55 protein-coding genes (2 of these 55 running past the window's edge) are annotated in these 55,011 nt (G+C 69.5%); 34 read left to right on the forward strand and 21 right to left on the reverse strand.

The window, feature by feature from the left end; genetic code table 11:
- On the reverse strand, positions 1-3 hold the beginning of the coding sequence (locus AC07PU_RS21575) for an ATP-binding protein (RefSeq protein WP_495320352.1). It extends 2,229 nt beyond the left edge of the window; only the first 3 of its 2,232 coding nucleotides appear in the window; the start codon lies at positions 1-3; the stop codon falls past the left edge of the window.
- 173 nt (positions 4-176) lie between these two features.
- Here AC07PU_RS21575 and AC07PU_RS21580 point away from each other — a divergent pair, with 173 nt between their 5' ends.
- The gene (locus AC07PU_RS21580) at positions 177-782 is read left to right on the forward strand and encodes a class I SAM-dependent methyltransferase (protein ID WP_495320355.1); all 606 of its coding nucleotides are present in this window, start codon (positions 177-179) and stop codon (positions 780-782) included.
- Positions 783-798: 16 nt separating this feature from the next.
- Here AC07PU_RS21580 and AC07PU_RS21585 read toward each other — a convergent pair whose 3' ends face one another.
- The gene (locus AC07PU_RS21585; protein ID WP_495320357.1) at positions 799-1,593 is read right to left on the reverse strand and encodes an AraC family transcriptional regulator; all 795 of its coding nucleotides are present in this window, start codon (positions 1,591-1,593) and stop codon (positions 799-801) included.
- A gap of 144 nt (positions 1,594-1,737) precedes the next feature.
- On the opposite strand from AC07PU_RS21585, the gene AC07PU_RS21590 reads away from it, so the two are divergent.
- The 5 genes from AC07PU_RS21590 to AC07PU_RS21610 all read left to right on the forward strand — a co-directional run bounded on the left by AC07PU_RS21590 (position 1,738) and on the right by AC07PU_RS21610 (position 7,898).
- Positions 1,738-2,976 carry an MFS transporter gene (locus tag AC07PU_RS21590; protein WP_495320359.1) on the forward strand — a complete coding sequence of 413 codons (1,239 nt, stop codon included), beginning with the start codon at positions 1,738-1,740 and terminating at the stop codon, positions 2,974-2,976.
- Positions 2,977-2,994: 18 nt separating this feature from the next.
- Positions 2,995-4,623, forward strand: a complete 1,629-nt coding sequence (locus AC07PU_RS21595) for a thiamine pyrophosphate-binding protein (RefSeq protein WP_495320360.1) — start codon at positions 2,995-2,997, stop codon at positions 4,621-4,623.
- 169 nt (positions 4,624-4,792) lie between these two features.
- Complete coding sequence (locus tag AC07PU_RS21600; RefSeq protein WP_495320362.1) at positions 4,793-6,256, forward strand: tannase/feruloyl esterase family alpha/beta hydrolase; 1,464 nt, start codon at positions 4,793-4,795, stop codon at positions 6,254-6,256.
- 714 nt (positions 6,257-6,970) lie between these two features.
- Positions 6,971-7,276: a SecDF P1 head subdomain-containing protein gene (locus tag AC07PU_RS21605; protein ID WP_495320364.1), complete on the forward strand. Its 306-nt coding sequence runs from the start codon at positions 6,971-6,973 to the stop codon at positions 7,274-7,276.
- 55 nt (positions 7,277-7,331) lie between these two features.
- The gene (locus tag AC07PU_RS21610) at positions 7,332-7,898 is read left to right on the forward strand and encodes a hypothetical protein (RefSeq protein ID WP_495320366.1); all 567 of its coding nucleotides are present in this window, start codon (positions 7,332-7,334) and stop codon (positions 7,896-7,898) included.
- Between the two features lie 408 nt (positions 7,899-8,306).
- Here the strand turns inward: AC07PU_RS21610 and AC07PU_RS21615 are convergent, their stop codons facing one another.
- The 13 genes from AC07PU_RS21615 to AC07PU_RS21675 all read right to left on the reverse strand — a co-directional run bounded on the left by AC07PU_RS21615 (position 8,307) and on the right by AC07PU_RS21675 (position 20,971).
- Positions 8,307-8,642 carry a hypothetical protein gene (locus AC07PU_RS21615; RefSeq protein WP_495320368.1) on the reverse strand — a complete coding sequence of 112 codons (336 nt, stop codon included), beginning with the start codon at positions 8,640-8,642 and terminating at the stop codon, positions 8,307-8,309.
- A gap of 215 nt (positions 8,643-8,857) precedes the next feature.
- A complete protein-coding gene (locus tag AC07PU_RS21620; RefSeq protein ID WP_495320370.1) occupies positions 8,858-9,190 on the reverse strand; it encodes a peptidyl-tRNA hydrolase in 333 nt (110 codons plus the stop codon).
- A 608-nt stretch (positions 9,191-9,798) separates the two neighbouring features.
- Positions 9,799-10,509 (reverse strand): 4-carboxy-4-hydroxy-2-oxoadipate aldolase/oxaloacetate decarboxylase, encoded by a 711-nt coding sequence (locus AC07PU_RS21625; RefSeq protein WP_495320372.1) that lies wholly within the window; start codon positions 10,507-10,509, stop codon positions 9,799-9,801.
- Between the two features lie 13 nt (positions 10,510-10,522).
- Positions 10,523-11,416: a TauD/TfdA dioxygenase family protein gene (locus tag AC07PU_RS21630; protein ID WP_495320374.1), complete on the reverse strand. Its 894-nt coding sequence runs from the start codon at positions 11,414-11,416 to the stop codon at positions 10,523-10,525.
- 52 nt (positions 11,417-11,468) lie between these two features.
- Complete coding sequence (locus AC07PU_RS21635) at positions 11,469-12,437, reverse strand: Bug family tripartite tricarboxylate transporter substrate binding protein (RefSeq protein WP_495320376.1); 969 nt, start codon at positions 12,435-12,437, stop codon at positions 11,469-11,471.
- Between the two features lie 11 nt (positions 12,438-12,448).
- Positions 12,449-13,699 (reverse strand): alpha-hydroxy acid oxidase, encoded by a 1,251-nt coding sequence (locus AC07PU_RS21640; RefSeq protein WP_495320378.1) that lies wholly within the window; start codon positions 13,697-13,699, stop codon positions 12,449-12,451.
- A gap of 115 nt (positions 13,700-13,814) precedes the next feature.
- The gene (locus AC07PU_RS21645; RefSeq protein ID WP_495320380.1) at positions 13,815-14,654 is read right to left on the reverse strand and encodes an IclR family transcriptional regulator; all 840 of its coding nucleotides are present in this window, start codon (positions 14,652-14,654) and stop codon (positions 13,815-13,817) included.
- An 88-nt stretch (positions 14,655-14,742) separates the two neighbouring features.
- On the reverse strand, positions 14,743-15,741 hold the full coding sequence (locus AC07PU_RS21650; protein WP_495320382.1) for an HpcH/HpaI aldolase/citrate lyase family protein: 999 nt from the start codon (positions 15,739-15,741) through the stop codon (positions 14,743-14,745).
- Between the two features lie 31 nt (positions 15,742-15,772).
- The gene (locus AC07PU_RS21655; protein WP_495320384.1) at positions 15,773-16,981 is read right to left on the reverse strand and encodes a CaiB/BaiF CoA transferase family protein; all 1,209 of its coding nucleotides are present in this window, start codon (positions 16,979-16,981) and stop codon (positions 15,773-15,775) included.
- A 1-nt stretch (position 16,982) separates the two neighbouring features.
- On the reverse strand, positions 16,983-17,981 hold the full coding sequence (locus AC07PU_RS21660; RefSeq protein WP_495320386.1) for an HpcH/HpaI aldolase/citrate lyase family protein: 999 nt from the start codon (positions 17,979-17,981) through the stop codon (positions 16,983-16,985).
- 44 nt (positions 17,982-18,025) lie between these two features.
- Positions 18,026-19,012 (reverse strand): Bug family tripartite tricarboxylate transporter substrate binding protein, encoded by a 987-nt coding sequence (locus tag AC07PU_RS21665; RefSeq protein WP_495320388.1) that lies wholly within the window; start codon positions 19,010-19,012, stop codon positions 18,026-18,028.
- A gap of 72 nt (positions 19,013-19,084) precedes the next feature.
- Positions 19,085-19,591, reverse strand: coding sequence for a flavin reductase family protein (locus tag AC07PU_RS21670; protein WP_093352964.1), 507 nt, complete (start codon positions 19,589-19,591; stop codon positions 19,085-19,087).
- Positions 19,592-19,606: 15 nt separating this feature from the next.
- The gene (locus AC07PU_RS21675; protein ID WP_495320391.1) at positions 19,607-20,971 is read right to left on the reverse strand and encodes an LLM class flavin-dependent oxidoreductase; all 1,365 of its coding nucleotides are present in this window, start codon (positions 20,969-20,971) and stop codon (positions 19,607-19,609) included.
- Positions 20,972-21,101: 130 nt separating this feature from the next.
- Here AC07PU_RS21675 and AC07PU_RS21680 point away from each other — a divergent pair, with 130 nt between their 5' ends.
- The 6 genes from AC07PU_RS21680 (at position 21,102) to AC07PU_RS21705 (ending at position 27,623) form a co-directional block, all read left to right on the forward strand.
- The gene (locus AC07PU_RS21680) at positions 21,102-21,989 is read left to right on the forward strand and encodes a LysR family transcriptional regulator (RefSeq protein ID WP_495320393.1); all 888 of its coding nucleotides are present in this window, start codon (positions 21,102-21,104) and stop codon (positions 21,987-21,989) included.
- A gap of 112 nt (positions 21,990-22,101) precedes the next feature.
- Positions 22,102-23,301, forward strand: coding sequence for a PQQ-dependent sugar dehydrogenase (locus AC07PU_RS21685; protein ID WP_495320395.1), 1,200 nt, complete (start codon positions 22,102-22,104; stop codon positions 23,299-23,301).
- Positions 23,302-23,355: 54 nt separating this feature from the next.
- Positions 23,356-24,075 carry a response regulator transcription factor gene (locus AC07PU_RS21690; RefSeq protein ID WP_208514190.1) on the forward strand — a complete coding sequence of 240 codons (720 nt, stop codon included), beginning with the start codon at positions 23,356-23,358 and terminating at the stop codon, positions 24,073-24,075.
- Positions 24,072-25,442: a sensor histidine kinase gene (locus AC07PU_RS21695; protein WP_495320397.1), complete on the forward strand. Its 1,371-nt coding sequence runs from the start codon at positions 24,072-24,074 to the stop codon at positions 25,440-25,442. Before AC07PU_RS21690 ends, AC07PU_RS21695 begins: the two co-directional genes overlap by 4 nt.
- A 140-nt stretch (positions 25,443-25,582) precedes the next feature.
- On the forward strand, positions 25,583-26,071 hold the full coding sequence (locus AC07PU_RS21700) for a tripartite tricarboxylate transporter TctB family protein (protein WP_093352976.1): 489 nt from the start codon (positions 25,583-25,585) through the stop codon (positions 26,069-26,071).
- A gap of 40 nt (positions 26,072-26,111) precedes the next feature.
- Positions 26,112-27,623 carry a tripartite tricarboxylate transporter permease gene (locus tag AC07PU_RS21705; protein ID WP_093352978.1) on the forward strand — a complete coding sequence of 504 codons (1,512 nt, stop codon included), beginning with the start codon at positions 26,112-26,114 and terminating at the stop codon, positions 27,621-27,623.
- A gap of 41 nt (positions 27,624-27,664) precedes the next feature.
- On the opposite strand, the gene AC07PU_RS21710 is transcribed toward AC07PU_RS21705, so the two are convergent.
- On the reverse strand, positions 27,665-28,117 hold the full coding sequence (locus tag AC07PU_RS21710) for a RidA family protein (protein ID WP_495320400.1): 453 nt from the start codon (positions 28,115-28,117) through the stop codon (positions 27,665-27,667).
- Complete coding sequence (locus AC07PU_RS21715) at positions 28,114-29,463, reverse strand: aminotransferase class V-fold PLP-dependent enzyme (protein ID WP_495320402.1); 1,350 nt, start codon at positions 29,461-29,463, stop codon at positions 28,114-28,116. Before AC07PU_RS21715 ends, AC07PU_RS21710 begins: the two co-directional genes overlap by 4 nt.
- Before the next feature lie 212 nt (positions 29,464-29,675).
- On the opposite strand from AC07PU_RS21715, the gene AC07PU_RS21720 reads away from it, so the two are divergent.
- Positions 29,676-30,494, forward strand: coding sequence for a helix-turn-helix transcriptional regulator (locus AC07PU_RS21720; RefSeq protein ID WP_495320404.1), 819 nt, complete (start codon positions 29,676-29,678; stop codon positions 30,492-30,494).
- 25 nt (positions 30,495-30,519) lie between these two features.
- Here AC07PU_RS21720 and AC07PU_RS21725 read toward each other — a convergent pair whose 3' ends face one another.
- Complete coding sequence (locus tag AC07PU_RS21725) at positions 30,520-31,641, reverse strand: branched-chain amino acid ABC transporter substrate-binding protein (protein WP_495320406.1); 1,122 nt, start codon at positions 31,639-31,641, stop codon at positions 30,520-30,522.
- A 200-nt stretch (positions 31,642-31,841) separates the two neighbouring features.
- Here AC07PU_RS21725 and AC07PU_RS21730 point away from each other — a divergent pair, with 200 nt between their 5' ends.
- Entirely contained in the window at positions 31,842-32,429 is a 588-nt protein-coding gene (locus tag AC07PU_RS21730) for a TetR/AcrR family transcriptional regulator (RefSeq protein ID WP_093352991.1), read from the forward strand.
- A gap of 19 nt (positions 32,430-32,448) precedes the next feature.
- On the opposite strand, the gene AC07PU_RS21735 is transcribed toward AC07PU_RS21730, so the two are convergent.
- Positions 32,449-33,342, reverse strand: coding sequence for a LysR substrate-binding domain-containing protein (locus AC07PU_RS21735; RefSeq protein WP_495320409.1), 894 nt, complete (start codon positions 33,340-33,342; stop codon positions 32,449-32,451).
- Positions 33,343-33,448: 106 nt separating this feature from the next.
- Between AC07PU_RS21735 and AC07PU_RS21740 the strand changes: the two genes are divergently transcribed.
- From AC07PU_RS21740 to AC07PU_RS21750, 3 genes are all read left to right on the forward strand, one after another.
- Positions 33,449-34,345 (forward strand): DMT family transporter, encoded by an 897-nt coding sequence (locus AC07PU_RS21740; RefSeq protein ID WP_398491920.1) that lies wholly within the window; start codon positions 33,449-33,451, stop codon positions 34,343-34,345.
- A 98-nt stretch (positions 34,346-34,443) separates the two neighbouring features.
- On the forward strand, positions 34,444-35,430 hold the full coding sequence (locus AC07PU_RS21745) for an AraC family transcriptional regulator (RefSeq protein WP_495320411.1): 987 nt from the start codon (positions 34,444-34,446) through the stop codon (positions 35,428-35,430).
- Between the two features lie 19 nt (positions 35,431-35,449).
- The gene (locus tag AC07PU_RS21750; protein WP_495320413.1) at positions 35,450-36,484 is read left to right on the forward strand and encodes an SDR family oxidoreductase; all 1,035 of its coding nucleotides are present in this window, start codon (positions 35,450-35,452) and stop codon (positions 36,482-36,484) included.
- A 13-nt stretch (positions 36,485-36,497) separates the two neighbouring features.
- On the opposite strand, the gene AC07PU_RS21755 is transcribed toward AC07PU_RS21750, so the two are convergent.
- The gene (locus AC07PU_RS21755) at positions 36,498-36,896 is read right to left on the reverse strand and encodes a helix-turn-helix domain-containing protein (protein WP_495320415.1); all 399 of its coding nucleotides are present in this window, start codon (positions 36,894-36,896) and stop codon (positions 36,498-36,500) included.
- 84 nt (positions 36,897-36,980) lie between these two features.
- Between AC07PU_RS21755 and AC07PU_RS21760 the strand changes: the two genes are divergently transcribed.
- The 17 genes from AC07PU_RS21760 (at position 36,981) to AC07PU_RS21840 (ending at position 54,597) form a co-directional block, all read left to right on the forward strand.
- Positions 36,981-37,727, forward strand: coding sequence for an alpha/beta fold hydrolase (locus tag AC07PU_RS21760; RefSeq protein ID WP_495320417.1), 747 nt, complete (start codon positions 36,981-36,983; stop codon positions 37,725-37,727).
- Between the two features lie 111 nt (positions 37,728-37,838).
- Complete coding sequence (locus tag AC07PU_RS21765; protein ID WP_057589761.1) at positions 37,839-38,315, forward strand: MaoC/PaaZ C-terminal domain-containing protein; 477 nt, start codon at positions 37,839-37,841, stop codon at positions 38,313-38,315.
- On the forward strand, positions 38,312-39,094 hold the full coding sequence (locus AC07PU_RS21770) for an enoyl-CoA hydratase/isomerase family protein (protein WP_495320419.1): 783 nt from the start codon (positions 38,312-38,314) through the stop codon (positions 39,092-39,094). The genes AC07PU_RS21765 and AC07PU_RS21770 overlap by 4 nt, the downstream gene beginning before the upstream one ends.
- Positions 39,095-39,103: 9 nt before the next feature.
- The gene (locus AC07PU_RS21775; protein ID WP_495320421.1) at positions 39,104-39,481 is read left to right on the forward strand and encodes a Zn-ribbon domain-containing OB-fold protein; all 378 of its coding nucleotides are present in this window, start codon (positions 39,104-39,106) and stop codon (positions 39,479-39,481) included.
- Positions 39,478-40,635: an acetyl-CoA acetyltransferase gene (locus AC07PU_RS21780; RefSeq protein ID WP_495320423.1), complete on the forward strand. Its 1,158-nt coding sequence runs from the start codon at positions 39,478-39,480 to the stop codon at positions 40,633-40,635. The genes AC07PU_RS21775 and AC07PU_RS21780 overlap by 4 nt, the downstream gene beginning before the upstream one ends.
- A gap of 7 nt (positions 40,636-40,642) precedes the next feature.
- The gene (paaN, locus tag AC07PU_RS21785; RefSeq protein ID WP_495320425.1) at positions 40,643-42,295 is read left to right on the forward strand and encodes a phenylacetic acid degradation protein PaaN; all 1,653 of its coding nucleotides are present in this window, start codon (positions 40,643-40,645) and stop codon (positions 42,293-42,295) included.
- A gap of 34 nt (positions 42,296-42,329) precedes the next feature.
- Positions 42,330-43,691, forward strand: coding sequence for a phenylacetate--CoA ligase family protein (locus tag AC07PU_RS21790; RefSeq protein ID WP_495320427.1), 1,362 nt, complete (start codon positions 42,330-42,332; stop codon positions 43,689-43,691).
- On the forward strand, positions 43,688-44,908 hold the full coding sequence (locus AC07PU_RS21795; RefSeq protein WP_495320429.1) for a CaiB/BaiF CoA transferase family protein: 1,221 nt from the start codon (positions 43,688-43,690) through the stop codon (positions 44,906-44,908). Before AC07PU_RS21790 ends, AC07PU_RS21795 begins: the two co-directional genes overlap by 4 nt.
- Before the next feature lie 72 nt (positions 44,909-44,980).
- Entirely contained in the window at positions 44,981-46,090 is a 1,110-nt protein-coding gene (locus AC07PU_RS21800; protein ID WP_490880411.1) for a hypothetical protein, read from the forward strand.
- Between the two features lie 19 nt (positions 46,091-46,109).
- Positions 46,110-47,123 (forward strand): 2Fe-2S iron-sulfur cluster-binding protein, encoded by a 1,014-nt coding sequence (locus AC07PU_RS21805; protein ID WP_495320431.1) that lies wholly within the window; start codon positions 46,110-46,112, stop codon positions 47,121-47,123.
- Positions 47,124-47,174: 51 nt separating this feature from the next.
- Positions 47,175-48,341 (forward strand): ABC transporter substrate-binding protein, encoded by a 1,167-nt coding sequence (locus AC07PU_RS21810; protein ID WP_495320433.1) that lies wholly within the window; start codon positions 47,175-47,177, stop codon positions 48,339-48,341.
- 22 nt (positions 48,342-48,363) lie between these two features.
- Complete coding sequence (locus tag AC07PU_RS21815; RefSeq protein ID WP_495320435.1) at positions 48,364-49,401, forward strand: branched-chain amino acid ABC transporter permease; 1,038 nt, start codon at positions 48,364-48,366, stop codon at positions 49,399-49,401.
- Complete coding sequence (locus AC07PU_RS21820) at positions 49,398-51,185, forward strand: branched-chain amino acid ABC transporter ATP-binding protein/permease (RefSeq protein ID WP_495320437.1); 1,788 nt, start codon at positions 49,398-49,400, stop codon at positions 51,183-51,185. Before AC07PU_RS21815 ends, AC07PU_RS21820 begins: the two co-directional genes overlap by 4 nt.
- Complete coding sequence (locus AC07PU_RS21825) at positions 51,182-51,946, forward strand: ABC transporter ATP-binding protein (RefSeq protein ID WP_495320439.1); 765 nt, start codon at positions 51,182-51,184, stop codon at positions 51,944-51,946. The genes AC07PU_RS21820 and AC07PU_RS21825 overlap by 4 nt, the downstream gene beginning before the upstream one ends.
- Before the next feature lie 15 nt (positions 51,947-51,961).
- Positions 51,962-53,371 (forward strand): FAD-binding oxidoreductase, encoded by a 1,410-nt coding sequence (locus AC07PU_RS21830; RefSeq protein WP_495320441.1) that lies wholly within the window; start codon positions 51,962-51,964, stop codon positions 53,369-53,371.
- Positions 53,372-53,491: 120 nt separating this feature from the next.
- Complete coding sequence (locus AC07PU_RS21835; protein ID WP_495320443.1) at positions 53,492-53,857, forward strand: hypothetical protein; 366 nt, start codon at positions 53,492-53,494, stop codon at positions 53,855-53,857.
- Positions 53,854-54,597, forward strand: coding sequence for a zeta toxin family protein (locus AC07PU_RS21840; RefSeq protein WP_495320445.1), 744 nt, complete (start codon positions 53,854-53,856; stop codon positions 54,595-54,597). The genes AC07PU_RS21835 and AC07PU_RS21840 overlap by 4 nt, the downstream gene beginning before the upstream one ends.
- 18 nt (positions 54,598-54,615) lie before the next feature.
- Here the strand turns inward: AC07PU_RS21840 and AC07PU_RS21845 are convergent, their stop codons facing one another.
- Positions 54,616-55,011, reverse strand: partial view of an Lrp/AsnC family transcriptional regulator gene (locus AC07PU_RS21845; RefSeq protein WP_057589770.1) — the 3' portion only. It continues 99 nt past the right edge of the window; 396 of the gene's 495 nt are visible here — the last part of the coding sequence; its start codon lies beyond the right edge, outside the window — the gene reads right to left on this strand; it ends in the stop codon at positions 54,616-54,618.

The following is a 55,011-nucleotide window of genomic DNA, read 5'->3' on the forward strand; positions in this document are numbered from 1 at the left end:
CAAGTGGCGGGAGGCGCTTTGCGCGTTGAGGGAGACGAGGGCCACGCTCGGTGCGTGGGCGGATGGAGGGCCGACATGGCATTTTGCCTGACGGCGCGGCGGCGCCACCGGGCCTTCCCGGGCGAAAATGGCTCCGGGCCTCCCCCGATGCCCGCACTCCCTGAAAGACAACCTGCATGCAATCTGCCGACGCGGCGACCTTCGACGAGGCCTACTACCGGCGCTACTACTTCGACAAGAAAACGAAGGTGGTCGACCCGCAGCACGCCGAGCGCCTCGCGGCCTTCGTCTGTTCGTACCTCAAGTACCTGCGCGTGCCCGTGCGGCGCGTGCTCGACATGGGCTGCGGCATCGGCCACTGGCGCGATGCCATCGCGTTGCACTTTCCGAAGGCCAGCTACCACGGCGTGGAGTTCAGCGAGTACCTGTGCGAGCGCTACGGCTGGGAGCGGGGCTCGGTGGTCGACTACCGCGCCAGGGAGCGCTTCGACCTCGTGATCTGCCAGGGCGTGCTGGCCTACCTCGAACCCTCCGACCTCAAGACCGCGCTGCGCAACCTGGGGTCGCTCAGCGCGGGCGCGCTCTACCTCGAGGCCGTCACGCAGGAGGACTTCGAGCAGGACGTGGTCGACGAGGACCTCAGCGACCCGCGGCTCTTCCGCCATCGCGCGCAGGTCTATAGGCGCGGACTGACGCGCAGCTTCAAGGAAATGGGTGGCGGCGTGTGGCTGAGCCGGCAGGCGGAGGTGCCGACCTTCGCGCTGGAGTGCGCCGACGCCTGAGCCGTAGCGCGCCGGCTCAGGGCTCGGCGAAGAACTGGCTCGGCGTCTGCCCGAAGTGCTTGCGGAACATGGTCGCGAAGGCGCCGGGGCTGTCGTAGCCCAGGCGCAGCGCGATGTCGATGATCTTCTCGCCGTCGGCCAGCAGCTCCAGCGCGCGCAGCAGCCGGGCCTGCTGGCGCCACTGGCCGAAGGTCATGCCGGTCTCCTTCATGAACAGGCGCTGGATGGTCTTCACGTCGAGCGACAGCCGCCCGGCCCAGTCGGCCAGGGTGGAGGCATCGTCCAGGCGCTGCTGCAGCCGTTCGCAGATGCGCAGCAGCCGCGGGTCGGCGGGCATCTGCAGGTGCAGCGGCAACACGGGCAGGCTGCGCAGCTCGTCGAGGATGAAGCGCATCAGGCGGCCGTCACGGGTGCCGGGCGCATAGGGTTGCTTCACCTCCATCGCCGCGCGGATCAGCTCGCGCAGCAGCGGCGGAATGCCCACGGCCTGCGTCGTCGTCAGGGTCCGGGGCGCCACCTCGGGCTTCACCAGCAGGCTGCGCATGTGGACCTCGCCGACGCAGCGGATCTCGTGCGCCATGCCCGCGGCCATCCAGATGGCGCGCGTGGGCGGCACCACCCAGCGGCCGGCCTCGGCCTGCACCACCATCACGCCGCGCAAGGCATAGATCAGCTGGTGCTTGGTGTGCTGGTGCGACCGGATGTGCCAGCCGGCGGGGTAGTCGGTGGCGCGGCCCGCGATCGGCGAGGACTCGCCCTCGATCTCGCGCAGCACCTCGGGCAATGACTTGGGACGGCGCGGGAGGTTCATGTCCTTTTTGCGAAAGGTGTTGGTCGGTTGGCGCAAGACAGGCGAGGCGCATCCTCCCATAATTCCGGGGCGCCGGCGGCCCGTTCCTCCCGAACTCGCGCCCCTCGTGCCGGCCGGTCCCGTCTCCCCAGTGTGAAAGTCCCCATGCCGCCTTCCGCGACCGCCCCCCTCGAATCCCAGGCCACGCCAGCGAGCGTCGCCGCCGCCAGCACCGCGAAGGCCAAGCCCGCCTTCGGCATCCTGGGCGCCATCAGCAGCGCGCACATGGTCAACGACATGATGCAGTCGCTGATCCTCGCGATGTACCCGATCCTCAAGGGCGCGTTCTCGCTGAGCTTCGCGCAGATCGGCCTGATCACGCTGACCTACCAGCTGACGGCCTCGCTGCTGCAGCCGCTGATCGGCCTGTTCACCGACCGGCGCCCGCAGCCCTACTCGCTGCCCATCGGCATGACGGCCACCCTGATCGGCCTGCTGCTGCTGGCCTTCGCGCCCAGTTTCGGCATCGTGCTGCTGGCCGCGGCCTTCGTGGGGCTCGGCTCGTCGATCTTCCATCCGGAGTCCTCGCGCATCGCGCGGCTCGCCTCGGGCGGCCAGCACGGGCTCGCGCAGTCGGTGTTCCAGGTCGGCGGCAACCTCGGCACGGCCATCGGGCCGCTGCTCGCGGCCGCGGTCATCGTGCCCTTCGGCCAGCACAGCGTGGCCTGGTTCGGCCTGGCCGCGCTGCTGGGCATCGGCCTGCTGCTGCAGGTGAGCCGCTGGTATGCCTTCCATCACGTCACGGCCGGCGTGCGCAAGAAGGGCGCGGTCGAGTCGCCCTATCCGCGCCGCGTGGTGCTGGGCGCCATCACGGTGCTGCTGGTGCTGATCTTCTCGAAGTACTTCTACGTCGCGGGCATCAGCAGCTTCTACACCTTCTACCTGATGGACCGCTTCGGCCTCACGGTGCAGAGCGCGCAGCTGCACCTGTTCTTCTTCCTGTTCGCCTCGGCCGTGGGCACGGTGCTCGGCGGGCCGGTCGGCGACCGCATCGGCCGCAAGCCGGTGATCTGGGTGTCGATCCTGGGCGTGGCGCCGTTCGCGCTGCTGCTGCCGCACGCGGACCTGTTCTGGACCACCACGCTGACCATCGTGATCGGGCTGGTGCTGTCCTCGGCTTTCTCGGCCATCCTCGTCTACGCGCAGGAGCTGATGCCGGGCAAGGTCGGCATGGTCTCGGGGCTGTTCTTCGGCTTCGCCTTCGGCATGGGCGGCCTGGGTGCCGCGGTGCTGGGCCTGCTGGCCGACCACACCAGCATCGCCTTCGTCTACCAGGCGATCGCCTATCTGCCGCTGCTCGGCGTGGTCGCGGCGCTGTTGCCCGGAAAATCGCGCAAGTCATAGCTCCCCCTTGTCCGCTGCATGCCCTCCACCCGAACCTTTCGCGGCGCCGATGCGCTGATCGAATGCCTGCGCGCGGCCCGCGTCGCGCGCATCTTCACCCTCTCGGGCAACCATGTCATGCCGGTGTTCGACGCGGCCTTCGGCTCGGGCATCGAACTCGTGCACGTGCGCCACGAGGCCAGCACCGTACACATGGCCGATGCCTGGTCGCGGGTGTCGGGCGAAGTCGGCATCGCGCTTGTCACCGGCGGTCCCGGCCATGCGAATGCCGTGGCCGCGCTGTACACCGCGCAGATGGCCGAGGCACCGGTGGTGCTGCTGTCGGGCCATGCGCCGAACGACCAGCTGGGCCAGGGTGCGTTCCAGGAGATGCGTCAGGCCGACATGGCCGAGCCGGTCTGCAAGGCGTCGTGGCGCTGCGCCAGTGCCGACGCGGTGGCGGGCGATGTCGCCAAGGCCATCCGTATCGCGAAGTCGGGGCGGCCCGGCCCGGTGCACCTGAGCCTGCCTAGCGATGTGCTCGAGGGCGCGACCACCGTGCCCGCTTTCGACCCGGAGGCCTTCGCGCCCGAGCCGCGGTTGCTGGACCCGGCGCTCGCGACCGCGCTGGCCCGGCAGCTCGCCGAGGCCGAGCGGCCGTTGATCCTCGCGGGCCCGTCCTGCCTCACGCGCGATGGGCGCGCGCTGATCGCCGCGCTGGAGCAGGCCACGGGCGTGCCGGTCGCCGGCATGGAGAGCCCGCGCGGCATCGGCGATGCGAGCCTCGGCGCCTTCGCGCAGCTGCTGGCGCGCGCGGACTGCGTGCTGCTGCTGGGCAAGCGCCTGGACTTCACGCTGAAGTTCGGCACTGCGTTGGCCGTCGATGCGCAAGTCCACCAGATTGATTCCGATGCGGATGAACTCGCGCGCAGCCGCCGTGCCCTCGGCGAGCGCCTGCGCACCGAAGCGCAGGCCGATGCCTGGCCGGCAATGCGGGCGCTGACAGCGGCCGCGGCTGGCGCCCGGGATCCGTCGTGGCTGCAGGAGGCGCGAGCGTGGCTGGCCTACCGCCCCGCCGCATGGAACGACGCGCGCGCCCCGCTGCCGCAGCGCCTGCACCCGGTGCAGATGCTGCGGCCGCTGCAGGCCCTGCTCGACAGCCATCCCGAGTCGGTGCTGGTCTGCGATGGCGGCGAGATCGGCCAGTGGGCCATGGCCTGCCTGAGCGCGCCGCATCGCGTCAACAACGGCGTGGCGGGCGCGATCGGCGCCGGACTCGCCTATGCGCTCGGCGCGCGCTGCGCGCAGCCCGAGGCGCCGGTGATCGCCGTCATGGGCGACGGCACCGTGGGCTTCCACATCGCCGAGTTCGACACCGCCATTCGGCACCGCCTGCCCTTCGTGGCCGTGGTGGGCAACGATGCGCGCTGGAACGCCGAATACCAGATCCAGTTGCGCGACTACGGGCCCGAGCGGCTGATCGGTTGCGAGCTGCAGCCCACGCGCTACGACGCGGTGGCGCAGGCCTTCGGTGCGTACGGCGAACTCGTCACCGAAGCGCACGTGCTGCCCGACGCGGCACGGCGCGCGCTCGCGAGCGGCAAGCCCGCCTGCCTCAACGTGATGATCGAGGGATTGCCCGCGCCGCAGATCCGGCGCGAGGCTTGAGGCGTCGCGGGCCACGGGCGCCCGAAGTCATTCGATTGGCGCCGCAGGGATAGTGCGGTCCATTCCAGCGCGATCAAGAATTTCACGGCCTCTGGAAGAAGGCGTGGTCCCCGCTCCGGCCCAGGCGTGGGGTCTTGTGAATTCGAACCGATCACGTTGGAGACACATCTTGACCAAGACAGAGAACCTCGCGCGGTGGATCCGCGCGCTGCTCGTGGCGCTGGCCTGCGGCGCACTCGCCTCGTGGGCCCAGGCGGCCACCGACATTGCCAACACCCTCGTGCGCACCTGCTCGAACCAGCTCGAGGGTTCGCAGTACGGCGACGCCGTGCTCGACGATTTCCGCGGCAGCCGCTTCCCTTCGCCGAAGACCGGCGGCTTCAAGGTCACGTCCGTCCAGCAGGTCTGGCTCGCGCTGCCGGCCTATTGCCTGGTCAAGGGCACGATCCAGCCCACCTCGCCCGGCGGCGTCGACCCGGCCGTGAAGGACCCGAGCTACCGCGTGCGCGACATCAACTACCAGATCTACATTCCGGCGCAGTGGAACGGCAAGTTCGTGCAGCTCGGCGGCGGCGGCTTCGCCTGGAAGTCCGACGTGGTCGCCGCCGGCACGCAGACCAGCCAGCAGTTCGCGCTCCCGCTGCAGGGCATGGCGCTGGCCAACTACGCCGTGGTGCTCAGCGACGCGGGCGCCGACGGCTCGAACGGCGCCTTCGACCCCGACTTCGTGCGCCCGGGCCGCAAGCTCGCCGATGTCGCGAAGCAGGAGATGGTGAAGAACTTCGGGCAGGACTCGATCAAGAAATCGCTCGACGTCGGCTTGTACCTGCTCAAGAAGCTCACCGGCGCAGCGCCCACCGACACCTACTTCGTCGGTATCTCCACCGGCGGCCGGCAGGCACTCAAGGCCATCGCCAACTGGCCCGATGCCTACGACGGCATCGTCGCGGGCGCGCCGCCGGTCGACGAGACCAACCTGCTGAAGACCTTGCAGGTGCCCGACGCCGTCAACGACTGGACGACCAACTGGGCCAGCGCCTCCGCCATGCTCACCAGCCTGTTCGGCCAGGACGTGTCGCCCCAGACCATGAGCGACGGCCTGGGCGCGACCTCGCGCTACCTGGCCGACGTCGCGATCGAATCGGGCGCCGACTACGACGGCTACCACCGGCTACTCGACCAGCTGGCCCCGGTGTGGAACGTGCGGCCCGCCGAGCTCGTGCCCTTCCTGCGCATGTCGGCGCGGCAGAAGAGGGACGGCGGCAAGGGCAAGAAGATCGTGATCTACCAGGGCACCTCCGACTTCCTCGTGCCCTGCACGCAGGCCGGCGAATTCGTCAGGCAGCTGAACGGCCTGCCCGCGGGCGGACAGGTCGCGGCCGCCGACATCCGCAACACCGTGCGCGCCTATTTCGTCGAGGACTACAGCCACGGCTTCTACAACACCAATGCTGTGCTCAAGCGGCTCGGCCTCACGCCCCTGCAGTTGAACTGGAACGCGCTGGCCGATCTCGATCGCTGGGTGCACGGCGACCAGGCGCGGGGTGGGGCACCTTCGCTGGCGCGCAATGCTTCGGGGGAGATTCCTACGACGCAGGTCTTGAGTGCTTGGAGGTGCGTCGCGGCGCCCTGAGAAGTGTCACCGGCTGGGGCCTGGCGCGCAGAGATCGGCCGCGCCGGATGTTCCGGAATTTCGTCGAATATCGGAAAGAACGAAATAACGGAACATGCGTCGGCCGTCATGTGTCGATGGTCAAAGTTGCTGCAATGGACCGGCTCGCAGCTCAACGGCTTGAGGAATATTTTTGACCACCGCGCGGGCAGCGTTGTTCAAAGTTCATGCGCGGAAAGTCAGCTTTCGCAAGATGTTGCTGACCCATCGCTCTCCGCGCAATCCCTTTGGCACAGGCACTTGCGAGGATCGCAGTGTGAGCGATTGACGGTGCAGTTTTGATGGCAAAGGTTATTGCAATGGCGGAGTTGATCAGTGCAGCAGTTGGGCCAACCCCGGCCCAACTGCTGCTGCCGCTGCTTCCTCGTATGCGCGGGGCTATGTCATCGAAACCGGAAGCATGCGCGCGGCTAGACTTTCGCTATCGGCCAGAAGCGGACACTCGCGAACGTCATGATTTCATCTACCAGAACAGCGAGAACAATTGGGTTGCTGTGCTTGAGCCTTCTCGTGACCTACGGGGCGAGCGCTGAGTCAACGTGCGGCATTGTGCGAGTTCCAGGGGGTTCGCCGCACAGAGTCGGCCCACCGCAGGCGACGGTTGAATTGGTGCCAGCCAGTAGTTCCGGTCGCCCAGACTACCGGCGAGTTCGCCCGAACCAAGAGGTGAGCGGCATGCAGGAGTTCTGGCTTGCCCAAGACGGCCTCGCGAGTGCTGCGGATGTTGAGTCCGCCGAAGCCGTACTGGACTGCGACGAGCCGGCAGTGCTTCTCACCTTCGACAGGGATGCGACCACAAGGCTTGAAATCTGGTCGAACGCGAATAGGGGAGCCCTCTTGGCGGTGCTCGTCGATGGCAAACCCATCACAGTTGCGAGTGTCAAGGGCACGCTCGGGGGGAAGATGGCTCTGCGACTTTCAAGTGGCAAACTGGACGAGGCCGAGAAGATGGTGAGCCGGCTCATGGGTGCAAAGCGCTAAGTGGCCGCCCTCGGCCAAGACCAGACATCCGAACAGCCTCCCTAGAAAGAGATAGATGAGCTTCATGCAGCATTCGGACCAAGATAGCGCGTGGGTGACGAGCCCGGCATCACTCGAAATTGCAGCTTTCGGGTTTGACGGCGACCTACTAGGAACGGCAACGCGTCATGTCAGTGCGCTTTCACAACACTGGCTAGCTGTGTGCAGCGAGCTCCTTCAAGAATCTGGCGAGGTATTTCGGCGTTCGATGGGGGCACAGTTGAGCCACATCGAGATTCAGTTGACTTCCTCCAACGGGGCAGGTCTGGGTATGTTCTATGTGAACAGTGCGCTCGCTCTATCCGTTGGGCTCTTTCGCGGCGTCAGTGACGAAACCGAATCGGCCGTTCTCAAGATGTTTGTGGATTCGTTGCGCAACAGCCGTATGGTCCAAGTGGCCACGAATTCGCCTCACCCATTCGACGAACTACTACATCTCAAGAAGAGGCCTCTATTTGCACTGGTGGTTTGGCCGCCAGAGGGAATGAGTGAAGTCGACGCGGATCTGGTTCGCGAGTTGTCGATACATTTCGCGGCCGCCTTCTTGTGTCGGCCTTCGCATCCGACAAGCCCAGCATCCTAGGCGGCCAATCTTGAGCGTCCGCTTCTTGTGAAAGCGTCTGACCGCTCCGGGCCCGAAGCGGACATCCGCACCACTCCAAAGCGGGCCCTAGTGATACCTTACTATCGCCAAGCATGAACATGTGGAAAAAAATCCTGGGCGGGCAGGCTCTTCCGCCTTCTTTGCGAGTTGACCGAAGGCGCGAAGCCAGCTCCGGAAGCACCGGTCTTATGACTGCGGATTCTCTGCTGGAGGAAGGTAGGCTCCTCTAACGCAAGTGCGTGCTCCTGAATACAGACGCTTGCGGAGAAGTTGCCGCGGTATGGCATCACCAATCTGCGAGAGTTTCGTCGCCCTTTCAAGCTGGTCTTCGCCGGCTACGCCATCGTGATGGCCTCACTCGCCTGCGCCTTGACTTCGACATTGCGGCTAGTCATCCCAACCGAACTCTAGGATCCAAGAGACCTCTCCATTGGAGAACACAATCGCGTTCCAGATTGTGCTTGGCACCATCGAGCCTGCACCTCCGACTTCGAATGAGGCGGCGTCGCCAACGATCTCAAAGAGCGCGCGATTTAGCTCATGAACCAAAGCTACATTTTGCGCAACAGCGCCGGGGTCTGCCGAAGCTTGCTCCCCGAACACCCAATCTAAAACAAGGGATTCAACTACTGGCCGCCAGTTTTCCTCCAACGGAATCAGCTGCAGCGGTAGCCGCTCCTGATATTCCCCGAATCGCTTAAGGTGGTCCACGAGAGAATTCAACGGCGACTCGTTCGGAGGTAAACGGCAGAACGCGTAAGTGCAGGCGCCGCCGTGGATCCTCACGCTGAGTGATTCAAGTAAAAGCAAGTTGCTATTAATGTCCACGTTGAATCTCTCTTTTCAGGAAAATGGGAGAGGCCCGATGACCGTCTTCCACGTCGGCGTCTGGCAGTCCTCTGTGATAACGGCGACCGTCCGCCTTTGGCCGCACCCTGTCATTCAGGCACAGCCGGAGACAATGGGGCCTCCTTGTAGAGCCGAAGGAATTTGAACATCTTTGGCCATTCATCCCGAGGCTTGAAGACAATCGCCACCTCCCGATTCTCAAGTGCAGATTCAGTCAGGACCAGATGATCTGCGACCTGTTTGGCGTTTTCAAACTCTTTGGCATTCGCCTTACAGACAGCCTTGAAAAAAGGTCCTGAAAGCCACTTCTGTGTTTCCGGCTCGTTCTGAAACTTGAGATAACCTGCCAAGGATGCATGAGCCACGGCGACCATAGCGAAGCCTAGCGGGATGTCGTCTCGGACAAGGATGTACATCTTCATCTGTCTATTCACGCCGCAAGCGTGGTGCTCCTCAGGCTGGGGTTAGAACTCTGTTGCAATCAGCCGCGACACTTGATGACCGGTTATGGCCGGTTCCGGCCATTGATCGCATTTTGCCGTGCTCAGCACCAGCGACGCGGCAACAGTTCGTCAGCCGGCGGCAGGTACGCGAGTGGATGCGCGCCAGCAAGCTGCGCAGGCGTGCCCACGGGTCACGGCCGTCGAGCTCGGCAGCCCGCACCAGGCTCATCATCGCCGTCGCGCGCCGCAGGCGACTTGCTGTCCACGAACAGTCAGTTCTTCGTGCCGAGTTTCCAGGGCTTGATCTATCGGTCGATCAGGTTGTCGTCGATGAATACCGCGCCGTCCTGCAGGTGCAAGACTTCCCAGGGGCCGGCGCCCGTCATCGTCCTTTCCTTCGCGAACGCCGGCAGCGGCTGATAGCCGGCACTTCTCGACCTCGCGTGAAAGTGCACGAACCTCGATCAGTTCGGATCAACGACTTTGACCAACTCGCAGCAACGTTGACTTCCCACAACCGTCATGCGACACGACAAGACCTGAAAACGATCCGCCCTGGACCGTCTCGGAAGCCGCGCGCCCCGCCCTCAGCGCACGTCATCGAACGCCGCATCGACCTCCTCGACCCGCATCGCCGCATAACTCGCGGCCGAGCCGCCCAGGTCCCACACGGCCTCGCCGCGCTCGACCGCGCGCGCCATCTCCTCCTCCTTGCGCATGCGCGCGAGCGCGGCCTCGACGACCTCGCCGGCCTCGCGGCGCGGCACGCAGACCACGCCGTCGCCGTCGGCCATGACGAGGTCGCCCGGCTGCACCAGCACGCCGTCGCAGACCACCGGGGTGTTGACGAAGCCATGGCCGCACTTGTCGGGATGGATCGAGAGGACGTGGGTGGACCAGACCGGCAGGCCCAGCGCCTCGACCGTGTCGGTGTCGCGCACGCAGCCCTGCACCACCACGCCCGCGAGGCCCTTGCGCAGCGCATAGCGCGCCGCCATGTCGCCCCATTGGGCGCCCGAGGTCTCGGCGTCGCAGACCACCACCAGCACGTCGCCGGGCTGCGCGAGGTAGAGCGCGCGGTGCATCATCAGGTTGTCGCCGGGCGCGCAGAAGGCCGTGACGGCGGGGCCCGCGATGCGTGCACCCTTCTGGATCGGCCGCATCCGGCTGGACATCAGGCCGCCGATGCCGCGCGGCGCGGCCGCCTCGTGCAGGTCGGACACCGTGGCGTCGCGCGCCTTCGCGCACAGGGCCGCTTCCACGCGATTGACGCGCAGGAACACTCTGGAGTTGTTCACGGTCGCTCCCCGTTCAGTGCGGCACGCAGTAGGCGTCGGCCGCGAGACGGAAGGTGGTGCGCTTCATCAGCCGCGGCTGGTTGAGCTGCATCTCGTCGCGGCGGTGCATGGTGCAGCCGTTGTCCCACATCATCAGGTCGCCGTTGCGCACCTTGTGGCGGTACACGAGTTCGGCGCTGCCCCCGGCCTCGAACAGCAACGGCAGCACGCGCGCGTTCTCGGCCTCGCTCAGGCCCTCGATCGCCACCAGCGTGGTCGGGTCGGCATAGAGCGCTTTGCGGCCGGTCAGCGGATGCGTCAGCACCACCGGGTGGAAGGCATCAGGCAGCTTCGCCATCTCCTTGGCCTGCGCGCTCTCCTTGTCCTTGAGCTCGAGCGTGTTCATGATCGCCATGCGCTTGGCATAGCGGTAGGTGCCGGTGCGGCCGTCGATCAGCGCGCGCACGTCGGCCGGCAGCCGCTCCCAGGCGCCGTACTGGTCGGCCCAGTAGATGTCGCCGCCGCCCTTGGGCACCTCGAGGCCGTAGAGCATGGCGCCGGTGGCGGGCTTGACGCGGAAGGTCTGGTCCGAATGCCAGTCGACGTCGTCGCCGCCCGCGAAGCCACCGACGAAGCGGCCGTCGGCATAGCGCAGGGTGCTGAAGTAGATGATCTCGTCGTGGTAGGGCGACTGGATGTCCTTGCGGTTGGCGCTCTCGCAGTGGCCGAACTGCTCGGTGAAGCGCACCTGGTCGGCCTCCTCGAGCGACTGGCGCGGGAACACGATCACCGGCGCGTCCTGCCACAGGCGGCGCACCTGCTCGATGGCATCGGGGTTGGCGAGGATGTCCTCGATGCGTTCGTCGATCTCGATCACGAAATCGGAATGCAGCGGGCGGACCTTGAGTTCTTGCGCGAGCACGGTCATGGGATGTCTCCTGGGTGTATGAAAGAAGAAAAGGGGAAAGAGGGGTGGCGCGTCAGTCGGCCTTCATGCCGGCGCTGCGGATGATCTCGGCGTTGGTCTGGCGCTCCGAGCGCAGCCAGGCGACGAGCTGGGCGTAGTCCATCGGCGGCGCAGGCTCGAAACCGAGCTCGTGCAGCGCCTTGGCGGTCTCGGGCAGCGCGAGGATCTTGCGCATCTCGGCGGCCAGCCGCTCGCGCACCTCCACCGGCGTGCCGCGCGGCGCCATCAGCGCATTCCAGGCCACCACGCTGAAGCCCTCGAGGCCCTGCTCGGCCACCGGGCGAATCTCGGGCAGCGCGGTCATGGCCTTGGCCGAGGTCACGGCCAGCGGCTTGATCCTGCCGAACTGCGCGCGCGAGGCTGCCACCGTGTCGATCAGCACCGGCACCTGGTTGCCCAGCAGCGCGGTCATCGCCTCGCCCGAGCCCTTATACTTGATCGAGAACAGCGGCACGTTCTGGCGCCGGATCATCTCGAGCACCAGCTGCGCCGTGACGCTGGGCAGCGCCACGTCGACCTTGTCGGGCCGGCTGCGCGCGAGCTTGATGAGTTCGGGCAGCGTCTGCACGCCGAGCGAGGGATGCACCGAGATCACCATCGGGATGAAGGCGGTCGCGACGATGGGATCGAAGTCCTTCTCGGCGTCGAAGCCGATGTTGTCGTAGAGCGCCGGGTTCATCGCATGCGTGCCCGAGGCGCCCATGATCAGCGTGTAGCCGTCGGGCGTGGCGCGCGCCGCATAGGCGGTGCCGATGTTGCCGAAGGCGCCGGGCCGGTTCTCCACCACCACGCCCTCGTGCAGCGCGGCCGAGAGCTTGGCCGCGAAGTAACGGGTGGCGATGTCGGTGCTCTGCCCGGGCGGGTAGGCCACCACGATCTTGATCGGCCGGTTCGGGTAGCCCTGGGCCAGCGCGCCGGCGGTCAGCGCGAAGGCCAGCGGCAGCGTGGCGAGCCGCCGCGCGAGGCGCAAGATTGAGGTCATCGTTGTCTCCTTCATGGTTGTGAGGTCGCCGCCCGTGGTGGATCGAAGGCGGTGCCGTTGGCCGCCGGCATGGCGGGCAGGGGAGGGGATGGGTTCGTGAAGGCCTCGGCGCTCGCACTGCGCAGATGGCGCGCGTCGAGCGCGTCGAACGAGGCGCAGCCGATCTGCGCGAGCACCATGTCGATCTCGTTGCGCACGATCTGCAGCGCACGCGCGATGCCGCGCGCGCCGCCCGCGGCCGCGCCGAACAGCGTGGGCCGACCGAACAGTGCGAAGCGCGCGCCGAGGCAGCGGGCGATCACGATGTCGGAGCCGCGGCGCACGCCGCTGTCGAGCAGCAGCTCCACGCGCTCGCCGACCGCCGCGCGGATCGCGGGCAGCATCTCGAGCGGCGTGGGCGCCACGTCGAGCTGGCGCCCGCCATGGTTCGAGACCACGATCGCGTCGACGCCCAGCGCCACGGCCTGGCGCGCATCGTCGGGATGCAGCAGTCCCTTCACGACGAGCGGGCCGCTCCAGTCGGCGCGGATGCGTTCGAGCGTGCGCCACGTGATCATCGGTGCCGGTGTCAGCGTGCCGTAGAGGTCGGCGACCTCGGACGCCGAGGCGCCCGCGCGGCCATAGGGCGCCCAGTTGCTCATCATCGGGATGCCGCCGCTGCGCAGGTAGCGCAGCACCCAGGCCGGATGGCCGAGCGCTTCGAGCACCACGCCCGGCGTCATCCGGAAGGGGCGCGAGAAGCCGTTGCGGCGGTTGCGCTCGCGGTTGGAGTTCACCGGCACGTCGACCGACACCACCAGCGTGCGCACGCCGGCGTCGCGCGCACGCTCGACGAGATCGGTGTTGATGCGCTCCTCGCGCGTGCCGTAGATCTGGAACCAGACATGCTCGGGCGCGAGCTTCGCGACCGCCTCGACCGAGGCATTGCTCGCGCTCGACAGCAGGAAGGGCACGTCGGCCGCCTTGGCCGCCTGCGCGAGCAGCTCGTCGGCGCCCGGATGGAACAGCCCGGCCAGCCCGGTGGGCGATATGCCGAAAGGGCTCGCATAGCGCCGGCCCAGCAGTTCGGTCGACTGGTCGCGCCGCGACACGTCGACGAGGTAGCGCGGCACCAGCTGGAAGCGGCGGAAGGCCTCGCGGTTGCGCCGCATGCAGTCCTCGTCGTCCACGCCGCCATCGATGAAATCGAAGGCGATCCGCGGCAGCTTGCGCCGTGCCATCGAGCGCAGGTCCTCGAGGTTGACGGCAGTGTCTACGTTCATCGTTTCTCGTCGTGAGTTGTCTCTGCGATCGAGAATATCGAGCGGTCTTTTCGCTGCCCATAGGGCCGGGCAGCGGAGTTTCACAGTTTGAACTTGTAGCGCCGCGCGCCGGTGCTCAAGGCTCGGCGCTCGCGCCCATGTGCCCCATGTGCATGACGCCGCCGAGGAATTCGCGCGCATCCTGTTCCACCGCCGCGGCCACTTCGGCGAGCGCCGCGCGAACTTCGGCCAGCTTCGGCTCGCCGAACTGCTCGGCCAGCCCGGTCAGGCACACCGCCGCCATCGCGCGCCCGTTGTCGGCGCACACCGGCATCGCGAAGGCATGCACGCCGGTCACCACGTCGCCGAGGTTGACGCCGAAGCCATGGCGCCGCGAGCGGTCGCGCATCTTCTCGAGCGCGCCGAGGCGGCCGCTGCCGCGCTGCGCGATCTCCTGCTGCATGTTGTCGGCGAGGATGTTCTCGGTTTCGAGCGAGGGCAGGGTCTGCAGGACCGCGACGCCACCGACCGAGGTGAACAGCGGCCGCCGCGTGCCCGCGTGCACCATCAGGCCGCGCAGCTCGAGCGAGCCCTGGCGCACCGCGCAGACGTACTCATTGCCGCTGCGCAGGATCAGCCAGGCGATGGCCTCGGTCTGCGTTGCCAGCTTCGCCATGCGGCGCTCGCAGGCCTGCTGGAAGGCCGCGTAGCCGGGCAGCGAGAGGCCGAGCTCGTAGAGCATCGGGCCGGGGAAGTAGTGCTTGTCGGTGCTGCGCTGCTGCACGAAGCGTTCGCGCACCAGGCACGAGAGCACGCGGTGCACCGTGCCCTTGTCGACCTCGCAGCGCGCCGCGAGGTCCGACAGCCGCCAGCCGAATTCGCCGCGCGCGGCCAGCTCGCGCAGGATGCGCAGCGCGCGCTCGATGCTTTGCGTGCCGTGGGAGGCGGGGGCCTGGGGGCTGCGCGAACTTTTCACCGCTCGTGTTCCTTCGATGGGCCCGCGCGGCGTTCCGGGCCGGACATCGATCGTGGGCGAAGACGCGGATTATTCGCCGCGCGCCGCCTCAGCCCGCGAAGAAGCGCTCGCGCACCCGCGTGGGCAGCGCGGTGCCCGCGGCCTGTGCCGCGCGCAGCACGCTCCAGAAGTAGCGGTAGCTCGCGCGGTCGTGCAGTTCGCCCTCGTGGCGTATCGGTCCCCACTGCGCATCGCTCGCCGCCAGCAGGATCGCGCCGGCGCGCTCGGCCTGGCTCGCATCAGGCGCCATGGCCTCGACGATCGGCCGGATCTGCTCGGGATGCACGCTCCACATGCGCAGGAAACCGAACTCGTGCCGCGCGCGGTACGCATCGTTGCGCGTGGCCAGCGGATCGCGCAGCGTCAGCGACACGTTGTGCGCCGGCACGAGGCCGTTGGCGAGCGCCGCGGCCACGATGCGCGTCTTGGCGCGCACCAGCAGCGGGTGCTCGAACTGGCCCGGGCTGCGCATGGCCTCGAAGCCGATCGCGCCCTGGTGGTCGCTGACGAAATCCATCAGCCCGAAGTCGAGTACCTCCAGGCCCGGCAGCGCCGCGATCTCGAACACGTCGCGCAGCGCGCCATGGGTCTCGACCAGCACATGGACCGGGATGGCGCGCGCGAGGCCGGCCGCCGCGCGGCGCCGCTCGATGTGCTCGAGCATGGCGATGACGTCGGCGGTGCGCTGCGCCTTGGGCAGCGTGAAGTAGGCCAGGCGGTCGCCGGCCTCGCCGATGAGCGTGTCGACGTCGGCGCGCCAGAAGGCCGACGAGGCATCGTGCACGCGCGCGCCGACCCGGCCGTGGCGATTGGCATCCGAGGCGATGGCGCGCGCGGCCATCTCGGCGTGCGCCTTCTCCTCGCCCGCCGCGGCGCCGTCCTCGCAGTCGCAGGTCAGGTCGAAGACCGGGCCGAGTTCGGCCTGCAGCTGCAGCGCCTTGTGGATCAGCTTCTCGCTGCCCGCGTAGTGCTCGCAGGGCGCGAGCGCGGGAAGGAGCTTCTCGCCGGAGAACAGCGCGGCTGAGGGATGAACGGGCGTGGAATGCATGGACGGTGGTCGTGAATGAACGGAGATCGGGTCACAGCGCATGCGCCACACGCAGCCGCGCCAGCGCCTCGGCATCGAGGCCCAGCAACTCGCCGAGCACCTCCTGCGTATGGGCGCCGAGCGCGCCGCCCAGGTGGCGCAGCAGCGGCGGCGTCTTCGACATCCGCGGCACGGCAGCCGGCACCACGAGCTCGCCCACGCGCGGGTCCTGCACCCGCTGCAGGTTGCCGCGTGCCGCGTACTGCGGGTCGGCGAAGATGTCGTCGATCGCCATGATCGGACCGCAGGGCACGCCGGCCGCGTCGCAGCGTGCCACCGCCTCGGTCAGTTCGAGCCTGCCGATCCAGCCCGCGATGGCGGCATTGATCTCGGCGCGGCCCGCGAGCCGCTGCGCATTGGTCGCGAAGCGGTCGGGTGCCACGAGCTCGGGCCGCTCCATCAGGTGGGCCAAGCGCTCGAAGATCTTGTCGCTCGAGCAGGCCAGCGCCACCCACTTGCCCTCGGCCGTCTGCCAGTGGCCATGCGGCACCACGTGCGGCACGTCGGCGCCGAGCCGCTGCCGCACCTCGCCGAACTTGCCGTAGGCCGGCACCAGTTCGTCGAGCAGCCGGAAGATCGATTCGTAGAGCGAGACGTCGATGACCTGGCCCTCGCCGGTCTGTTCGGCGACGCGCAGCGCCAGCAGCACGCCGAGCGCGCCCCACAGGCCCGAGATGTAGTCGGCCAGCGAAGTCGAGCCCGGCACCACGGGCGGTCCGTCGCTCATGCCCGCGAGGTGCGAGAGCCCGCCGAAGCCGTGCGCCACGCGCGCGAAGCCGGGCTTCTCGCGGTAGGGGCCGGTCTGGCCGTAGGCGCTCACGCGCAGCAGCACGATGCGCGGATTGGCTTTGCGCAAGGTCTCGAAGTCCAGGCCCCAGCGCTCCATGGTGCCGGGGCGGAAGTTCTCGAGCACCGCGTCGGACTGCGCCACCAGCCGGAGGAACAGTTCGCGGCCCTCGGGCACGCGCAGGTCCAGCGTCACGAAGCGCTTGTTGCGCGCCTCGCTGAGCCACACCAGGGTGTCGCCGCAGTCGGTGGGCGTGCCGAACTTGCGCAGCGGATCGCCGCCCTCGGGCTGCTCGATCTTGATCACGTCGGCGCCGAAGTCCGCGAGGATGGTGCCGCTGAAGGGCGCGGCCACGAAGGTCGCGATGTCCAGCACGCGCACGCCGGCCAGCGGGGCGGATGGAGCCTCTGCCATCTCAGCGCCGATCGGCGTTGCCGCCCGTGTGCCGGTCGATCACGGCCTGGCGCTGCTGCAGCGAGCGCGCGAGCTTGGCGTGGGCCAGGTCGATCAGCACGCCCTTCTCGCCGATGGCCCCGTTGCCCTGCGCGGCGGCCGCTTCGAGCGTGCCGAGCACCTTGTCGGCCCAGGCCAGTTGCCCGGCCGAGGGCGAGTAGACCTCGTTGGCGATCGCCACCTGCGAGGGATGGATGGCCCACTTGCCCTCGAAGCCCAGCGCCGCCGAGCGCGTGGCCGAGGCGCGGTAGCCCTCGGCATCGCCGAAGTCGGTGAAGGGGCCGTCGATGGCGCGCACGCCGTAGGCGCGGCAGGCATTGGCGATGCGCGCGAGCGCGAAGTGCCACTGGTCGTTCCAGTGCCGATGGCGCACGCCCTGCGCGTCGGGGGCGGTGAGCACCGCATAGCGCTCGCTCGGCGTGCCGAACACGAAGTCGTTGGTGCGCATGTCGACCGTGTAGTCGCCGACGCCGAAGATCATCGCCTCCAGCCGATCGGACGAGGCGGCGATCTCCTCGGCATGCGCGACGCCCTGCGAGGTCTCGATCAGCACCTCGATGCCCACGCGCTTGTCGCGTCCCTTCTCGCGCTCGATGGCCGTCAGCACCTGCGCCACGAACTGCACGTCGAAGGCGGTGCCGGCCTTGGGCAGCAGCACCATGTCCAGCCGCGGGCACTCGCTCACGATCTCGACCAGATCGCGCAGGGCCCAGGGCGTGTCGATGCCGTTGATGCGCACGGCCATGCTCTTGCGGCCCCAGTCGAGCGCGTTGAGGGCTTCGACGGCCTGGCGCCGGGCCTGGTCCTTGAAGGCGTCGGCTACTGCGTCCTCGAGGTCGAGGAAGACGACGTCGGCATCGCTCGCGCAGGCCTTGGCGAAGAAGCGTTCCGAGGTGGCGGGCACCGCGAGTTCGGAACGTTGGAGGCGCTGGCGGCGCGGCGGGGTGAGGGTGGCGGACACGAAGGCTCCTGTGGCGGATGAAAGGGTGTGGGATTGCGGCCGGCCTACTGGTCGACCTTGATGCCGTTGGCGACGATCAGCTCGGTCCACTTCGGGACCTCGGCCTTGACGAAGGCGCCGAAGGCACCGCCGCCGCGCAGGTCGGGCAGCGCGCCGCGTTGCGTCATGGCCTCCTGGATCGCGGGGTCGGACATCACGCGGTGGATGCCCTGCTCGGCGGCCGCGACCACGGCCGGCGGCGTGTGCAGCGGCAGCAGGAAGCCGGCCCAGCCCACGGCCTCGACGCCCGGGAAGCCGCTCTCGGCCACGGTCGGCACGTCGGGCAGCTGCGGCACGCGTTTGGCCGAGGTGACGGCGAGCGCCTTGAGCTGCCCGCTGCGCACATAGGAGATGGCGGCCGAGACCGTGTCCACGCCCAGCGTGACCTGCCCGCCCAGCAGGTCGCTGAGCATCACGCCGCTGCCGCGGTAGGGCACGGCCACCACGTCGATCTGCGCCTTGGCCTTGATCAGTTCGCCCGCGAGGTGCGGCGAGGTGCCCAGGCCGGCCACGCCCCACTTCTCGGCGCCGGGCTTGCGCTTCGCGGCCTCGACCAGCTGCCTGAACGAATCGATGCCGGCCGTGGGATTGGCGAGCACCACCAGCGGCGAGAGGAACAGGCCATGCACCGGGATGAAATCGGCCAGCGGGTCGTAGGGCAGCTTCTTGCCGTAGAGCCCGGGGTTGATCGCCATCGGCCCGCTGCCGCCGACCGTCAACGTGTAGCCGTCGGGCGCGGCATTGCGGCCCGCGAGCATGCCGGGGATGCTCGCGCCGCCGCCCTTGTTGTCGATGAACACCTGCTGCGGCCACAGCTTGCCGAGTTCGATCGCGACCATGCGGCCGAACAGGTCGGCCGACTGGCCCGTGGTGTAGGGCACGAGGATGCGCACCGGCTTGCTCGGGTAGCCGGCCTCGGCGCGCGCGGCGCCCGCGTGCGCCAGCGGCCAGGCGGCCGCGGCGCCTGCCTGCAGCAGGGTTCTTCTCTTCATGGCTGTCTCCTGTTCTTGTCGTCGCTCGTCGTCGGATTCCCGGCGGGTCGCCGGGCGGGTTTCCGGGCGCGGTCAGGCCGCGCAGGCCGCTGTAGCGCGCTCGCGCAGCGCGCTGAAGCTGCCGCGGAAATAGATCAGCGGGTCGGCGCCGCCATCGCTGTGCACCTCGCGCACCAGGCCGATGAAGACCGAGTGCGTGCCGTGGTCGTGCGCCTGCAGCAGCTCGCAGTCCAGGCTCGCGAGCGCATCGGCCATCACCGGCGCGCCGGTCTGCTGCACGGTCCAGTCGCCGCCCTCGAAGCGCTGCTCGCCCTTCAGGCCGGTCATGCCCGCGAAGCGCGCGGCGATGTCGGCCTGGCCGTCGCGCAGCAGGTTCACCGAGAAGGCGCGCGTGCGCTCGATCACCGGGTGCGCGCTCGCGCCGCGGTTGACGCAGATCAGCACGGTGGGCGGCGAATCCGACAGCGAGCAGAAAGCCGTGGCGGTGAGCCCGGTGCGCTCGCCGGGCCGGCCGGTGGCGATGACCACCGGCGCACCCGCGTGATGCTTCATGAGTTGCTTGTAGGCGCTGGCTTCCATGGGATGCTCCTCGTGTCAGCGGTAGAGATGTTTCCAGTCGCCTGCCGCCGGGCGCGCCAGGCCGAGGTTGTCGCGCAGGGTCGGGCCCTCGTAGTCGTGGTGGAAGACGCCGCGGCGCTGCAGCTCGGGCACCACCAGCCGCACGAAGTCCTCGTAGCTGCCGGGCATGCTGGTGGCCGCGAGCACGAAGCCGTCGCAGGCGCCGGTGCGGAACCACTGCTCCATCTGGTCGGCGACGTCGGTCTTGCTGCCGACGAAGGTGGCGAGCTCATCGGTGGTGCCGCGGCCGCTGAAGCGCAGGAAGTCCGCGAGCGTCGGCCGTGCCAGGCCACTCTGCGCGATCACGCGGTCGAGGATGGCGCGCAGGCCGGTGATCGAGCCCAGCTCCTCGTCGGTGAAGGGCTCGTCGGGCCGCTTGGTCGCGAAGTCGAAGTTCAGCACTTCCGACAGCAGCGCGAGGCCGTCGACCGGTTTCACGAGCGCATCGATCGCGGCCTTCTTGTCCTCGGCCTCGGCGCGGCTCTCGGCCGCGATCACGTAGACCGCGGGTGCCACCTTGACCTGCGCCGGATCGCGGCCGTGCGCCGCGACCTTGCGCTTGAAGTCGGCATACGACCTGCGCGCCACGTCGATGTTGGGATAGATCACGAACACCAGCTCGCCCCAGCGCGCCGCGAACTCGCTGCCGCGCCCGCTCTGGCCGGCCTGGATCAGCACCGGATGGCCCTGCGCCGAGCGCGGCACGGTGAAGGGGCCGCGCGACTTGAACCACTTGCCGCTGTGGTCGAGGCGGCGCACCTTGGCGGCATCGGCGAAGCGGCCATTCGCCTTGTCGTGCAGCACGGCGCCTTCCTGCCAGGTGTCCCAATGGCCGAGCACCACTTCCAGGAACTCGTCGGCGCGCTCATAGCGCAGGTCGTGCGCGAGGTGCTCCTGCGCGCCGAAGTTCGCGGCCTCCGAGTTGTTGAGCGAGGTCACCACGTTCCAGGCCACGCGGCCCTGCGTCAGCAGGTCGAGCGTGGCGAACACGCGCGCCACGTGGAAGGGCTCGTAGTAGGTGGTGGAGTAGGTCGCGCCCAGGCCCAGGCGCTCGGTGGCCAGGCCCATGGCCGTGACCACCGAGATCGGGTCGAGCTTGACCGCGCGCACGCCATGCTCGACCGTGTCGCGATGGTCGTCGCCGTAGCGGTCGGGCATCGCGAGCCGGTCGTCGAAGAAGGCCATCTGGAACTTGCCGCGCTCCAGCGTGCGCGCGATCTGCTGGTAGTAGGCCGGCGTGCCATAGCCGAGCTCGGTGTCGGGGTGGCGCCACGAGGCGACCAGGTTCGAGCAGTTCTGCGCCTGCAGGAAGGCCACGAGCGTCATCTGGGGTGCGGTCATCGGATCTTGCCTCTCTCGCGACTCGTCGGAGTCATTGGGATGGCTCGAATGCTAGGTTTGACCTCGCGTGGCAACAACTCAAATAATCTTAGGCATTGTTCAGACTTTTGGAATGACGCAGGATCGCCCCATGAACATCAACTTCAAGCTGATCGGCACCTTCCTCTCGGTGGCGCAGAACGAGAGCTTCCGCAAGGCGGCCGAGGAGACCAACCGCTCGCTGCCCGCGGTCAGCATGCAGGTCAAGCAGCTCGAGGAGCAGCTCGGCGTGGCGCTGTTCCAGCGCACCACGCGCAAGGTGGCGCTGACGCAGGAGGGTGAGCAGCTGCTGATCAGCGCGCGCAAGGCGCTGGCCGAGCTCGAGGTGGGGCTCTCGCACATCCAGCATGCGGCCGACGTACAGCAGGGCCACCTGTCCTTCGCTTGCGTGCCGACCATCGCGAGCACGCGGCTGCCGGCGATCCTCACGGCCTTCGCGAAGAAGTACCCGGGCATCAGCGTGCACGTGCGCGAGCTTGCCAACCAGGACCTGCTGGAGGCGGTGCGCCGGCGCGAGGTCGACTTCGCGATCGGGCCGGTGCCCGAGAAGAAGGGCGAGCTCGAGTTCGCGCCGATCTTCGTCGACGACTACTGCGCGATGCTGCCGCGCGGCTACCAGGACAACGGCCGCGCGAGCATCTCGCTGCGCGAGCTGTCGAAGCTGCCGCTGCTCAAGCTGTCGAGCTCGACCGCCTTTCGCGACCATGTCGACAACGCGCTCAAGGCCAACGGCCTGTCGCACGAGAGCAACTACGAGTTCATGCAGGTCACGACGCTGGTCGCGATGGCCGAGGCGGGCCTGGGCATCGCGCTGCTGCCGCGCGTGGCGCTGCCCCGGCGCACGCCGCTCAAGGTGGTGCGCGTCATCGGCCCGGCGTTGAGCCGCACCATCGCCATCGTGACGATCCGCGGCCATTCGCTCTCGCCCGCGGCGGCGCGGCTGGTCGAGATGTGCAACAAATTGATCGCGACCGAGTAGCGAGGGGCCGAACATGGACAAACGGTAATGTTCGCGGCGTTCGTGCGCGCCCGATCGTTTTTATGATCCGAAGCGATGGCGGCCCTGCCACGGGGTTGCCGTTTCGCTCGACATGAACACCGCACCCCGTCCCTCCCTGTCGACCTGCTTGCGGGCCGGTCTGCTATGCGCGGGCCTGTTGCTCGGGCATGCCGCCGACGCGGCGCGCGGGCCGGCGCCCACCGCCTTCCAGACCAGCACCTACGCGGCCGGGCTCGAACTGCCCTGGGGCATGGAGTTCATGCCCGATGGCCGCCTGCTGGTGACCGAGCGCGCGGGCCGCCTGCGCATCGTGGATGCGCAGGGCGACAAGGTCTCGATACCGGTGCGCGGCCTGCCGGCCGTCGACCGGCGCAGCCATGGCGGGCTGCTCGACGTCACGATCGATCCGGGCTTCGAGGCCAACCGCCTCATCTACCTGAGCTACACCGAGGTCGATCGCCGCCGCAGCCGCGCCGGGCGCAACGGCATCGCGGTCGCGCGGGCACGGCTCAGCGACGACGGCGCGCGCGTCGAGCAGCTCAAGGTGCTGTTCCGCCAGACGCCGAAGATCGCGATCGGCGAGAACCTCGGCGGGCGGCTCGCGGTCTCGGGCGACGGCCACCTGTTCCTCACGCTCGGCGACCGCTATGCGCCCGAGGACCGCATGCGCGCGCAGTCGCTGGGCTACTACCAGGGCAAGACGGTGCGTATCCGCACCGATGGCGGCATTCCGGCCGACAACCCCTTCGCGCAGCGCGCGGGCGCGCGGCCCGAGATCTGGAGCCTCGGCCATCGCAATCCGCAGGGCGCCTTCGTGCATCCGCGCACGGGCCAGCTGTGGGTGGCGGAGCACGGACCGCAGGGCGGCGACGAGATCAACGTGGTGCGCAAGGGCCGCAACTACGGCTGGCCCCTCGTCACCTTCGGCTGCGAATACAACACCTGCGCGCCGATCGGCGAAGGCACCGCCAGGGCCGGCCTCGCGCCGCCGCTCGTGCACTGGGGCCTGCCGGCGATCGCGCCGAGCAACCTGATCCTCTACACCGGCGACCAGTTTCCCGAGTGGAAGGGCAGCGTGCTCGTGGGCGCGCTGGCCGGCAAGGCCGTGTGGCGCATCGAGCTCGCGGGCGAGGACGCCGCGCCGCGCGTGGTGCGGCGCGAGCCGCTGTTCGCCGAGCTCGGCGAGCGCATCCGCGACATCCGCCAGGGGCCCGATGGCGGCCTCTACCTGCTGGTGGATGGGGTGCAGGGCCGCGTGGTGCGCGTCGCGCGCGCCGACGCGAGCCTGTAGCGCCGGCGGGCGGCAGCGAGCGGCACAATCGCAGGCGTGATCCATCCCACTCCCCTGTGGCGTTGCCTCATCGTCGAGGACGACGCCGACAACGCCCGCTACATCGCCGAGGGCTTTCGCGCGCTCGGCCACGTGGCGGTGATCAGCCGCGACGGCACCGATGCACTGGCGCGCGCCACCAGCGAAGCCTGGGACCTCGTGATCCTCGACCGCATGCTGCCGAACGAGGTCGACGGCCTGTCGATCCTCGCGACCCTGCGCGCGCTCGGCAAGAAGACACCGGTGCTGGTGCTCAGCGCGCTGAGCGCGCTCGACGAGCGCGTGCGCGGCCTCAAGGCCGGCGGCGACGACTACCTGGCCAAGCCCTTCGCGTTCTCGGAACTGGCCGCGCGCGCCGAGGCGCTGGTGCGGCGCTCGCGCACCGGGCCCGAGATCCGCACGCTCGAGGTGGCCGACCTCTCGATCGACCTCGCGAGCCGGCAGGTGAAGCGCGCGGGCCGCCCCATCGCGCTGCAGCCGCGCGAGTTCCGCCTGCTGGCCTACCTGATGATGCATCCGGGCCAGGTGGTCACGCGCACCATGCTGCTCGAGGCGGTGTGGGACTACCAGTTCGATCCGCAGACCAACGTCATCGACGTGCAGGTGAGCCGGTTGCGCGGCAAGCTCGACGCGGGCGGCGCGCCGACCCTGATCCAGACGGTGCGCGGCGCGGGCTACCGGCTGGCGCCGCCCGAGCCCGAAGCCGCGCCGGCCGCCGCGCCCGCGCGCCGATGATCCCGGCGCTGCGCCAGCTCTGGCGCTCGGTCGGCTTCCGGCTGGCCTTCTACTACGGGCTGCTGGTCGCGATCACCATGCTGGCCTCGCTGGCCATCGTCTACATGCAGACCGTGGGCGTGCTGCAGCAGCGCATGGTGCGCCAGGTGGCGGCCAGCGTGCAGCAGCTGGTGGTGCGCCACGAGGCGCGCGGCCTCGAGGGCGTGGTGGGCGAGATCGGACATCTTTTGGCCGACGACCGGCATTCCGACAACGAGGTCTACTTGCTGGTCGACCGCGAGGGCCGCAAGCTCGCGGGCAACCTCGACCAGATGCCCTCGAGCGCGCCGGACGCGGGCGACGGCGTGCACCGGCGCGTGCTGCGCGGCGGCCAGGGCGCCATCGCCTACCTCGTGATGCGGCCGCTGCCTGACGGCGCCACGCTGGTGGTGGGGCACGACCTGCGCGACCAGGAGTCGATCGAGTCGCTGGTGGCGAGCGCCAGCGCCGCGGCCGGGATCGTCGCGGTGCTGCTGCTGATCGGCGGCACCTTCGTGTTCCGGCAGGAGCTCGAGCGCAGCGTGGGCGCGGTGCGGCGCACGGCCGCGCGCATCGCGGCCGGCGAGCTGCAGGAGCGTGTCGCGCCCTCGGGCGAGGAGGACGAGTTCGCGCTGCTCGAGCAGGACATCAACGCCATGCTCGACCGCATCGAATCGCTGATGGACGGCGTGCGCCATGTCTCCAACACCATCGCCCACAACCTGCGCACGCCGCTCACGCGCGTGCTGGTGCGGCTGCGCGCGGTGGAGCTGGGCCTGCCGCCCGACGATGCGCAGCGCGGCGCCGTGGCGACCGCGATCCGCGAGCTCGAGGAGCTCGCGGTGGTGTTCGAGAAGCTGCTGCAGATCGCCGAGGTGGAGGCGGGCGCGCGGCGCCAGCAGTTCGCGCCGGTGGCGCTGCACGTGATCGCCGACGACGTGGCCGAGCTCTACGAGGCCGTGGCCGAGGTGCAGGGCATCGTGCTGCGGCGCATGCCGTGCGAGGCAGCGACGGCGCTGGGCGACCGCGACCTGCTCGCGGGCGCGGTCGCCAACCTGGTCGACAACGCGCTCAAGTACTGCGGCGCGGGTGCCGTGGTGTGCATCGGCACGCAGACCGTGAACGGCCGCGCGCAGCTCTTCGTGCAGGACGACGGCCCGGGCATCCCGGCCGCCGAACGCGAGCGCATCGGCGTGCGCTTCCACCGGCTCGACCGCAGCACGCCCGGCCATGGGCTGGGCCTGGCCAGCGTGCGCGCGGTGATCGCGCTGCACGGCGGGCAGCTCGCGTTCGAGGATGCCGCGCCCGGGCTGCGCGTGCGCATCGACCTGCCCGGCGGCGGCGACTGAGGCGCGCCACATTGCCGAACGGCAATGTTGTGTTCACGCACAGCGCGGGCGCGAATTCCTAGGATCGGCGGCTCGCACTTTCACGTGCCAGCCGCATGGGCCGCGCCGCGGTCCCAGGCAATTCCCAGGAGACATCAACGGTGAGAATCAAGAGTCAGAGAGACTTCTGCTCGGGCGTGCTCTTCAGCGCCTTCGGCGTGGCCTTCGCATGGGGCGCCACGAACTACAACGTCGGCACCGGCGCCCGCATGGGCCCGGGCTACTTCCCGCTGATCGTCGGCATCCTCATCGCCTTGATGGGCGTGCTGATCACGCTCAAGGCGCTGTCGGTGGAGACCGACGACGGCGAGCCGATCGGGCGCATCGCCTGGAAGCCGCTGGTGTTCATCATCAGCGCCAACCTGGTCTTCGGCGTGCTGCTCGGCGGGCTGCCGAGCATCGGCCTGCCGTCGATGGGGCTGATCGTCGCGATCTATGCGCTGACCTTCATCGCCAGCCTCGCGGGCGACAACTTCGGCTGGAAGGGCGTGACCCTGCTGGCCACCGTGCTCGCGCTCGGCAGCTACCTGGCCTTCGTGGTCGCGCTCAAGCTGCAGTTCCAGGTCTGGCCGACCTTCATCGCCGGCTGATTTCGCTACAAGAAGAACGAAAAGACAAGACAAGAGAACCATGGACCTGATCACCAACCTCTCGATCGGCTTCGGCGTCGCCTTCACGGCGCAGAACCTGGTCTACGCCTTCGTCGGCTGCCTGCTGGGCACCCTGATCGGCGTGCTGCCGGGCATCGGCCCGGTCGCGACCATCGCGATGCTGCTGCCCGCGACCTATGCGCTGCCCCCGGTGTCGGCCCTGATCATGCTGGCCGGCATCTACTACGGCGCGCAGTACGGCGGTTCCACCACCGCCATCCTGGTGAACCTGCCAGGGGAGTCATCCTCGGTGGTGACAGTGATCGACGGCTACCAGATGGCGCGCAAGGGGCGGGCCGGGCCCGCGCTCGCGGCCGCGGGGCTCGGTTCCTTCTTCGCCGGTTGCGTGGGCACGCTGATCCTGGCCGCCTTCGCGCCGCCGCTGACCGAGCTGGCCTTCAAGTTCGGCCCGGCCGAATACTTCTCGCTGATGATCCTGGGCTTGATCGGCGCCGTGGTGCTGGCCTCGGGCTCGCTGCTCAAGGCCATCACCATGATCCTGCTCGGCCTCGCGCTGGGCCTGGTAGGCACCGACGTGAACTCGGGCGTGGCGCGCTACAGCTTCGACATTCCCGAACTCACCGACGGCATCGGCTTCATCGCCATCGCGATGGGGGTGTTCGGCTACGGCGAGATCATCGCCAACCTCGCGGTGCCCGAGCACGAGCGCGAGGTCTTCACCGCCAAGGTCAAGGGCCTGTGGCCCACCAAGGAAGACTTCCGCCGCATGACGCCCGCGGTGCTGCGCGGCACCGCGCTCGGCTCGGCCCTGGGCATCCTGCCCGGCGGCGGTGCGCTGCTGTCGGCCTTCGCGGCCTACACCATCGAGAAGAAGATCAAGCTCAAGAACGGCGAAGTGCCGTTCGGCAAGGGCAACATCCGCGGCGTGGCGGGCCCCGAGTCGGCCAACAACGCGGGTGCGCAGACTTCCTTCATCCCGCTGCTGACGCTGGGCATTCCGCCCAATGCCGTGATGGCGCTGATGGTGGGCGCGATGACGATCCACAACATCCAGCCGGGCCCGCAGGTGATGACCAGCAACCCCGAGCTGTTCTGGGGCCTGATCGCCTCGATGTGGATCGGCAACCTGATGCTGATCGTGCTGAACCTGCCGATGATCGGCATCTGGATCAAGCTGCTGACCATTCCCTACAAGTGGCTGTTCCCCTCGATCGTGCTGTTCTGCGCGGTGGGCGTGTACTCGGAGAACAACAACACCTTCGACGTCTGGATGGTCGCGATCTTCGGTATCGTGGGCTACCTGTTCCTCAAGCTCAAGTGCGAGCCCGCGCCGCTGCTGCTGGGCTTCATCCTCGGGCCGATGATGGAAGAGAACCTGCGGCGCGCGCTGCTGCTGTCGCGCGGCGACTGGAGCGTGTTCGTCACGCGGCCGCTGTCGGCCGGGTTGCTCGCGGCGGCGCTGTTGCTGCTGGTGGTGGTGCTGCTGCCTTCGGTGAAGGCGAAGCGCGAAGAAGCGTTCGTCGAGGATTGATCGCTGGAGTGGCGGGGCCGCGCGGCCCCGCCTTTGCGCCTTCACTTCGCGGCGATGCACTCCACCTCGATGCGCGCATTGAAAGCCAGCGCGGTCGCGCCGAAGGCACTGCGCGCCGGATACCGGCCTTCGGCGAAGTAGCCCTTGTAGACCTCGTTGAAGGCCCCCCACTCGCTCATGTCGGCCAGCATGGCGGTGCACTTCACCACGTCGGCCATGGTGTGGCCATGCGCCTCGAGCGTGGTCTTGATGTTCTCCATCACCTGCTTCGACTCGGGACCGATGCCGCCCGGTGGCAGCTTGAGGCTGCCGGGCAGGTTGCCGATCTGGCCCGACAGGTAGAGCGTGCGGCCGACCTGCACGGCCTCGGAGAAGGGCAGGGTGGTGGGCAGCACCTTGCCCGAGTTGAGATGCCGCGGCGCGACGCTGCAGGCGCTGGTCGCGAGCACGAGGCAGGCCAGCGCGGCGCCGCCGAAGAGGGTGTGGCGTTTCATGGCGTTCCGATCGCGGCGAGGAATTTGGCGATGTCGTTCATGTCGTTGTAGACGGACGGCGAGATGCGCGCATGGTTGGCGCGCAGGGTGATCTCGATCTTGTCGGGCGCGAGCCGGCTCGCGAGCTGCGCGGCATTGGCATAGGCGAAGGTCACGATCGGCGAGCTGCTGTCAGGCGGCGTCACCACCTGGAAGCCCTTGGCGCGCAGGCCGGCCTGCAGCGCATCGGTCATCGGCTTGCGCCAGGCCTGGATCTTGTCGACGCCCACGCTCTGAATCCAGTCGATGGACGCCGCGCAGGCGGCCTCGATGGAGGAGGCCGGGAACGAGCCGCTGAAGTAACCCGACACCGAATCGATCTGCACGCTCTCGTAGGGCACGCTGCCGGGCGGGTCGAGCGGATAGACGTGCAGGATCGGCGCCGCGAAGTTGCGCGTCTGGCGGTAGCCGTACCAGGGCCGCTGCAGCTTGGGCAGCAGGCTCTTGCGCACGTAGAGAAAGGCGAAGCCGAAGTCGCCCATCAGCCACTTGTAGGTGCCGCAGCCCGCGAAGTCGATGCCGGCCGCCTTCACGTCCACCGGCACCGCGCCGGCCGACTGGATCAGGTCGACGTAGACCAGCGCGCCGCGCGAATGCGCGAGATCACACACGGCCTTGAGGTCGTGCGTGAAGCCGTTGTAGAGCGACACGTGCGAGATCGCCACCAGTTTGGTGCCGGGCGAGATGGCCTTGTCGAGGTCGGCCAGCGCGATGCGGTGGTTGGCGTCCATCGGCACCGTAAGCACGTCGAGGCCGCGCAGCCGGTATTGCTCGTACATGTAGAACGAGCCCACGAAGTGCAGCGCATCGGTGACCACGCGCCCGCCCGATTCGGGCAGCCCGAGCGCGCGCGTCACGAGGTACTCGCCCATCGAGGTGCTGGGCACGTAGGCGATCTCGTCGGCATCGGCATTGATCAGCGCCGCGAACTTCGCGGTGGCGGTCGCGCTGCCGCTCGCGAGCGAGAGCTTGGACTGCGCGTAGGAACTCAGCGCGTCGGTGGCGTACTGGTTCCAGGGGTGGTCGGCCGCGCCGTTGAGGTACACGCGGTCGGCCACGCCGGGGAACAGCGCCTTGGCCGGCAAGGCGGGCGTGTCGCTCGGCGGGGCCGGCGGCGGCGCGGCCGAGGCGAAGGGCAGGAAGCCGCCCGACGAACCCGAGCCGCCGCCACAGGCGACGAGCTGGCTGCCGAGCACGCCCGCGACGGAAGCGCCGCCGAGGGTCTTGAGCCAATGGCGGCGGGAGGTGACTGGCGGCGAGGCCGGCAGGGGCGCCGCGGTCGCGGCGGGATGGTTCGAACTCGGCATGATATGAACTCCTTGTTGATGTATCAACGAAATGTTGAATTTCTGGGCGCACCTTGCCCTACAGTTGCCGCGTCGTTTCGGGCGGACCCCAGGGCCGGCCGGACCTGCAAGACATGTGCCAGAATCAACGCCAGATCAAGTATTCAACAGTTTGTTGAAATCGGAGATCAGGGCTTTCACTCCCCTTCGACCTTCCTTCGACTTTCGCGTCCATGCCAGCCACCCGCAAGACCGCCGAGACCTCCAGCGCCCGTTCGACCGCGCAGCCGCCGCCGGCCTCGCGTGCACGCTCGCGCGCGGCCAAACCCTCGAAGGCCACGACGGTGCCGCCGGCCATCGCCGAGGAGCGCCGGCGCATCGTCGAGGTGCTCAAGCCCGTGGTGGAGATGATGGGGCGCATGCTCGGGCCGAACACCGAACTGGTGCTGCACGACCTGACGCAGCCCGATGCCTCCGTGGTCGCGATCGCCAACGGCCACGTGTCGGGCCGCAAGGTCGGCAGCACCATCCTCAGCGGCCCGAAGGACGACCGCGCCTTCGGCGCCGCCTGGTCGGCCGCCACCGACCTCTCGGGCAGCGGCCACTCGGTGGTCAATGTCTATCCCACGCTGACCGGCACCGGCACGCCGCTGAAGTCGGCCACCGTGATCTACCGCGATGCCGACGGCACGCCGTTCGCGGCGCTGTGCATGAACGCCGACCTCACCGTGTTCAAGCTCGCGCACGCCTGGCTCGAGCATGCGATCCAGGGCGCGCCTACGCCCGCGGCCACGCCCGAGTCGCGCGAGGAATCACCCGACATGGACCTGCTGATGGGCGAGATCATCCGTTCGGCGATCCGCACCTTCGGCAAGCCGGTGCAGCTCATGAACAAGGAGGAGAAGGTGCACGCCGTCGAGGAGATGCTGCGGCGCGGCCTGTTCATCGTGAAGGGCAGCGTGGGCCGCGCGGCGGCGGCGCTCGACATGTCGCGCTTCTCGATCTACAACTACCTCGACGAGATTCGCAAGCGCGAGGGGTTCACGAAGTAGGACCGGGGTCGCGCAGGGTGCAACGCTACGGCGCCACCACCAGCTTCCCCCCACGAACCTGATAGATCGTCACCGTCCCCCGCAGGTTGTCCCCGCGTGCATCGAACGCGATCGGACCGATCAGCCCGGTGAGTGTCACGCCCGCGAGCTTCGGTCCATACACCGCGGGATCGGTGGAGCCGGCCTTCTTCATCGCTTCCACCAGCACCATCACCGCGTCGTAGGCATAGGGCGCGAACACGATCACGTCGGCGCCGAAGCGTGCCTTGTAGCGCTGGTTGAAGGCCGCGAAGGCGGCCATGGCCTCGCGTGGCGCGCCGGCCTGCGAGCAGTAGGCGCCCTCGTTGGCGCCGGCCGCGAGCTTGCTCCATTCGCCGGTGCACACGCCGTCGCCCGCGATGAAGGTCGCACTCAGGCCGAGCTGCTTCATCTGCCGGTTGACCAGCGCAGCCTGCGCGTCGGCGCCCGCGTAGACGATCACGTCGGGCTTGAGGCCGCGCAGGGTGGTGAGGATGGCCGAGAAGTCGGTCGCGCGGTCGGTGCCGAACTCGCGCTTGAGCACCTTCACCTGCGCCTTGCCGAGGTCGGCCACCACCTGGTCGGCCAGGCCCTGGCCGTAGGCGGTGCGGTCGTCGATCACGGCGGCGGTCTTCGCCTTCAGCGTGCGCGCGACGTAGCCCGCGATGCCGTCGGCTTGCTGCACGTCGGTGGCCATGAGCCGCGCGGCGAACCGGTAGCCGGCGCGCGTGTACTGCGGGTTGGTCGCGGCCGGCGCGACCTGCGGGATGCCGGCGTCGTTGTAGACGCGGGCCGCGGGAATGGTGGTGCCCGAGTTGAGGTGGCCGACGACGCCGTTGACCTGCAGGTCGGCCAGCTTCTGCGCCACGGTGGTGGCGCTGGCGGGATCGGCCCGGTCGTCCTCGACCACCGCCTCGAAGCGCAGCCGGCGGCCGCCGATCGCGAGGCCCTGTGCATTGAGGTCCTCGATGGCGAGCCGCGCGCCGTTCTCCATGTCCTTGCCGAGATGGGCGATCGCACCGGTCAGCGGCGCGGCGATGCCGATGCGCACGGGCGCGTCCTGCGCCTGCGCGGTGGTGGCGATGGCGACGACGAGCGAGGCGAGGGCGTGGCGTACAGCGGGATTCATGCGCGGCTCCGTGGGGCGGGTGGATCGGGAGGATCAGGAAGGGACCCCGCCGCGAGGTCGCGAGGCCTCGGTTAGAGTAGGCCGTCCGGACGGAATAAATTTCGCTGTTTCGCCCGGCTGCGTACAGGGCAGGCGGACGAAACATGCGCGAGGCGCGGGTGTTTCGAACGAACCATTTTTCTTTTGCGGGCGATGCCGACATGGCCAGAACCAAATCCGAGAACTTCGACGACATCCGGGCCACGATCCTCGACGTGGCCGCGTCCCTCTTCGCCAAGAACGGCTTTCGCAACACCAACATCATCGACATCGGCGCGGCCTGCAATGCGTCGAAGTCGCGCATGTACCACTACTTCCCGTCCAAGGAAGCGATGCTCGCGGAGATGCTCGGCGAGCACGTGAGCGCGCTGGTGGCGATCGCCTCGGACCTGGTGTCGGCGCCCATCGATCCGCGCGCGCGGTTGCGCAACTACTTCCTCGCGCATCTCAAGTACTACTACGAGCAGCGCGACCGCCACACCGTGCTGATCGAGGACGTCTACCACCTGCCCGAGGAGGTGCGCGCGCAGGTGAATGCCAACGAGCAGAAGCTGGTGGGCTTCCTGTGCGCGCTGCTGCGCGAGATCAACGCGCAGAAGTTCAAGGACCGCCAGGCCGCGACCACGCACGCGATGCTGATGTACGGCATGCTGAACTGGACCTACACCTGGTACCAGCCGACTGGGCGCCTGAGCCTCGAGACGCTGGCCGACCAGGCGAGCGACATGTGCCTGCACGGCATCGTGTAGGGCGCGCGCGGCCGCGGGGTCAACCAGCCGTGGGCTGGCCGTGCAGCGTGCCGAGCCAGTCGGCGAGCGCGGCGATGGCCGGCTCCTGCGCGCGGCGTCTGAGCACGCACAGCGAGATGCGGTCGCCGCTGGGCACGAAGCCGAGCGGGGCCGCGATGCGCGCCTGCGCGAGCTCCTCGCGCACCAGCACAGAGGGCGCGATGCCCACGCCGAGACCGGCGATGGCGGCCTGGATCATGTAGATCCACTGGCCGAACGAACGCCGCGGCCGCAGCCGCGCGGCGTCCAGCCCATTGGCCTGCGCCCAGATCGTCCAGCCGGCCGGATAGGACTCCGTGCCGAGCAGCGCATGCGACAGCACGTCCCGTGGCCGGGCCAGCGTCTTCGCCTGCGCGGGCGTGCAGATCGGCCCGATGTCGTTGTCGGCCAGCAGGATCTCGCTCACCTCGCGCGGATGCGTCCCGCGGCCGCAGTAGACCAGCGCATCGACGTGCCCGGCGCGCAGCCGGCCGAGGTCGCTGCCGGTCTGCAGGTTGAGCACGACCTGCGGATGCCGCGCCTCGAAATCGTCGAGCCGCGGGATCAGCCACTGCAGCATGAAGCTGCCGGGGCAGGCCAGGGTCAGCGCGGTGGCGGGCCGCTGGCCGCGAATTTCGGCGCAGACCGTGCCGATGTCGTCGAGCGCCCGGGCCGTGCTGGCGAACAGCCGCCGGCCGGCGTCGGTCAGCGTCACGCCCGCGGCGTGGCGGTCGAACAGCTTGCAGCCCAGCCACGATTCGATGAGCCGCAGCTGGTGGCTCACCGCGCTGTGCGTGACGTTGAGCCGGTCGGCCGCGCCGACCACGCTGCCGGCCTGCGCGGCCGCGGCGAAGGCGCGCAGGGCGGTCAGCGGAGGGAGTTGCTGGAGGTCCATGGTGTGAATTGATTTCACGGCCAGTGTAGAGAAGGATCGCTGGCGAAGGGGCGCGGAGCGGCTTATCTTGAGCGGCTTTCTGCCCATCCCCTGCCCACCGTCAGCCATGTCCTCGAACGCCTCGCCGCGCGGCACCGCCGTCCTTCTTCTCGCGATCGTCATCGGTGCCTGGGGCGTCAACTGGAGCGTCGGCAAGGTGGTGCTGGAACACGTCACGCCGATCTGGGCCACCACGCTGCGCATGGTGCCGGCGTGCATCGTGCTGTGGGTGGTGCTGCCGGCCTCGGGCCGGCTGGCCGTGCCCACGCGGCACGACCTGCCGGTGATCCTGAGCGTCGGCCTGCTGCACATGGTGGCCTTCTCGGTGCTGGCCGCGCTGGGCCTGCAGTACCTGAGCGCGGGCCGCTCGGTGGTGCTGGCCTACACCACGCCGCTATGGGTGCTGCCCGCGGCCCGCTTCTTCCTCGGCGAGGCCTTCACCGCGCGCCGCGCCGCCGGCCTGGGGCTCGGCGTGGCGGGGCTGCTGGTGCTGCTGCAGCCCGCGGCCGTCGACTGGCGCGATGCCGACGTGGTGCGCGGCCACGGTCTGATCCTGCTGGCCGCGGCCTGCTGGGCCGCCTGCATCGTCTACGGGCGCGCCCATCGGTGGACCACGCCGCCGTTCCAGCTGCTGCCCTGGCAGATGCTGCTCGCGAGCATCGCGCAACTGCTGCTGGCGCTGGCCATCGAGGGCGTGCCGCGCATCGCGTGGTCGATGGAGCTGGTCGCGCTGCTGGGCTACAGCAACCTCATCGGCACCGTGCTGGCCTATTGGGCGATGAACACCGTGAACCGCGACCTGCCGGCGTCCGTGACCTCGATGGGGCTGCTGGGCGTGCCGGTGGTGGGCCTGCTGGCGGCCGACCTCGCGCTGGGCGAAAGGCCCGATGGCGCGCTGCTGCTGGCGACGGGGCTGATCGTGGCGGGGATCGCGATCGGGACTTCGGTGCGGCGCGCACGGTAGCTTTCTGCAAGTCGTCGGCCAACGGTCCGTATCCCCGCGATCCCTTTTTTGGCGCGATCGGATTTGTCGGGCGCTCCCCGCGCTCCTATTCTTTGCGCATGACTCGCCACGACACTTTTTCGGTGTCTCCCCTCGTTCTCGCAAAGTCCGGACTCCCCATCGAGCGGCTGTGCGAGCGTGCCGGCGTGAAGTCATCGAACGCGTGGAGCACGAGCGAGTTCTTCCGCATCTGGGCCGCGGCGGACGAGGCGTTCGACGATCCGTCCGCGGGACTTCGCTTCGGTGCCGAAGGGATCGCCCGGGGCTATGGCGTGGCCTCGATCGTGGCGCTGCACGCGCCCGACTTTCGCCGCGCGCTGGCGGCCCTCTCGCGCTACAAGCGTCTGACCTGCCCCGAGCTCGTCGAGGTCGAGACCGTGGGCGAGCAGACGACGGTGCGCTATCGCTGGCTGCTGGCGACGAGCGAGGTGCCGCGCCTGCTCATCGACATGACCATGGCCTCGCTGCGGGAGCTGGCGCGGCATGGCAGCGCCGGACGGATCGCGCCCCTTCGGCTGGAACTGGCGCGTCGGCCCCGGCATCAGGCGCTGCTGCGCCGCCACTTCGGATGCCCCATCGTCTTCGGGGCCGCGCACGACGCGATGGTGTTCGACCGCGCGGCGCTCGACGTGCCGTTCGTCACGGCGGATGGCGGGGCCTTCGCGCGGGTGCTCGAGGGCCTCGAGCAGAGGGCGGCCCACGGCGAGGGCCTGTCCCCGCTCGTGGCCGAGACCCGTGTGGCGATCGCGCGCCAGTTGAGCGAAGGCCTGCAACCCAGCATCGCGGCGGTGGCGGGCCGGCTCCACCTCAGCAGCCGCACGCTCCAACGCCGCCTGGACGAATGCGGAACGAGCTTCCAGCAGCAGCTCGCCGCAGTGAGGCACACGACGGCGACACGGCTGCTCGCCAACACGGTGCTCGATCCGGTGGCCATTGCCATGCTGCTCGGCTTCGTCGAGCCCAATTCGTTCGCCCGCGCGTTTCGCGGCTGGGAGCGGACCACCCCTTCCCGTTGGCGCGAGCGTCAGACCGCCGACCAGGCATGAACCACGAAAGCACCCTCTCATGACCTCCACACGCGTCCTAGTCACAGGCGGCTCCGGCTTCATCGCCGGACACTGCATCCTCCAGCTCCTCGCGCAGGATCATCGCGTGCGGACCACCGTCCGATCGCTCGCCAGGCAGGCCGAGGTGCGGGCGTCGCTCGCGGACGCGGGCATGGTGCAAGGCGACAGGCTGAGCTTCGTCGCCGCCGACCTCCTGCGCGACGAAGGCTGGGCGCAGGCCATGGCCGGTGTCGACTTCGTGCTGCATGTGGCATCCCCGGTGCAGCCCGGGCACGTGGCGAACGAGAACGACCTGATCGTCCCCGCGCGCGAAGGCACGCTGCGCGTGCTGCGGGCAGCGCGCGACGCGGGCGTGAAGCGCGTCGTCCTCACCTCGGCGTTCCATGCCGTGAGCTGGGGACATCCCCACGGCGCCCACACGTTCACCGAGAACGACTGGACCGTTCTCGACGGCCCCGGCGTCGATGCCTACGGCAAGAGCAAGACCCTCGCCGAGCGCGCGGCATGGTCCTTCATGGCCGCCGAGGGCGGCGGGCTGGAACTCGCCACCATGCTTCCCGTCGCGGTGATGGGACCGGTGATGGGCAAGGACATCTCCGGGGCCAATCATGTGATCCAGCGCATGCTCGATGGGGACATGCCGGGTTTCCCGAACCTGTTCATCCCGGTTGTCGACGTGCGCGACGTGGCACGCGCGCACATCCTGGCGATGGCCCGTCCAGGGGCCGCGGGCGAGCGCTTCCTGCTTTCGAATGGCCGAGCGCTGGCGATGCGGGAGATCGGCGCCATCGTCAAGGCCGCGCTCGGCGAAACGGCCAGGCGCGTTCCTACCCGCACGATCCCCGATCTCGTGCTGCGCGCGGTCGCGTTCTTCAATGCCGAGCTTCGCCCCTTCATTCCCGATCTCGGCTACGCCAAGAAGACCTCCAACGAGAAGGCTGGTCGGGTGCTCGGCTGGACACCACGCGATGCCCGCGAGGCCATCGCGGCGGCCGCGAAGAGCATGCAGGCCAGGGGATTGCTCAAGGCCTGAGCCCGCGGCCCGCTCAGGGCGAACGCGTGCCGATCTTCGGCGGCTCGGGCGGAACCCCGGGCGCGCCGGCCTGCAGCCAGGCGATCTTCGCGTCGACGAAGCGCAGCATCGCGGCCAGCTCCTTCTGCTGCTGGCGCAACCTGTCGCGTCGCGCGAGCATGGCCTGCAGCATGCGGCCGCGTCCGCCGGCACGGCGCTCGTTCATCAGCAGCTGGATCTCGGCGAGCGACATGCCCATGGCCTGGCCCGCGCGGATCGCGGCGACCAGGCGCAGGTCCCGCGGCGAGAACTCGAGATAGGGCCGCGTGCCGCCGGCCAGGCCCGTCTTCGGCTGCAGCAGGCCGCTGCGCACATAGAAGCGGACGGTGGCGACGCTGAGGCCGGCCTGTTGCGAGAACTCTGTGATCCACATGGAGCGGCTCCGGATGACTTGACTGTGAACTCAACTTCATAGTTATAACAAGCCCATCCACATGCCACCACCCGAGGACTCGCCATGATGAACACCGTACCGCTGCTGCTGCTTCCCGGCCTCATGAACGACGCGCGCGTCTGGGATCCCGTGCGACGGGCGCTGCCCGCCGGGCGCGATGTCGTCGTGTCGCCGACCGATGGGGCCGACACCGTCGAGGCCATGGCCGCCACGGCGCTGGCCGCGATGCCCGACGGAAGCTTCGCGGTGGCGGGTTTCTCGCTGGGCGGCTACGTCGCGCTCGAGGTGTGCCGGCAGGCCGGCGCCAGGATCGCGGGCCTCGCCTTGCTGGACACCGGTGCGCGCGCCGATTCCGAGGAGGCCACGCAGAACCGGCAGCGGATGGTGGCGGCGCTGAGCTCGGGCGGCGCGAGCTTCGCCCAGGTGGTCGAGAGCTTCACGCCCCGCGTGATCCATCCGTCGCATGCGCAGGATCGCTCGCTGCTCGATCTGCTCGCCGACATGGCGAGGCAGGTCGGCGGCGAGGGCTTCACGCGACAGCAGAAGGCCGCGATGCAGCGCCGCGACGCGCGCGAGCTGCTGCCTGCGCTGACGGCGCCGGCCCTGGTGCTATGCGGCCGCGAGGACCTGATCACGCCCCCCGCTCTGAGCGAGGAGATGGCGGGCCTGCTGCCCGGCGATGCCGAGCTCGTCGTGGTGCCGCAGTGCGGCCACATGTCGACGCTGGAACAGCCCGCGGCCGTCTCAGAGGCCTTCCTGCGATGGCTTGCGCGCGTCGACGCCGCCGCCTCGCCGGCGCGCGGCGGCTGACGACCACACCCCTTTCGATCGCGCCTTTTCCCGCGGCTTCGGGTAAGCCCTAGCTGCCGCCGGGTCTTCGTCTTCATTTATATTCCGTCCGGAAGGTTAAATAAAGACGCGATGACCGACATCACCAGCACCTGCGGATTTCTAGAGCAGCACTTCGACCGGATCGAGGAGGGCGCGCGCTTCCGCTCGCGCGGCCGCACCCTCACGGAAGCCGACATCCTCCAGTGGTGCGCGCTGACCGGCGACTGGTACGTGCTGCACACCGACGCGCACCATGCGGCGCGCACGCGCTTCGGCCAGCGCATCGCGCCCGGCCTGATGCTGCTGGCCTATGCGGCCGGCCTCGGCATTCCGCCCGCAGCGCCGGCGATCGTGGCGAACTACGGCAGCGACGCGCTGCGCTTCACCGCGCCGGCCTTCATCGGCGACACCATCCATCTGGAGGCCGCCGTGCTCGAGAAGACCGTGAAGCGCCCCGGCACCGATGGCGTGGTGCGGCTGCAGTGGAACGTGCACAACCAGAATGGCTTGCTTCTGATGGCCAGCGAGCTGCGCATCCTGATGGCCTTCGAGGGAGCCGCGCGATGAACGGCGCCCCCTCCACCGAAGCGGTGCGCCTGACCTTGGAGTCGTCGCTCGCGACCATCGCGATCGACCGGCCCGCCGCGAAGAACAGCCTGCGCCTCGACGAGATGACGGCGATCGCCGATGCGATCGGCGAGGCCGTGTCGGCCGGTGCGCGCGTGGTGCTGGTGCGCGGCACGCGTCATGCCTTCTGTGCCGGCCGCGACCTCAAGGACACCAACCCCGGCACCGACGACACGCTCGCGATCCTGCGCGAGCGGATCAACCCGGTTCTGGTCGCCGTGCGCGACTGCCCGGTGCCGACGATCGCCGCGGTGCAGGGCCCCGCGCTGGGCTTCGGCTTCGGGCTCGCACTGGCCTGCGACATCGCGCTGGTCGCCGACGATGCGCTGCTCGGCAGCCCGTTCCGCAACATCGGCGCGGTGCTCGACTCGGGCGGCCACCATCACCTGCGCGAACGCGTCGGGCCGCACCGCGCGGCCGAGCTGATCTTCCTGGGCCGCCTGTTCTCGGGGCGCGAAGCCGCTGCCATGGGGCTCGTGAACCGCAGCGTGGCGGCCGAGGCGCTCGACGAGATCGCGCTGCGGATGGCGCGCGAGATCGCGAGTGGCCCGACCGCCGCCTTCGCCGCGTCGAAGCGCATCCTGTCGCGCGCGCGGTCCTTCGAAGAGACGCTCGAGCTCGAGGCGATCGCGCAGGCCGAGGCGCTGGCCGGGCCCGATGGCATTGAGGGCATCGGCGCCTTCCAGCAGAAGCGCAAGCCGCGCTTCATCGGACGCTAGGGGATGGGCATGACCTCCACTCCCGACGCCGCGCGTTCGCCGCGCGCTCACTTCCTCGCCGCGCTCGCCGAAGGCCGACTGGTCTACCAGTTCGACCACGGCGCGGGCCGCGCGGTCTTTCCGCCCCAGGCCGTGGGTCCGGGCGGACGACCGGGCGAACTCGAATGGCGCACCAGCCGTGGCGAGGGCACGGTCCATGCCTGCACCGAAGTGCAGCGGCGCGACGGCGCCTTCAACATCGCGCTGGTCGATCTCGACGAAGGCTTTCGCATGATGGCCACCGTGGTCGATGCGGCGCCCGGCGCGCTGCGCATCGGCCTGCGCGTGGCCGCGCGCATCGAGCCCTGGAACGACGCGCACCGCGTGGTGTTCGGAGCGCTCGCATGACCGCAACCAATCTGCGCGGCACGGCCGCGATCGCCGGCATCGGCAGCACCGGCTTCGCGACGATGCCGGCCCTGTCTTCGCCGCTCGACGCGATGGCGCTGGCCTCGGTGCGCGCGCTCGACGACGCGGGCCTCTCGCTGGCCGATGTCGACGGCGTGTTCGCGGCCGGGCTGCAGCTGTTCATGCCCACGCTGAGCCTGTGCGAATACCTGGGCCTGCGCCCGCGCTACACCGATTCGACCCAGGTCGGCGGCGGCGCCTTCCTCGCGCACCTCAACCATGCGCGCGCCGCGATCGCGGCCGGCCTGTGCTCGGTGGCGCTGATCGCCTACGGCAGCACGCAGAAATCGGCGGGCGGACAGTTCGCGACGCACTCCGAGCCCAACCCCTACGAAGTGCCCTACGGCTACCCGGGCCCGCTCGCGGCCTATGCGATGGTCGCGCAGCGCCACATGCACGAGTTCGGCACCACGCGCGAACAGCTCGCGCAGGTGGCGGTGAGCGCGCGCGACTGGGCGCGGCTCGACGCCGAAGCGCCCGATCCCGGACCGCTGAGCATCGAGGACGTGATCGCGGCGCGGCCGGTGGCGCATCCCTTCACCGTGCGCGACTGCTGCCTCGTGACCGATGGCGGCGGCGCGCTGGTCGTGGTCTCGGCCGAGCGTGCCGCGCAGCTGCGGCGCAAGCCGGTCTACCTGCTCGGCGTGGGCGAGGCCGCCACGCACCGCAGCATCGCGCAGATGCCGGACCTGGTGCGCACCGCGGCCAGCGTGTCGTCGGCCACCGCTTATGCGCAGGCCGGGGTGGGCCCGAAGGACATCGACGTGGTGCAGTTCTACGACGCCTTCACGATCATGCCCATCGTCTTCGCCGAGGACACGGGCTTCTGTGCCAAGGGCGAGGGCGGCGCCTTCCTCGATGGCGGCCGTGCCTCGCCGGGCGGCGACTTCCCGATGAACACCAGCGGCGGCGGACTCTCGCTCGGCCACCCCGGCATGTTCGGCATCTACACCGCGATCGAGTCGGTGGTGCAGCTGCGCGGCGACGCCGGCGCGCGCCAGGTCGCCGGCGCCGAGCTCGCGCTGGCTCATGCGCCGGGCGGCTACATGTCGAGCCAATGCACCGCGATCTTCGGCACCGCCGCCACGCTCTGAACCCACCATGACCCTCCAAGACCTGCAACTGAAACACGCCGGCCGCCTGGCCGATGCGATCGCCGCCGTGGCCCGCCGCGGCTACCACAGCGCCTATCCCGAGGATCCGACGCACCCCGTCTATGCCGACGGTTCGCGCGCAGCCGGCGAGGCCGCCGTGCGCGCGGCCTGGACGCGGCGCGACGGCGCGATCCGCGGCGAGGAACGCAGCGCCTTCGGTGTGCCCTTCGACACCGCCTATGCCGACGAGCCGGTCGATGCCGTGCTCGCGCGCGCCGAAGCCGCCGCGCCGGCCTGGGCCGCGCTCGACCCGACCGAGCGCGCCGCGGTGGCGCTCGAGATCCTCGAGGCGCTGCAGCAGCGCGCCTTCGAGATGGCCTTCGCCTGCATGCATGCCTGCGGCCAGCCGTTCGCGATGGCCTTCCAGGCCGGCACCGCGCATGCGCTGGACCGCGCGCTCGAGGCCGTGGCCATCGCCGTGCGCGAGATGGGCAGCTATCCCGCGCGCGTGCTCTGGGAGAAGCCCGACGCGCGCCGGCCGCTGCGCGTGGAGAAGAGCTTCGAGATCCTGCCGCGTGGCATCGCGGCCGTGATCGGCTGCGCCACCTTCCCGACCTGGAACTCCTACCCCGGCCTGTTCGCGAGCCTGGTCACGGGCAACCCGGTGGTCGTGAAGCCGCATCCCACGGCCGTGCTGCCGCTCGCGCTGTGCGTCGACACAGCGCGCACGGTGCTCGCGGGCCTGGGGCTCGACGCCGACGTGGTGCAGTTGCTGGTCGACACGCGCGCCGCGCCCAAGACCAAGGCGCTCGCGCTCGATGCGCGCGTGAAGCTGATCGACTTCACCGGGGGCCCCGAATTCGGCGACTGGCTCGAAAGCCACGCGCGCCAGGCCCATGTCTTCACCGAGAAGGCTGGTGTCAACGCGGTGCTGATCGAGAGCACCGGCGACTACCCCGGCCTGGTGCGCAACCTCGCGCTCACGCTGAGCCTCTACAGCGCCCAGATGTGCACCACGCCGCAGAGCATCTACCTGCCGCGCGCGGGCATCCGGCTGCAGGACGGCACGGCGAAGACGGTCGAGGATTTCAAGGCCGACCTCGCCGCGGCGGTGGCGAAGCTGGTCGCCGATCCGGTGCGCGCCATCGAGTTGCTCGGCGCAATCCAGAGCGATGCCACCGAGGCACGCGCCGTCGAGGCGGCATCGATCGGCGAGCCGGTGTTCGCCTCGCGCCGGCTCGTGCATCCCGAGCTGCCCGATGCGGTGCTGCGCACGCCGGCCTTGTATGCCGTGCCGCCCGAAGCCCTCGACACCATCGCGCGCGAGCACTTCGGTCCGATCAGCCTGCTGATCGTGACCGAGGACGCCGACGCGGCGCTGCGGCATGCCCACGAGGTCACGCGCTCGCGCGGCGCGATCACCTGGTCGGTGTACTCGAGCGACGAGGCCTTCGTGCGCCGCGCGAAGAACGCGGCCGCCGATGCCGGCGTGCACCTCACGCTCGACATGACCGGCCCGGTGCTGGTGAACCAGTCGGCAGCCTTCAGCGACCTGCACGTGAGCGGCCACAACGCCGCCGGCAACGCAGCGCTGTGCGACACCGCCTTCGTGCTGCCGCGCTTCCGCGTGCTGCAGACGCGCCGCTACCTCGCCGCCTGAAGCGCGACCGCCCCAAGAACAAAGGAGACGCTCCATGACCGAATCCCGCAATGCGCAGGCCGCGGCCGATGCCGCCGACGATTTCCTGTCGCTCGACGAACTGCAGGCGCGCCAGGACGCCAAGCTCGCCGCGCTCGGCCGCCGGCTCGCGCATTCGCCGCAGTGGCAGGCGCATTTCGCGGCGGCCGGCGCCTCGCCGCTCGACCTGAAGGACCGCGCCGCGTTGCAGGCGCTGCCGCTGCTCGAGAAGAGCCACCTGCGCGCGCTCTATCCGTACCCGCTGCTCACGGTGCCGCTCGAGCAGGTGGTGCGCTTCTGCGCCACCTCGGGCACCACGGGCCTGCCGGTGCTGTTCGGATTCACGCAAAAGGACTGGGAAGACACGCTGGTGCGCCAGCTCGCGCGCATCTACCGCACGGTGGGCGTGCGCGCGGGCGACCGCGTCTACCAGGGCTATGGCTATGGCCTGTGGATCGGCGGCAGCTCGATGGACGAGGCGCTCAAGGCCTATGGCGCGGTCAACTTTCCCGTCGGCCCGGGCCGCGGCGAGCTGATGGTGCAGTGGCTGCGCGACCACCGCCACACGGTCACGACCATGTCGCCGCTGTGGCTGATGACGCTGATCCAGCAGGCGCGCAAGGCCGGCATCGACCCGCGCCGCGACTGGGCGCTGCGCGTGGGGCTGTTCGGCGGCCAGTCGGTGTCGGCCACCTTCCGCAGCGAGATGGAGGCGCTGATGCCCGAGGGCTTCCTGGCGCACAACATCTACGGCACCACCGAGGCTGGCGGGCCGGTGCTCGGCGTCTCCTGCCCGCATTCGCACGGCGACGACGAGATGCACCTGGTCAACGACGACAGCGTGCTCAGCGAGATCCTCGACCCGCAGACCCTGCGCCCGGTGGCGCCGGGCGAGGTCGGCGAGATCGTCTTCACCACGCTCGACAAGGAGGCCTCGCCGGTGCTGCGCTGGCGCACGCGCGACCTGGTGCGCCGTTCGGCCCAGCCCTACCGCTGCGCCTGCGGCCGCCATGCTTATGCGCGCATCGGCCGCATCATCGGCCGCTCGGACGACATGCTCAAGGTGCGCGGCGTGCTGGTCTATCCCTCGCAGATCGAGGACGTGATCGCGGGCGTCGAGGGCCTGGCCAAGGATGCCTGGCAGATCTACATCGACAGCGAGCGCAGCGTGCTCGACCACATGGAGGTGGCCGTGGAGCGCGTGCCCGGCACGGCCTGCACGGGCGACGACCTGGCGCGCGAGGTGCGCGCGCGGCTCAAGGCCCGGCTGGGTCTCACGTGCGAGGTGCGCTGCCACGACGAGGGCATGCTGCCGCGCTACGAGGCCAAGGCCACGCGCGTGCTGCGGCGCACCGCAGCGGAGGCCAGCCCGGCATGACACAGCCGACGCAATCCACGCCGGGCGCGCTGGCCGGCCTGCGCGTGATCGACCTGTCGCGCGTGCTCGGCGGCCCCTTCTGCACCCAGATGCTGGCCGACCATGGCGCGCAGGTGATCAAGGTCGAGCCGCCGCAGGGCGACGAGACGCGCGACTGGGGCCCGCCCTTCCTCGACGGCGCGGCGTCGTACTTCCTCGGCGTCAACCGCAACAAGCAGGGCGTCGCGCTCGACCTCTCGCTGCCCGAGGGCCGCGCGTTGCTGCTGCGCCTGCTGGCGGACGCCGACGTGCTGGTCGAGAACTTCAAGCCCGGCACGCTCGAGCGCTGGGGCATCGGCTATGAGGACTTCCTGCGCGAACGCTTCCCGCGCCTGGTGCACTGCCGCGTCAGCGGCTTCGGCGCCGACGGCCCGCTGGGCGGCCTGCCAGGCTACGACGCGGTCGCGCAGGCCATGACCGGGCTGATGTCGGTCAACGGCGAACGCGGCGGCGCGCCGCTGCGCATGGGCATCCCGGTGATCGACATCGCGACCGGGCTGCACGCGGTCATCGGCATCCTGATGGCGCTGCGCGAGCGCGAGCTGTCGGGCCGGGGCCAGTCGGTCGAGGCCACGCTGTTCGACACCGGCGTCTCGCTGATGCATCCGCACCTGCCCAACCACTTCCTGTCGGGCCGCGTCGCGGGGCGCAGCGGCAACGCGCATCCCAACATCTGTCCCTATGACGCCTTCGCCACGCGCAGCTGCAACGTGTTCATCGCCGTGGGCAACGACGGCCAGTTCCGCCGCCTGGTCGCGCTGCTGGGCCGCGCCGAACTGGCCGACGATCCGCGCTTCGCGCACAACAGCGAGCGGCTCGCGAACGCGGCGGCGCTCAAGGCCGAGCTCGAGGCGCTGCTGACCACGCGCGACGGCGAGGCCATCGCACGGGAACTGATGCGCGCGGGCGTGCCCTGCGGCCCGGTGCTCGACGTCGGCGGGGTGCGCACCCATCCGCATGCGCTGCACCGCGAGCGCTTCGTCGAGGCCGGCGGCCAGATGGGCGTGGCCTCGGCCGTGTCGCTGTCGCGCACGCCGGCCAGCTATCGCACCGCGGCGCCGGCCTTCGGCGCGCACAGCCTCGAGGTGCTGCGCGCGGCCGGGATCGGCGAGGCCGAACTCGCCGAAGCCACCCGCGCGGGCGCGATTCCGCATGCGCGTTCTTCCATTGTCAATTGATATGCCGTCTGGAAGGCTAATCAATGATCCACCACCCCTCCCATCCGAACACATGACAAGGAGAGATTCCCGATGAACCCATCCCCCACCCACCTGGACAACGCCCAGGACACCGCCGCGCTCGCGCGCGCGCTGACCTCGCCGCCCGAGCAGGTGCTCGCCATGCCCGACCCACAGACCCTGCTCGCCGAGATCGAGGCCGCGCCCGGCATCGACGGGCCCAACATCTTTCCGCTCGAGTGGCATGTGGAGACGCCCAAGCTCTACGACATCTACGACGCCGCGCGCGATCCGGGCTGGTCGCCGCACACGCTGGCCTGGGACACGCTGCGCGTGGAGGACTACAGCCTCGACCAGCGCTACGCCATGGCCTACTGGTTCTCGCTGCTCGCGGTGTTCGACGGCTCGGGGCCGTCGGTGTTCGCGCGCGCCATGATCCACACCTACGAGAGCAAGGAAGAGGACCCGGTGCGCAAGTGCTTCTTCTCGGTCGTGCGCGACGAGATGAACCACGAGGAAGTGTGCGGCCGCGCCATCAAGCGCCTCACGCCCGGCGGCCCGCTCGGCTACGTGCCCGAGACGCCGCTCGGGCATCTCGCGCGCAACAACATCGAGTGGCTCTACTACAACGGCTCGCGCTACTGGACCGGCTTCAAGAACGGCGTCGACAAGTACCCGCTCGCGATCCTGTTCACCTCCTTCCTGTTCGGCGAGGTGGCCTCGAGCACGCTGTTCCACGGCATGTACCAGCGCACCACCATCCCGGTGTTCAAGGAAGCCTTCAAGCGCATCGGCCAGGACGAGGGCCGCCACCTGGGCATCTGCCTGGCGGTGCTGCAGAAGCTGCTGCCGGTGCTCACCGAGGAAGACAAGCAGATGATCAGCATCCAGCTGCGCGCGGGCTTCGTGTTCCTATCGGGCATCCTGCACGAGCCGCCCGAGCAGTTCTGGAAGCTGCCGCCCACCTTCATTCCCGCGCAGCGCCAGATCGACGAGGTCGCGCGCAGCGCCGGCCTGGGCATCCTCACGCTCGACGAGCGCAAGGCCAACTGGAAGACGGCGGTGCTGCGCATGAAGGCCAACCTCGATCCCTATGGCATCGAGTTCCCCGCGCTGCCCGAAGTCGGCATCGAGGGCAAGGAGGTGGTGTTCGATCCCGAGAAGGTGATCCCGATCTTCTAGGCGCATGACATCGATGAACATGAGCCGAACGATCCTCGTCAACGAGGCGATCCGCTTCGGCGTCCCCGAGGGAGAGATCATCCTGGACGCCGCGCTGTCGCAAGGCGTGGTGCTGCCGCACCAGTGCCGCGGCGCCTCCTGCGGCATGTGCAAGGCACGCGTCACGCAGGGCACGGTCGACAACGGCTGGTCGCTGGGCCTCGCGATCTCCGACCAGGAGATCGCCGAGGGCTTCTGCCTGATGTGCCAGGCGCGCCCGCTGAGCGCCGAGGTGCATCTGCGCACCGTGCAGCCGATCCCGGGCGGCGAGGGCTCGGCCGTGCAGAGCTTCGAGGCGCGCGTGCTGTGCAACACCCCGCTGACGCCGCGCGTGCGGCGGCTGGTGCTGCAGGCGAGCGAGCCGCTGCGCTTCGAGGCGCAGGCCGGCGCCTACGTCGAGCTCGCGCTGCCGGGCCTGTCGCCGCACCGGCGCTACAGCCTCGCGACCGTGCCTTCGAGCACGGGCCTGATCGAGCTGCTGGTGGCGCGCCATCCGGGCGGCGCGGCCAGCGGCCACATCCACGACCTGCTGCAGCCCGGCGACACCGTCGGCGTGACCGGGCCCTACGGCACCTGCCGGCTGCCCGAGGGCGAGGGCCCGGTGCTCGGCCTCGCGGGCGGCACCGGCCTGGCGCCCGTGCTCTCGATCATGGAGGACGCGCTCGCGCACGGCGACACCAGCCCGATGACGCTGCTGTTCTCGGTGCGCGACGACGCCGAGCTGATGCTGATGGACCGCCTCGCGGGGCTGGCCCGCGCGCATCCGAACTTCCGCTATGCGCTGCTGGTGACCGAGGCGCGCAGCCGCTTCTGCACCAGGCAACAGTACGCGCCCTCGTGGCTGCGCGAGCACCACGGCTCGCTGGCCGGCGCCCGCGCGGTGATCGGCGGCTCGCCGGGCTTCGTCGCCGCCTGTTCCGACACCTGCATCGCGCTGGGCATGGCGAGCACGGCGATCTCCGCCGACAGCTTCACGCCGGTGGCGCAGACCTAGCGCGCTTTCGATTTCTTTCCCGGTACGACAGACACATAAAAGGAGACAACGATGATCGAGATTGCAAAGGCCCGCTTCCGGGCCGCCGCCTTCGGCGCGGCACTGTGCTTCGCGGCGCTTTCGGGCGCGCGGGCCGACATCAACGTGGGCGTGGTGGTCTCGGCCACCGGGCCCGCGGCCTCGGTGGGCGTGACCCAGCAGCGCACGGTGTCGGTGCTGCCCGCCACCGCGGGCGGCAAGAAGGTCAACTACATCCTGCTCGACGACGCGTCCGACACCTCGACCACGGTCAAGAACGTGCGCAAGCTGATCTCCGAGTCGGCGATCGACCTGCTGATCGGGCCGAGCCTCACGCCCAACTCGCTGGCCGTGCTCGACATCCTGGTGGAGAGCGGCACGCCGATGATCAGTCTCGCGGGCTCGGGCGCCATCGTCGAGCCGGTGGACGACCGCAAGCGCTGGGCCTTCAAGACCCCGCAGAGCGACACCCACATGGCGACCGCGATCATCAAGCACATGGCCGACAACGGCGTGAAGCGCGTGGCCTTCATCGGCTTCAACGACGCCTACGGCGAGGGCTGGTGGCGCGAGTTCGGCAAGCTCGCCGAACTGCGCAAGATCGAGGTGGTGGCCAACGAGCGCTACACGCGCACCGATGCCTCGGTCACCGGCCAGGTGCTCAAGCTGCTGGCCTCGCAGCCCGACGCGGTGTTCATCGCGGCCTCGGGCACGCCAGCGGTGCTGCCGCAGGCCACGCTGTTCGACCGCGGCTACCGTGGCAAGGTCTACCAGACCCATGGCGTGGCGAACAACGACTTCCTGCGCGTGGGCGGCGCCAAGCTCGAGGGCACCTTCGTGCCGGCCGGCCCAGTGCTGGTGGCCGAGCAGTTGCCCGACAGCCACCCGGCGAAGAAGCCCTCGCTCGATTTCATCCGCAAGTACGAGGCGCTGCCCAACGCGGGCCAGCGCTCCACCTTCGCCGCCTACCTCTGGGACGCGGCGCTGATCCTGCAGGACGCCGCGCCGCGCGCGCTCAAGGGCGCCAAGCCCGGCACGCCCGAATTCCGCAAGGCGCTGCGCGATGCGATCGAGTCCACGCAGGACCTGCATGCCACCAACGGCGTCTACAGCCTCGGGCCCAAGGACCACATCGGCCTGGACCAGCGCAGCCGCGTGATGGTGCGCATCGAGAAGGGCAACTGGAAGTACATCCCCTGACGCGCGGCGGATCCCACAGATCATGGACATGCAGATCTTCGGCCTGCTGGTGCAGGACGGCCTCGCGAGCGGCGCGGTCTACGTGCTGCTGGCGCTGGCGCTCGTGATGGTCTTCACCGTCACGCGCATCGTGTTCGTCCCGCAGGGCGAATTCGTCAGCGCCAGCGTGCTGACCATCGCGGCCTTCCAGCAGGGCCAGGCGCCGGGGCTGGCGGTGCCGGTGGCGGCGGTGGCCCTGCTGGCCTGCGGCATGGAAGCCGCCGAGCGCCTGCGACAGCGCAACCTCGCGGGGCTGGGCGGCCGGCTCGCGCTGCTCGGCGCGCTGCCGCTGGCGGCCTGCGCCTTCGCCTGGTTCGGCGTCGATGCGCGCTCGCCGGCCTGGATGCAGACGGCCGCGGCTGTGGCGCTGGTCACGGCGATGGGGCCGCTGATCTACCGCACCGTGTTCCGGCCGATGGGCAATGCCTCGCCGCTGGTGCTGCTGGTGGCGGCGATCGCGCTGCACTTCGTGCTGGTGGCGCTGGGCCTGTACGTGTTCGGGCCCGAGGGCTCGCGGCTGCCGGGCTTCGAACTGCCGGCCGGCCTGCTCGCGGGGCTGCCGGTGGCGCCGCAGACATTGGCGGTGGTGGCGGCGAGCGCCGTGCTCGTGGCCGTGTTCTTCGCCTTCTTCGGCCACACGCTGAGCGGCAAGGCGCTGCGCGCCACCGCCGTGTGCCGCGACGGCGCGCGGCTGGTCGGCATCTCGCCCGACCACTCGGGCGAACTGGCGCTGACCATCGCCGCCTTCATCGGCGCGGTCTCGGGCGTGCTGATCGGCCCGTTCACCACCATCTACTACGACTCGGGCTTCCTGCTCGCGCTCAAGGGCTTCGTCGGCGCGATCGTCGGCGGGCTCTCGGGCTACGTCCTCGCCGCCGCGGGCTCGCTCGTGGTGGGCCTGCTCGAGGCCTTCTCGTCCTACGGCGCGAGCGCCGCCAAGGAGATCATCGTGTTCGCATTGATCGTGCCGCTGCTGCTGTGGCGTTCGCTGGCCGACCCGCATTCGCAGGAGGCTTCATGAGCTTTCGTTCCTGGGTGCTCGCGGCCGTCGCCGTGGCGGCCGCCGCGGGCGTGGCGCTGTTCGCCTCGAGCTACTACGTCACGCTCGCGAGCTTCGTGCTGCTCTACGCCACGGTGGCGCTCGGGCTCACGCTGATGACCGGCTTCGCGGGCCTGATCTCCTTCGGGCAGGCGGCCTTCGTCGGCATCGGCGCCTATGCGGCCGGCTACCTCGCGGTGGCGCACGGCGTGCCGGGCTGGGCCACGCTGCTGGCCGGCGTTGCCCTCGCCACGCTGTCGGCCGCTGGCATCGGCGCGCTCACGCTCTCGATGGGCGGCCACTACCTCTCGCTGGCCACGCTGGCCTGGGGCGTGGTCGTCTACTACGGGCTCGGCATCATCGAGCCGCTGGGTGGCTTCAACGGCCTCGCGGGCATTCCCGCACTGAACCTGTTCGGCTTCGACTTCGCGTCCGAGCGCTCGATGTTCTGCCTGATCGCGCTGGGCTTCGCGCTGGCCTTCTGGCTGGTGCGCAACCTGCTCGATTCGCGGCTGGGCCGCGCGGTGCGCGCGCTGCGCGCCGGCGCCGACCTGCCCGAGGCCTTCGGCGCGCATGCGTTCCGGCTCAAGGTCGCGGTGTTCTGCACGGCCGCGGGCCTGGCCGGCATGGCGGGCTGGCTCTACGTCTACATGCAGCGCTTCCTTAATCCCACGCCCTTCGGGCTGCAGATGAGCATCGAGTACCTGTTCATGGCGGTGATGGGCGGCGTGGGCGCGCTGTGGGGCGCGCTCGCGGGCGCCGGCGTGGTGGTGGTGCTCAAGCAGGTGCTGCAGGACGTGCTGCCGGCATTGCTCGGCCGCTCGGGCAACTTCGAGATGGCGGTGTTCGGCGTGCTGATGCTGCTGATCCTCGCGCGCGCCAACGCGGGGCTGTGGCCGCTGCTCGCGCGCTGGACGCGCCTCACGGCCGCCGTGCCGCGGCGGCCCGCGCCGCGCGGCGCGCCGGCCGAGCTGCGCGCGCCCGCGCAGCACGCAGCCGCCGCGCCGGGCGAGGTGCTGCTGCGCGTCGACGGGGCCGAGAAACGCTTCGGCGGGCTGGTCGCGGTCAACGGCGTCTCCTTCGAGGTACGCGGCGGCGAGATCGTCGCGCTGCTCGGGCCCAACGGCGCGGGCAAGAGCACGCTGTTCAACCTGATCACCGGCCTGCTGCCCGCCAGCGCCGGCGCGATCACCCTGCGCGGCCAGCGCATCGATGCGCTCGGCGCGCGCCACGTGGCCGCGCGCGGCGTGGCGCGCACCTTCCAGCACGTGAAGCTGGTGGCCGACATGAGCGTGCGCGACAACGCGGCGCTCGGCTGCCACCTGCTCGGGCGCGACGGCTGGCTGCGCGCCATGCTGCGGCTCGATCGCCGCGAGGAGGCCGCGATCGAGGCCATGGCGCTGGCGCAGCTGCGGCGCTGCGGCCTCGAGGACCTCGCGGATGCGCCCGCCGCCAGCCTGCCTTTGGGCAAGCAGCGCATCCTGGAGATCGCGCGCGCCCTGTGCGCCCGCCCGCAACTGCTGCTGCTCGACGAGCCCGCGGCCGGCCTGCGGCACCAGGAGAAGAAGACCCTGGCCGCACTGCTCAAGCAACTGCGCGGCGAGGGCGTGACCGTGCTCATCGTGGACCACGACATGGAATTCATCATGGACATCGCCGACCGCCTGGTCGTGATGCAGTTCGGCCAGAAGATCGCCGAGGGCGAGGCGCAGGCGGTGCGCGACGACCCGCGCGTGCAGCAAGCCTACCTGGGGAGCGCGGCATGACGCTGGAAGCCCGCGCCCTGTGCGCGTTCCATGGCCGCATCCCGGCGCTGCACGAGGTCGACGTGGCGGTGCCGTCCTCGGGCATCGTCACCGTGGTCGGCCCCAACGGCGCCGGCAAGTCCACGCTGCTGGCCGCGCTCATGGGCCGGCTGCCGATGAGCGGCGAGGTGCGGCTCGACGGCACCGACCTGCGCTTCGTCTCGCCCGAGCGCCGCGTGGCCATGGGCCTTTCGCTGGTGCCCGAGCAGCGCGACCTGTTCGGCACCATGAGCGTGGCCGACAACCTCGAGCTCGGCGCCTTCTGCTGGCGCCGCGCGGGCCGGCGCGCGATCGCCGCCGAGATGGAGCGCGTGTATGCGCTGTTCCCGCGCCTGGGCGAGCGGCATGCGCAGCTCGCGCACACGCTCTCGGGCGGCGAGCGGCAGATGCTCGCGCTGGGCCGCGCGCTGATGGCGCGCCCGCGCATCCTGCTGCTCGACGAGCCGAGCCTGGGGCTCGCGCCGCTGGTGGTGCGCGACATCTTCGCCACCGTGCGGCGGCTGCAGGCGCAGGGCGTGGCGATCCTGCTGGTCGAGCAGAACGCGCGTGCCGCCTTCGAGGTGGCCGACCATGCCTACGTGCTCGAGATGGGCCGCGTGAGCCTGCAGGGGCCGGCGGCCGAGGTCGCGCGCGATGCGCGGGTCGCCGACAGCTACCTGGGGCGGGTCGCGGCGCCCTCGGCCGCTATCGAATCGACGCCGCCCGAGAAACTGGCGGCCTGAAGAAGGAGACCCCCGATGAACGAAGAATCCCTCGCGCCGCGCGAGCGCCCCGTCGCCGCCGTGATCCACCAGTTGCGCGAACGCTTCGGCGAGCGCTGCGCGACCGGCCAGGCGGTGCGCGACCAGCACGGCAAGGACGTGTCCTTCCATCCGCTGCATGCGCCCGACGCGGTGGTGTTCGCGGAGTCGACAGAGGAGGTGGCCGCGGTCGCGCGGCTGTGCCACGCGGCCTCGGTGCCGATGATCCCGTTCGGCACCGGCACCTCGTGCGAAGGCGGCGTCGCGGCGCTGCATGGCGGCATCTGCATCGACCTCTCGCGCATGAACGCCGTGCTCGAGATCCACGAGGCCGACTTCGATTGCCGCGTGCAGGCCGGCGTGACGCGCAAGCAGCTCAACGCGGCGCTGCACGGCAGCGGCCTGCATTTCCCGATCGATCCCGGTGCCGATGCCTCGATCGGCGGCATGGTGTCGACGCGCGCCTCGGGCACCAACGCCGTGCGCTACGGCACCATGCGCGAGAGCGTGATGTCGCTCGAGGTGGTGCTGCCCGACGGCGAGGTGGTGCGCACCGGCGGGCGCGCGCGCAAGTCGGCCGCGGGCTACGACCTCACGCACCTGTTCACCGGCGCCGAGGGCACGCTGGGCATCGTCACCGAGGTGGGCCTCAGGCTGCATCCGCTGCCCGAACGGATCGCGGCCGCGCGCTGCGGCTTTCCCGACCTGCGCGCGGCCATCGAGGCGGTCACCGCGATCATGCAGACCGGCGTGCCGGTGGGCCGCATCGAGTTCCTCGATGCGCAGCAGGTCGAGGCCTGCAACCGCTACGCGAAGCTCGGGCTGCCGGTCATGCCCACCTTGTTCCTCGAGTTCCACGGCGCGCCCGAGAGCGTGGCGCAGCAGGTGCGCGTGGCCGAGGAGCTCGCGGCCGAGCACGGCGGCGTGGGCTTCGCCTGGGCCGACACGCCCGAGCAGCGCAGCCGGCTCTGGCAGGCGCGCCACGACGTGTGGTGGGCCGCGCTCGCGCTGCGCCCCGGCTGCCAGGGCATGCCCACCGATGCCTGCGTGCCGATCTCGCGCCTGAGCGAGGCGGTGCTGGCGGCGCGCGCCGACGTCGAGGAACTCGGGCTCACCGCGCCCATGTGCGGCCACGTGGGCGACGGCAACTTCCACCTGTGCGTGGTGGTCGATCCCGCCGATGCCGACGAGATGGCGCGCGCCGAGACGCTCAACGCGCGGCTGATGCGCCGCGCCATCGCGATGGGCGGCACCTGCACCGGCGAGCACGGCATCGGCTACGGCAAGCTCGACTTCCTCGAACTCGAGCGCGGTGCCTCGATGCGCGTGATGGCGGCGATCAAGCAGGCGCTCGATCCGCGCGGGGTCATGAATCCGGGGAAGGTGCTGCGACGCGGCGTCGGCTGACGGAGCGGCGGCAACCGCCATCGCACTCATGGAGAGGTAACCATGTTTTGAAACCATCGACGGCCTTTTTGAGCAAAATAGTCGCGACCCCTCCATCTGCGCCACAACCGAGACGCCCCGATGCTTGCCAAGAAGCCTTCCGTTCCTGCCAGACCTACCCGGGACGCCAACGCCGGCAGGATCGTCGTGAACACCGTCAACGGCGGTTCGGCCTTTTCCACGGTGAGATTCGGCGCGGTGAGCGTGAACGCAGTGTCCCCCGGGGACGACGAGTTGCGTCGCAACGTCAGCAGCGGGCAGGCCGCGCTCGCTAGAGCTCTGCCCAAGCTCGTCAGGCCGGGCGTGACGGTCAAAAGCCTTGCCGGCGTGCCTCTTTTTCGGGCGGATCCGCAAGATCCAAGTCGGCTCATCCGTGAAGTCAACGGCAAGATGGCGACGGGCAGATTCGTCAATGGCAAGTTCAAGGTGCTGAGCGCCAAGCGATGACGACGCTCGCCCAGGCGGTTGCAAAGGTTCAGCGTACCCAGCGTCGCTCGAAGAAGCCGCTTGCGGTGATCCTTGCTGGCCACAATGGTTCGGGCAAGTCGACGATGTGGCGTCGCTACCTGTCGTCAAGTTTCCAGATTCCCTTGGTGAATGCCGACCGGATGATGCTGTCCATCCTTCCGGAGCCGGATGGCCACGGCAAGTTGATCAAGTGGGCGCAGGAATTGCGGGATACGGACGAGAGCTGGATGAAGGTCGCTCAGAAAGGTGTCGAGGCCTTCGTGGGCCAAGCCATGGCACGTGGCGTGCCGTTTGCCATGGAGACCGTTTTCTCTTACTGGGAAGAGCTGCCGGATGGGTCGGTCAAGTCCAAGATCCATCTCATCCGCGAGATGCAGCAAGCCGGCTACTTCGTCATGCTGTTCTTCGTCGGTCTGTCGAACGTGCAGTTGTCGATCGGACGCGTGGTCACACGCATCGCCGAGGGCGGCCACGCGGTAGGCGTCGACAAGCTCATCGATCGGTTCCCGCGCACCCAGAAGGCGATCGCTACCGCGTCGATGGTGGCCGACGCCACGATCTTCGCCGACAACAGCCGTACTGCCCGGCAGGCGTTTACCGTGTGCCGCATCCAGATTGGCGAGCGTGAAGCTTTTGACCTGCGACGCAACACACGTCGTCGGATGCCTGGCGAAATCGGCGAGTGGCTCAACGTCGTGAGCCCGCAACCCGTCGCGTAGCGCTCGTCCCGCTCCTTGCTAGAGCGGCACCCGCGTCAGATCGAGCCGGGTGTCGTTCTTCACCTCGCGCAGCGCGACCGAGGTCTTGATCTGCCGGATGCCCTCGAGCTTCAGCATGAAGCGGTGCAGGAAGCGGTCGAAGGCCAGCGCGTCGGGCACCACGATCTTGAGGATGTAGTCGCCGTCGCCGGTGGTGACCCAGCACTCGAGGATCTCGGGCGTGGCCTGCACCGCGCGCTCGAAGGCCGCCACCACCGTTTCCGAATGCCGCTCCAGGCTGATCTGCGTGAACATGCAGCCGTGCAGCCCGACCTTGTTGCGGTCGACCAGCGCGACGAAGCGGCGGATGATGCCGCTGTCCTCGAGTTCGCGCAGCCGGCGCCAGCAGGGCGCCGAGGACAGGCCCACCTCGTC

The organism is Variovorax sp. GW821-FHT10D07 (assembly GCF_059415325.1).

Excerpts from the sequence above, each read along its gene's own strand:
- AC07PU_RS21735 (WP_495320409.1), bottom strand. The coding sequence starts at position 33,342 with ATGGACCTCCAGCAACTCCCTCCGCTGACCGCCCTGCGCGCCTTCGCC.
- AC07PU_RS21665 (WP_495320388.1), bottom strand. The coding sequence starts at position 19,012 with ATGAAGAGAAGAACCCTGCTGCAGGCAGGCGCCGCGGCCGCCTGGCCG.
- AC07PU_RS21825 (WP_495320439.1), top strand. The coding sequence starts at position 51,182 with ATGACGCTGGAAGCCCGCGCCCTGTGCGCGTTCCATGGCCGCATCCCG.
- paaN (WP_495320425.1), top strand. The coding sequence starts at position 40,643 with ATGACCCTCCAAGACCTGCAACTGAAACACGCCGGCCGCCTGGCCGAT.
- AC07PU_RS21695 (WP_495320397.1), top strand. The coding sequence starts at position 24,072 with ATGATCCCGGCGCTGCGCCAGCTCTGGCGCTCGGTCGGCTTCCGGCTG.
- AC07PU_RS21800 (WP_490880411.1), top strand. The coding sequence starts at position 44,981 with ATGAACCCATCCCCCACCCACCTGGACAACGCCCAGGACACCGCCGCG.
- AC07PU_RS21720 (WP_495320404.1), top strand. The coding sequence starts at position 29,676 with ATGCCAGCCACCCGCAAGACCGCCGAGACCTCCAGCGCCCGTTCGACC.
- AC07PU_RS21840 (WP_495320445.1), top strand. The coding sequence starts at position 53,854 with ATGACGACGCTCGCCCAGGCGGTTGCAAAGGTTCAGCGTACCCAGCGT.
- AC07PU_RS21610 (WP_495320366.1), top strand. The coding sequence starts at position 7,332 with ATGAGCTTCATGCAGCATTCGGACCAAGATAGCGCGTGGGTGACGAGC.
- AC07PU_RS21715 (WP_495320402.1), bottom strand. The coding sequence starts at position 29,463 with ATGCCGAGTTCGAACCATCCCGCCGCGACCGCGGCGCCCCTGCCGGCC.
- AC07PU_RS21635 (WP_495320376.1), bottom strand. The coding sequence starts at position 12,437 with ATGACCTCAATCTTGCGCCTCGCGCGGCGGCTCGCCACGCTGCCGCTG.
- AC07PU_RS21675 (WP_495320391.1), bottom strand. The coding sequence starts at position 20,971 with ATGACCGCACCCCAGATGACGCTCGTGGCCTTCCTGCAGGCGCAGAAC.
- AC07PU_RS21685 (WP_495320395.1), top strand. The coding sequence starts at position 22,102 with ATGAACACCGCACCCCGTCCCTCCCTGTCGACCTGCTTGCGGGCCGGT.
- AC07PU_RS21780 (WP_495320423.1), top strand. The coding sequence starts at position 39,478 with ATGACCGCAACCAATCTGCGCGGCACGGCCGCGATCGCCGGCATCGGC.
- AC07PU_RS21680 (WP_495320393.1), top strand. The coding sequence starts at position 21,102 with ATGAACATCAACTTCAAGCTGATCGGCACCTTCCTCTCGGTGGCGCAG.
- AC07PU_RS21605 (WP_495320364.1), top strand. The coding sequence starts at position 6,971 with ATGCAGGAGTTCTGGCTTGCCCAAGACGGCCTCGCGAGTGCTGCGGAT.
- AC07PU_RS21640 (WP_495320378.1), bottom strand. The coding sequence starts at position 13,699 with ATGAACGTAGACACTGCCGTCAACCTCGAGGACCTGCGCTCGATGGCA.
- AC07PU_RS21750 (WP_495320413.1), top strand. The coding sequence starts at position 35,450 with ATGACCTCCACACGCGTCCTAGTCACAGGCGGCTCCGGCTTCATCGCC.
- AC07PU_RS21745 (WP_495320411.1), top strand. The coding sequence starts at position 34,444 with ATGACTCGCCACGACACTTTTTCGGTGTCTCCCCTCGTTCTCGCAAAG.
- AC07PU_RS21595 (WP_495320360.1), top strand. The coding sequence starts at position 2,995 with ATGCCCTCCACCCGAACCTTTCGCGGCGCCGATGCGCTGATCGAATGC.
- AC07PU_RS21705 (WP_093352978.1), top strand. The coding sequence starts at position 26,112 with ATGGACCTGATCACCAACCTCTCGATCGGCTTCGGCGTCGCCTTCACG.
- AC07PU_RS21710 (WP_495320400.1), bottom strand. The coding sequence starts at position 28,117 with ATGAAACGCCACACCCTCTTCGGCGGCGCCGCGCTGGCCTGCCTCGTG.
- AC07PU_RS21795 (WP_495320429.1), top strand. The coding sequence starts at position 43,688 with ATGACACAGCCGACGCAATCCACGCCGGGCGCGCTGGCCGGCCTGCGC.
- AC07PU_RS21805 (WP_495320431.1), top strand. The coding sequence starts at position 46,110 with ATGAGCCGAACGATCCTCGTCAACGAGGCGATCCGCTTCGGCGTCCCC.
- AC07PU_RS21770 (WP_495320419.1), top strand. The coding sequence starts at position 38,312 with ATGAACGGCGCCCCCTCCACCGAAGCGGTGCGCCTGACCTTGGAGTCG.
- AC07PU_RS21670 (WP_093352964.1), bottom strand. The coding sequence starts at position 19,591 with ATGGAAGCCAGCGCCTACAAGCAACTCATGAAGCATCACGCGGGTGCG.
- AC07PU_RS21580 (WP_495320355.1), top strand. The coding sequence starts at position 177 with ATGCAATCTGCCGACGCGGCGACCTTCGACGAGGCCTACTACCGGCGC.
- AC07PU_RS21585 (WP_495320357.1), bottom strand. The coding sequence starts at position 1,593 with ATGAACCTCCCGCGCCGTCCCAAGTCATTGCCCGAGGTGCTGCGCGAG.
- AC07PU_RS21730 (WP_093352991.1), top strand. The coding sequence starts at position 31,842 with ATGGCCAGAACCAAATCCGAGAACTTCGACGACATCCGGGCCACGATC.
- AC07PU_RS21810 (WP_495320433.1), top strand. The coding sequence starts at position 47,175 with ATGATCGAGATTGCAAAGGCCCGCTTCCGGGCCGCCGCCTTCGGCGCG.
- AC07PU_RS21835 (WP_495320443.1), top strand. The coding sequence starts at position 53,492 with ATGCTTGCCAAGAAGCCTTCCGTTCCTGCCAGACCTACCCGGGACGCC.
- AC07PU_RS21725 (WP_495320406.1), bottom strand. The coding sequence starts at position 31,641 with ATGAATCCCGCTGTACGCCACGCCCTCGCCTCGCTCGTCGTCGCCATC.
- AC07PU_RS21765 (WP_057589761.1), top strand. The coding sequence starts at position 37,839 with ATGACCGACATCACCAGCACCTGCGGATTTCTAGAGCAGCACTTCGAC.
- AC07PU_RS21740 (WP_398491920.1), top strand. The coding sequence starts at position 33,449 with ATGTCCTCGAACGCCTCGCCGCGCGGCACCGCCGTCCTTCTTCTCGCG.
- AC07PU_RS21650 (WP_495320382.1), bottom strand. The coding sequence starts at position 15,741 with ATGCATTCCACGCCCGTTCATCCCTCAGCCGCGCTGTTCTCCGGCGAG.
- AC07PU_RS21820 (WP_495320437.1), top strand. The coding sequence starts at position 49,398 with ATGAGCTTTCGTTCCTGGGTGCTCGCGGCCGTCGCCGTGGCGGCCGCC.
- AC07PU_RS21655 (WP_495320384.1), bottom strand. The coding sequence starts at position 16,981 with ATGGCAGAGGCTCCATCCGCCCCGCTGGCCGGCGTGCGCGTGCTGGAC.
- AC07PU_RS21775 (WP_495320421.1), top strand. The coding sequence starts at position 39,104 with ATGACCTCCACTCCCGACGCCGCGCGTTCGCCGCGCGCTCACTTCCTC.
- AC07PU_RS21590 (WP_495320359.1), top strand. The coding sequence starts at position 1,738 with ATGCCGCCTTCCGCGACCGCCCCCCTCGAATCCCAGGCCACGCCAGCG.
- AC07PU_RS21620 (WP_495320370.1), bottom strand. The coding sequence starts at position 9,190 with ATGAAGATGTACATCCTTGTCCGAGACGACATCCCGCTAGGCTTCGCT.
- AC07PU_RS21830 (WP_495320441.1), top strand. The coding sequence starts at position 51,962 with ATGAACGAAGAATCCCTCGCGCCGCGCGAGCGCCCCGTCGCCGCCGTG.
- AC07PU_RS21760 (WP_495320417.1), top strand. The coding sequence starts at position 36,981 with ATGATGAACACCGTACCGCTGCTGCTGCTTCCCGGCCTCATGAACGAC.
- AC07PU_RS21815 (WP_495320435.1), top strand. The coding sequence starts at position 48,364 with ATGGACATGCAGATCTTCGGCCTGCTGGTGCAGGACGGCCTCGCGAGC.
- AC07PU_RS21630 (WP_495320374.1), bottom strand. The coding sequence starts at position 11,416 with ATGACCGTGCTCGCGCAAGAACTCAAGGTCCGCCCGCTGCATTCCGAT.
- AC07PU_RS21755 (WP_495320415.1), bottom strand. The coding sequence starts at position 36,896 with ATGTGGATCACAGAGTTCTCGCAACAGGCCGGCCTCAGCGTCGCCACC.
- AC07PU_RS21790 (WP_495320427.1), top strand. The coding sequence starts at position 42,330 with ATGACCGAATCCCGCAATGCGCAGGCCGCGGCCGATGCCGCCGACGAT.